The organism is Turicibacter sanguinis, from assembly GCF_013046825.1.
GTDB lineage: Bacteria > Bacillota_I > Bacilli_A > MOL361 > Turicibacteraceae > Turicibacter > Turicibacter sanguinis.
Map to the genome: position 1 here is coordinate 1,376,543 of NZ_CP053187.1, position 57,671 is coordinate 1,434,213.

The 57,671-nt window shown below is 31.5% G+C and carries 49 protein-coding genes, 1 tRNA gene and 2 pseudogenes (2 of these 52 running past the window's edge); 44 read left to right on the forward strand and 8 right to left on the reverse strand.

All coding sequences use genetic code 11. The features are described from left to right. From HLK68_RS06735 to HLK68_RS14800, 15 genes are all read left to right on the forward strand, one after another. Window positions 1–544 carry the end of an N-acetylglucosaminidase gene (locus tag HLK68_RS06735; protein WP_132942954.1) on the forward strand. The gene continues 2,669 nt to the left of window position 1, outside the view, so the window shows 544 of its 3,213 coding nt (coding positions 2,670–3,213); the start codon falls outside the window, past its left edge; it ends in the stop codon at window positions 542–544. A gap of 16 nt (window positions 545–560) precedes the next feature. Next, window positions 561–1,694, forward strand: a complete 1,134-nt coding sequence (locus HLK68_RS06740; RefSeq protein ID WP_006784913.1) for a glycosyltransferase — start codon at window positions 561–563, stop codon at window positions 1,692–1,694. After that, entirely contained in the window at window positions 1,688–2,656 is a 969-nt protein-coding gene (locus HLK68_RS06745; RefSeq protein ID WP_006784914.1) for a glycosyltransferase family 2 protein, read from the forward strand. Before HLK68_RS06740 ends, HLK68_RS06745 begins: the two co-directional genes overlap by 7 nt. A 9-nt stretch (window positions 2,657–2,665) precedes the next feature. After that, window positions 2,666–3,682, forward strand: coding sequence for a glycosyltransferase family 2 protein (locus tag HLK68_RS06750; protein ID WP_006784915.1), 1,017 nt, complete (start codon window positions 2,666–2,668; stop codon window positions 3,680–3,682). Between the two features lie 15 nt (window positions 3,683–3,697). Further along, window positions 3,698–5,197, forward strand: a complete 1,500-nt coding sequence (gene murJ, locus HLK68_RS06755; protein WP_006784916.1) for a murein biosynthesis integral membrane protein MurJ — start codon at window positions 3,698–3,700, stop codon at window positions 5,195–5,197. 117 nt (window positions 5,198–5,314) lie between these two features. Then, window positions 5,315–6,259: an IS30 family transposase gene (locus HLK68_RS06760; RefSeq protein ID WP_055164393.1), complete on the forward strand. Its 945-nt coding sequence runs from the start codon at window positions 5,315–5,317 to the stop codon at window positions 6,257–6,259. Between the two features lie 170 nt (window positions 6,260–6,429). After that, window positions 6,430–8,433: a DUF6077 domain-containing protein gene (locus tag HLK68_RS06765; protein ID WP_006785037.1), complete on the forward strand. Its 2,004-nt coding sequence runs from the start codon at window positions 6,430–6,432 to the stop codon at window positions 8,431–8,433. A 17-nt stretch (window positions 8,434–8,450) separates the two neighbouring features. Continuing rightward, window positions 8,451–9,314: a beta-1,6-N-acetylglucosaminyltransferase gene (locus HLK68_RS06770; protein WP_006785036.1), complete on the forward strand. Its 864-nt coding sequence runs from the start codon at window positions 8,451–8,453 to the stop codon at window positions 9,312–9,314. A gap of 3 nt (window positions 9,315–9,317) precedes the next feature. Beyond that, a complete protein-coding gene (locus tag HLK68_RS06775; RefSeq protein ID WP_006785035.1) occupies window positions 9,318–9,926 on the forward strand; it encodes a DUF1919 domain-containing protein in 609 nt (202 codons plus the stop codon). Window positions 9,927–10,132: 206 nt separating this feature from the next. Continuing rightward, window positions 10,133–10,816 (forward strand): glycosyltransferase family 2 protein, encoded by a 684-nt coding sequence (locus tag HLK68_RS06780; RefSeq protein WP_006785034.1) that lies wholly within the window; start codon window positions 10,133–10,135, stop codon window positions 10,814–10,816. 3 nt (window positions 10,817–10,819) lie between these two features. Continuing rightward, window positions 10,820–11,194, forward strand: a complete 375-nt coding sequence (locus tag HLK68_RS06785) for a DUF2304 domain-containing protein (RefSeq protein ID WP_040764027.1) — start codon at window positions 10,820–10,822, stop codon at window positions 11,192–11,194. Next, window positions 11,191–12,210, forward strand: a complete 1,020-nt coding sequence (gene galE, locus HLK68_RS06790; RefSeq protein WP_155225984.1) for a UDP-glucose 4-epimerase GalE — start codon at window positions 11,191–11,193, stop codon at window positions 12,208–12,210. The genes HLK68_RS06785 and galE overlap by 4 nt, the downstream gene beginning before the upstream one ends. A gap of 36 nt (window positions 12,211–12,246) precedes the next feature. Then, complete coding sequence (locus tag HLK68_RS06795) at window positions 12,247–12,660, forward strand: acyltransferase family protein (RefSeq protein WP_170837668.1); 414 nt, start codon at window positions 12,247–12,249, stop codon at window positions 12,658–12,660. Window positions 12,661–12,722: 62 nt separating this feature from the next. Beyond that, window positions 12,723–13,861, forward strand: a protein-coding gene (locus HLK68_RS06800; RefSeq protein WP_238698366.1) for an IS3 family transposase whose coding sequence is annotated in 2 segments (ribosomal slippage) — window positions 12,723–12,948 and window positions 12,948–13,861 — 1,140 coding nt in all. Because the reading frame shifts where the segments join, the coding sequence is not laid out codon by codon here. A 52-nt stretch (window positions 13,862–13,913) separates the two neighbouring features. Further along, window positions 13,914–14,516 (forward strand): acyltransferase family protein, encoded by a 603-nt coding sequence (locus HLK68_RS14800; protein WP_394812703.1) that lies wholly within the window; start codon window positions 13,914–13,916, stop codon window positions 14,514–14,516. A 270-nt stretch (window positions 14,517–14,786) separates the two neighbouring features. Here the strand turns inward: HLK68_RS14800 and HLK68_RS06805 are convergent, their stop codons facing one another. The 4 genes and pseudogenes from HLK68_RS06805 to HLK68_RS06825 form a co-directional block, all read right to left on the reverse strand. Next, window positions 14,787–14,972, reverse strand: a complete 186-nt coding sequence (locus HLK68_RS06805) for an IS3 family transposase (RefSeq protein ID WP_006783301.1) — start codon at window positions 14,970–14,972, stop codon at window positions 14,787–14,789. A gap of 537 nt (window positions 14,973–15,509) precedes the next feature. Continuing rightward, window positions 15,510–16,663 (reverse strand): annotated as a pseudogene (locus HLK68_RS06810) (IS3 family transposase). Between the two features lie 325 nt (window positions 16,664–16,988). Next, window positions 16,989–17,240 carry a helix-turn-helix domain-containing protein gene (locus HLK68_RS06815; RefSeq protein WP_132942558.1) on the reverse strand — a complete coding sequence of 84 codons (252 nt, stop codon included), beginning with the start codon at window positions 17,238–17,240 and terminating at the stop codon, window positions 16,989–16,991. A 1,244-nt stretch (window positions 17,241–18,484) separates the two neighbouring features. Then, window positions 18,485–19,816, reverse strand: a pseudogene (locus HLK68_RS06825) (ISL3 family transposase). A gap of 421 nt (window positions 19,817–20,237) precedes the next feature. Between HLK68_RS06825 and HLK68_RS06830 the strand changes: the two are divergent. Both HLK68_RS06830 and HLK68_RS06835 read left to right on the forward strand, forming a co-directional pair. After that, complete coding sequence (locus HLK68_RS06830) at window positions 20,238–20,693, forward strand: IS110 family transposase (RefSeq protein WP_081448239.1); 456 nt, start codon at window positions 20,238–20,240, stop codon at window positions 20,691–20,693. A gap of 60 nt (window positions 20,694–20,753) precedes the next feature. Then, window positions 20,754–21,338 (forward strand): transposase, encoded by a 585-nt coding sequence (locus HLK68_RS06835; RefSeq protein ID WP_157753422.1) that lies wholly within the window; start codon window positions 20,754–20,756, stop codon window positions 21,336–21,338. Window positions 21,339–21,447: 109 nt separating this feature from the next. Here the strand turns inward: HLK68_RS06835 and HLK68_RS14805 are convergent, their stop codons facing one another. From HLK68_RS14805 to HLK68_RS06855, 4 genes are all read right to left on the reverse strand, one after another. Then, window positions 21,448–22,071, reverse strand: coding sequence for a DDE-type integrase/transposase/recombinase (locus HLK68_RS14805; RefSeq protein WP_081448240.1), 624 nt, complete (start codon window positions 22,069–22,071; stop codon window positions 21,448–21,450). A 15-nt stretch (window positions 22,072–22,086) separates the two neighbouring features. Next, on the reverse strand, window positions 22,087–22,203 hold the full coding sequence (locus HLK68_RS14810; RefSeq protein ID WP_081448241.1) for an IS3 family transposase: 117 nt from the start codon (window positions 22,201–22,203) through the stop codon (window positions 22,087–22,089). Between the two features lie 245 nt (window positions 22,204–22,448). Further along, complete coding sequence (locus tag HLK68_RS06850) at window positions 22,449–22,622, reverse strand: transposase (RefSeq protein WP_006785173.1); 174 nt, start codon at window positions 22,620–22,622, stop codon at window positions 22,449–22,451. 103 nt (window positions 22,623–22,725) lie between these two features. Further along, complete coding sequence (locus HLK68_RS06855) at window positions 22,726–23,364, reverse strand: VanZ family protein (protein ID WP_006785174.1); 639 nt, start codon at window positions 23,362–23,364, stop codon at window positions 22,726–22,728. Between the two features lie 150 nt (window positions 23,365–23,514). On the opposite strand from HLK68_RS06855, the gene HLK68_RS06860 reads away from it, so the two are divergent. The 27 genes from HLK68_RS06860 to rnr all read left to right on the forward strand — a co-directional run. Beyond that, complete coding sequence (locus HLK68_RS06860; protein ID WP_237701279.1) at window positions 23,515–25,746, forward strand: Ig-like domain-containing protein; 2,232 nt, start codon at window positions 23,515–23,517, stop codon at window positions 25,744–25,746. 407 nt (window positions 25,747–26,153) lie between these two features. Next, window positions 26,154–26,519, forward strand: a complete 366-nt coding sequence (locus HLK68_RS06865; RefSeq protein WP_006785176.1) for a hypothetical protein — start codon at window positions 26,154–26,156, stop codon at window positions 26,517–26,519. A 67-nt stretch (window positions 26,520–26,586) separates the two neighbouring features. Further along, window positions 26,587–27,246 (forward strand): B3/B4 domain-containing protein, encoded by a 660-nt coding sequence (locus HLK68_RS06870; protein ID WP_006785177.1) that lies wholly within the window; start codon window positions 26,587–26,589, stop codon window positions 27,244–27,246. 91 nt (window positions 27,247–27,337) lie between these two features. Then, on the forward strand, window positions 27,338–28,990 hold the full coding sequence (locus HLK68_RS06875; RefSeq protein ID WP_006785178.1) for a glutamine--tRNA ligase/YqeY domain fusion protein: 1,653 nt from the start codon (window positions 27,338–27,340) through the stop codon (window positions 28,988–28,990). A gap of 901 nt (window positions 28,991–29,891) precedes the next feature. Further along, entirely contained in the window at window positions 29,892–32,117 is a 2,226-nt protein-coding gene (gene pcrA, locus HLK68_RS06880) for a DNA helicase PcrA (protein WP_006785179.1), read from the forward strand. Between the two features lie 55 nt (window positions 32,118–32,172). Continuing rightward, the gene (gene ligA, locus HLK68_RS06885) at window positions 32,173–34,161 is read left to right on the forward strand and encodes an NAD-dependent DNA ligase LigA (protein ID WP_132942556.1); all 1,989 of its coding nucleotides are present in this window, start codon (window positions 32,173–32,175) and stop codon (window positions 34,159–34,161) included. A 12-nt stretch (window positions 34,162–34,173) separates the two neighbouring features. Beyond that, entirely contained in the window at window positions 34,174–35,355 is a 1,182-nt protein-coding gene (locus HLK68_RS06890) for a CamS family sex pheromone protein (RefSeq protein WP_006785181.1), read from the forward strand. 95 nt (window positions 35,356–35,450) lie between these two features. Then, a complete protein-coding gene (locus HLK68_RS06895; RefSeq protein ID WP_006785182.1) occupies window positions 35,451–37,322 on the forward strand; it encodes a sensor histidine kinase in 1,872 nt (623 codons plus the stop codon). Between the two features lie 73 nt (window positions 37,323–37,395). Continuing rightward, a complete protein-coding gene (gene uvrA, locus HLK68_RS06900; protein WP_006785183.1) occupies window positions 37,396–40,230 on the forward strand; it encodes an excinuclease ABC subunit UvrA in 2,835 nt (944 codons plus the stop codon). Window positions 40,231–40,602: 372 nt separating this feature from the next. Next, window positions 40,603–41,577 carry a 3D domain-containing protein gene (locus HLK68_RS06905; protein WP_006785184.1) on the forward strand — a complete coding sequence of 325 codons (975 nt, stop codon included), beginning with the start codon at window positions 40,603–40,605 and terminating at the stop codon, window positions 41,575–41,577. Window positions 41,578–41,875: 298 nt separating this feature from the next. Beyond that, the gene (locus HLK68_RS06910; protein WP_006785185.1) at window positions 41,876–42,409 is read left to right on the forward strand and encodes a phage holin family protein; all 534 of its coding nucleotides are present in this window, start codon (window positions 41,876–41,878) and stop codon (window positions 42,407–42,409) included. 82 nt (window positions 42,410–42,491) lie between these two features. Next, the gene (gene hprK, locus HLK68_RS06915; RefSeq protein ID WP_006785186.1) at window positions 42,492–43,430 is read left to right on the forward strand and encodes an HPr(Ser) kinase/phosphatase; all 939 of its coding nucleotides are present in this window, start codon (window positions 42,492–42,494) and stop codon (window positions 43,428–43,430) included. 55 nt (window positions 43,431–43,485) lie between these two features. After that, window positions 43,486–44,340, forward strand: coding sequence for a prolipoprotein diacylglyceryl transferase (lgt, locus tag HLK68_RS06920; RefSeq protein WP_006785187.1), 855 nt, complete (start codon window positions 43,486–43,488; stop codon window positions 44,338–44,340). A 15-nt stretch (window positions 44,341–44,355) separates the two neighbouring features. Further along, window positions 44,356–45,006, forward strand: coding sequence for a pyrophosphatase PpaX (ppaX, locus tag HLK68_RS06925; RefSeq protein WP_055164621.1), 651 nt, complete (start codon window positions 44,356–44,358; stop codon window positions 45,004–45,006). Further along, window positions 45,006–45,935, forward strand: a complete 930-nt coding sequence (gene trxB, locus HLK68_RS06930; protein WP_132942555.1) for a thioredoxin-disulfide reductase — start codon at window positions 45,006–45,008, stop codon at window positions 45,933–45,935. The genes ppaX and trxB overlap by 1 nt, the downstream gene beginning before the upstream one ends. Before the next feature lie 91 nt (window positions 45,936–46,026). Continuing rightward, a complete protein-coding gene (locus HLK68_RS06935) occupies window positions 46,027–46,842 on the forward strand; it encodes a putative manganese transporter (protein WP_055164619.1) in 816 nt (271 codons plus the stop codon). Window positions 46,843–46,919: 77 nt separating this feature from the next. Further along, on the forward strand, window positions 46,920–47,375 hold the full coding sequence (locus HLK68_RS06940) for an NUDIX domain-containing protein (RefSeq protein WP_006785191.1): 456 nt from the start codon (window positions 46,920–46,922) through the stop codon (window positions 47,373–47,375). Window positions 47,376–47,414: 39 nt separating this feature from the next. Then, a complete protein-coding gene (gene rapZ / locus HLK68_RS06945; protein ID WP_006785192.1) occupies window positions 47,415–48,284 on the forward strand; it encodes an RNase adapter RapZ in 870 nt (289 codons plus the stop codon). A gap of 14 nt (window positions 48,285–48,298) precedes the next feature. Continuing rightward, window positions 48,299–49,279, forward strand: a complete 981-nt coding sequence (locus HLK68_RS06950) for a gluconeogenesis factor YvcK family protein (protein WP_006785193.1) — start codon at window positions 48,299–48,301, stop codon at window positions 49,277–49,279. 5 nt (window positions 49,280–49,284) lie between these two features. Further along, window positions 49,285–50,256 carry a DNA-binding protein WhiA gene (gene whiA, locus HLK68_RS06955; RefSeq protein ID WP_132942554.1) on the forward strand — a complete coding sequence of 324 codons (972 nt, stop codon included), beginning with the start codon at window positions 49,285–49,287 and terminating at the stop codon, window positions 50,254–50,256. A 243-nt stretch (window positions 50,257–50,499) separates the two neighbouring features. Continuing rightward, window positions 50,500–52,041 carry a 2,3-bisphosphoglycerate-independent phosphoglycerate mutase gene (gene gpmI, locus HLK68_RS06960; protein WP_006785195.1) on the forward strand — a complete coding sequence of 514 codons (1,542 nt, stop codon included), beginning with the start codon at window positions 50,500–50,502 and terminating at the stop codon, window positions 52,039–52,041. A 301-nt stretch (window positions 52,042–52,342) separates the two neighbouring features. Continuing rightward, a tRNA-Thr gene (locus HLK68_RS06965) sits at window positions 52,343–52,416 on the forward strand. 284 nt (window positions 52,417–52,700) lie between these two features. Continuing rightward, window positions 52,701–53,990, forward strand: coding sequence for a phosphopyruvate hydratase (eno, locus tag HLK68_RS06970; protein ID WP_006785196.1), 1,290 nt, complete (start codon window positions 52,701–52,703; stop codon window positions 53,988–53,990). Between the two features lie 486 nt (window positions 53,991–54,476). Continuing rightward, window positions 54,477–55,589, forward strand: coding sequence for an AI-2E family transporter (locus HLK68_RS06975; RefSeq protein WP_006785197.1), 1,113 nt, complete (start codon window positions 54,477–54,479; stop codon window positions 55,587–55,589). Window positions 55,590–55,816: 227 nt separating this feature from the next. Continuing rightward, entirely contained in the window at window positions 55,817–56,791 is a 975-nt protein-coding gene (locus tag HLK68_RS06980) for a sodium:calcium antiporter (RefSeq protein ID WP_055164611.1), read from the forward strand. A gap of 58 nt (window positions 56,792–56,849) precedes the next feature. Further along, window positions 56,850–57,080, forward strand: a complete 231-nt coding sequence (secG, locus tag HLK68_RS06985; RefSeq protein WP_009606382.1) for a preprotein translocase subunit SecG — start codon at window positions 56,850–56,852, stop codon at window positions 57,078–57,080. Between the two features lie 192 nt (window positions 57,081–57,272). Beyond that, window positions 57,273–57,671: the 5' end (the start) of a ribonuclease R gene (rnr, locus tag HLK68_RS06990; protein WP_006785200.1), read on the forward strand. It continues 1,947 nt past the right edge of the window; 399 of the gene's 2,346 nt are visible here — the first part of the coding sequence; the start codon lies at window positions 57,273–57,275; its stop codon lies off the right edge, out of view.

The window sequence follows — 57,671 nt, forward strand, 5'->3', positions numbered from 1 at the left end:
AGCGTGGGTTAGAAGCAATTATAAATTAGATACAGGATATGTGCAAATAGGTGGAAAAAAATATAGATTCTACAATGAAGTTGAGAGTGGACCAGTTAAACTTGAGATAATTGAAGGTGCCTTACAAAATCATATCGACCAGGCAAGCATTGATTCCAATGGGTTGTATTTATATGGTTGGGGATATGTTGAAGGAATGAATATGAGTAATGATTGGGAGATAGAAAAAAATATAGTTATTAAGGATGAGACAGGAACAGAAGTAGTTCGTCAAACAGTTGAAGATATATATAATTTAGATTTTGCACAAGGGTTTAATGGACCATATGAATATGCAAGATATGGAACATTTCTTCCAATTTTGGATTTAGAACCGGGATTATATAATTTTGATATTGAAATAATCAAACCAGGATATGGAAGAAGAGCGTGGGTTAGAAGCAATTATAAATTAGATACAGGATATGTACAAATAGGTGACAAGAAGTATAGATTATATAATGAAGTGGAGTATGGTCCGGTACATCTTAGAATAATTTATTAAAAATTGAGGTGAGATTTTGAATATTGGGTTTCTGACAAATGATATTACAGGAATAGGTGGGTCAAAAAAAGTTACATGTTTATTGGCAAATGAAATGGCGAAAAATAATACTGTAAAAATTATATCTCTCTTTAGAAGCGGAAATATTGAATTTGATTTAGATAGTAACATAGAGATAGAATACTTATATAATAAGGAAATAAAGCTATATGAACTATCTACTTATAAGAAGATGGTACAAAGTAAACAATATAAAGAAGTATTCGCTCTATTTCTAAATCTTTTTTACATTAGTTTTACAATAGCGTTTAAATTTATTAAAGTTAGAAAATTAACAAAAGAACTTAATAAAATTATTATCCCAGAAATTTATGGATTATTATTCACACCTATTTTTAATAAAAAACAAGAAGTGATTGTACATTTACATCATACTTATGAATATATAATTAAAAATAAAGTTAATAAGTTTATGCTACTTAATTATAAAAATAAAATACACACGCTGGTAGTTTTAACGGATAAGGATAAAGAAAACTTTTCTAAATATAAATTTAATTCCATAACTAGAATATATAATCCAATTAATGGATCTAAAATAAAAAGGGATTTCATTGATAATAGGATAATATTTATCGGAAGACTAGATTTTATTAAAGGCATAGATTATTTAAAGGAAATTATTCTTTCTTTAAGAGTAGATTTTATTCTTGAAGTATATGGTGAAGGTCCTTTGAGGCAAGACTTAGAGCAATTTGTTGTACAGAATAAACTTCAAGATAAGGTTAAAATTAAAGGGTTTATTCAAGATATTCCGGGTGTTTTAAAAGGGGCAAATTGTTTATTAAATACTTCTCGTCATGAGGGGTTACCAATGACTTTCTTAGAGGCTTTTCAATGTGAAGTACCAATAGTAGCCTCTGAATCATTTCCAGCAATAAAAGAAATTATTCAGGACGGAATTAATGGTTATGTGTATAAACAAGAAGATATTAAAAATTGTATAGATAAAATAGAAATGTTAATTAATGATAAAAATTTAAATAATAAATTGGGAAAAGGTAGTGGGGAATGTTATGAAAATTTTGAAATGCAATGTATTATTAAGCAGTGGAATTTAATTTTAGAGAAGAGGATGTCAATGTGGTAGATGTTAGTGTAGTAGTACCTATTTATAATGTAGAAAAATATTTAGAAAAATGTTTAGATTCATTGTGCCAACAAACTTTTAAAAATTTCGAAGTAATATGTGTGAATGATGGTTCTTTAGATAAATCTGAAGAAATAATCGATAAGTATATTAAACTAAATGCTAGTATGTTTAAAAAAGTTAATAAGGTTAATGGAGGATTAAGTGATGCAAGAAATGTAGGATTAGAGCATTGTGAAGGCCAGTATGTAATGTTTCTCGATAGTGATGATTGGATTGAAAAGGAATGCATAGAGCATATGCTTGAATTATTATTAGAAACAAATAGTGATGCCGTAGTCTGTGGAATTAATAATATTACTTTATCAGGAAATATCCTAGATAAATGTTGTTTATTTGAAAAAAATATTGTAACCAAAGAAGAACTATTACTTCAATCAAATTCAGCAGCTAATATATTGTTTAAGCGAAATCTTTTTGAAGAAATTAGATTTCCATTAAATAAATGGTTTGAAGATTTAGCCACTGTTCCTCTCGTTTTATCAAAATGTAATAAAATTGCAGCAGTAGATGAGTGTTATTATAATTATTTGTATAGGCCTAATTCAATTACTAAAACATATAATAATAAGATATTAGATATATTAGATGCTTTTAATAATATCTTAAAAGTAAATGAATATGATGAAAAATTTATAACAGAATTGTATAGTAGACATTTATATTATACTTTAATTAGGGTCTCAAATATAAAAGATGAAAATATAAAACTAAGTATATATGATAAATTACAGTGTTTTACTGAGAAAAATTTCTCTAAAGATTATTTATCTAAAATGTATTTAGGGGTGAATCAATTAGTAGTAAATCATCTATTTTTATCAAAAAAATATAAAATGTTAAATATACTTTTATATCTAGAGTGGAGAATGAAAAATTTACAAATTAAAATTAAAAGTTAAGGTGATAAAATGGGTTTAGTGTCTATAATAGTTCCAATTTATAATGTAGAAAACTATTTGTTCCGATGTTTAGATAGTATAGTCTCTCAAACGTATCAAAATATAGAGCTTATATGTGTAAATGATGGATCAACAGACAACTCTCAATTAATAGTAGATGAGTATAAATGTAAATTTCCGAATAAAATAAAATCTATTATTAAAGCAAATGGTGGATTAGGGGATGCACGAAATAGAGGTTTGCTTGAAGCTGCAGGGGATTATGTCATGTTCATAGATAGTGATGATTGGATTGAAAAAAATACAATTGAAATAATGATAGAAAATGCTATTAAAAATCAATCTGACATTGTTATTTGTGGCCTAAGAAGGATAACTGAGAATAATAAAGTATTATCTCAAGAACAATGTAAGCTAAATAAAGAATATAATAGTGAAGAAGCCTTGGTAAATCTAGCGCCAGCAGCCTGGAATAAATTGTATAGGCGAAGTCTATTCATTGAAAATAACATTATGTATCCAATAAATGTGTGGTATGAAGATTTACCAACTACTTCAAAGTTATTTATGTGCTCTAAAAAGATTACTACTACAAATGATATTTTAATTAACTATCTTCAGAGAAGTAATTCAATTATTTATAGTTATGATTCTAGAGCAAGAGATATATTTAAAGTTTTAGAAGATATTAGAACTTTTAATCCTGAAAAAACGAAAATATATCAAAATGAAATAGAATATTTATTCATAATTCATATTATATTTGCCCATTTATTTAGATCCACTATTTTAGAGAATAATGATTTAAAACAAGAAATTAAATACTGTAAAGATTTTATTGAAAAAAAATATCCAAGATATTTTAAAAATAAATATTTAGATATTAGATATAAAAATAATAATTCATTGATTAAAAAAATAGTAATGAATATAGGGATATTAGCATTTAAATATAATTTATATTTTCCATTACTTCAAATATATAAATTTATAAATAAGATAATTCCTATTCAATTTAAATGGTAAAAGAGAAGTGATAGGATGAAGTTAAAAAATTCTTTCTTTTTAATGTTAATTTCAATATTGGGTATTTTAATAGGATTTTTTAGAGATTTAGTATTATCTAATCAATATGGAGCAAGTGATAGTAGTGATATATATTTAATGCTATTGAATATTCCCATTATTATTTTTGCTACAATTGGTGCAGCCATTAATACTACTTATATTCCCTTATATAGTGAGATTAGTTATACTTGTACCGAAGAGCAGTCATTAAAGTTTACAAATAAGGTAATGAATATAATTTTAATATTATGTATGAGTTTGATAATTATTTTCTTAATTAATGCGGAGATATTAGTAAAATTTTTTGCTATGGGGTTTTCAGGACAAAAACTTGAACTTTCTATTAGATTAACTAGGATAATTATTATCAGTTTGATATTTATTGGTCCCAATTATTTATTAACAGCATTTTTAAATTTAAAAAATATTTTTATTATACCTACTATAGTTCCCATAATAACTAATGTATTAATAATTATATTAATAATATTTAGTAAGGGGAATTTGAATTTCTTAGTTACAGGAACTGTTTTTTCTTACGCTGTACAAATCATTATCTTATACTATTATAGTAGCAAGAATAAGTATCAATTTTATTTGGATTTGAAATTAAAAGATGATAATATAAAAAGAATGACTTTACTCGTAATCCCTGTATTAATAGGTACGGCAGTAGCCCAACTAAACGAAGTTATAGATAGATCATTAGCTTCTACACTTGGTGAGGGGATATTATCTTGTTTTACTTATTCTAATAGAATTAGTTCAAGTCTACAAATATTGTTTGTTACTTCTGTGATCACATTAATATATCCGAAAATGAATTTATTATATTCAAGTAAAAAAATAGAAGAGTTTAAAGAATTAGTTATTGGAACTATGAAATTTATAATTATACTAATTTTACCTTTAGCATCAATAATATATGTATTCTCAGAGGAGATAGTTTTTATATTATTTGAAAGAGGAACATTCTCTAGAGAAGCTACATTAATTACAAGTGATATATTAAAAATATATATTATAGGAGTTGTTTTTTGGACATTACGAGAAATTCTAGTGAGAGCATTATATTCCTTAAATAATACAATAATTGCAACAATTAATAGTGTGATTGCTATTTTTATAAATATTATATTAAATTTAATGTTAATTAATATTTATGGATATAAGGGATTGGCATTTGCAAGTACAATTACAGCTTTTATAGCTTGCATTTTATTAGGGCGAAGTTTGAAAAAAAAGATTAGCTCTTTTATAAAATCTAAAGATGCTCTTGAAGTATTAAAAATAATCATTATTGTAGTCCTAATGATACTATTTATAAAACTTATTTATTATTATTTAGAAGTTATCAATGTAAATATCTTTGTTAATTTATGTATTTCTAATAGTTTAGGTTTAGGCATATACTTAATCAGTGTATATAAATTTAATTTATTAAAGATAGAAGATATTTTTAAAACGGAGTAATTATTTTTCTATATGATAGATTGTAATATTAAGTGCGACACAAAAAAAAACTCATAAATAGGATCTTTGTTATAGAATGAAGTTACCACACAAAATTCTTAACAAGGAGATCTATTTATGAGTTATAAACATCTTAACACATTTGAGCGCACACGTATAGAAGTTCTTTCAAAAATGGGCTATTCAACGAGACAAATCGCTCAACAACTAAATCGCCATCATTCAACGATTGCTCGTGAACTGAAACGAAATACTCAAAAGACGTATCAGGCTGAGTTAGCAGAAGAATTAGCTGGACAACGTCGATTAAGTTGTCGTTGTCCAGAGAAGAAATCTGAACAAGTCATTCAGACCATCCAACATTATTTAAAGTTAACCTGGTCGCCTGAACAAATTTCTAATACCGTTTTAAAGGGTGTTCTTTCATTTAAAACCATTTATCGTTGGATTTATGATGAAACCATTTTGTTAGGAGATTTAAGTTGTTTAAGACAAAAAGGAAAGCGACGAAAACCACGAGAAACACGCGGACGATTTAACATTGGAACGTCGATTCATCAACGTCCCAAAGAAGTAAAAAGACGTGAAACGTTTGGGCACTGGGAATTAGATACGGTTGTTTCAAGTCGTGGAAAGAGTAAAGGTTGCTTGGCGACCTTTGTTGAACGTCAAACACGTTTTTATGTGGCCATTAAAATAGAAAATCGCTCAGCAACAGAAATGTACCGAGCGATTAGTGAGTTATATAAACTCTTTCCTAAAGACACCTTTAAAACTTATACGGTTGATCGAGGAAAAGAGTTTGCTTGTTATTCCAAAGTAGAAGCTGATTTAAAGGTTCCTGTTTACTTCGCAGATGCCTATTCGTCTTGGCAAAGAGGAAGTAATGAAAATGCCAATGGTCTTCTTCGAGAGTTTTTCCCGAAGAAGACAGATTTAGCACGAGTCAGTGACGAAGAGATTAATGAGGCACTCTGCCTCATTAATCATCGACCACGAAAATGTTTAGGGTGGAAAACTTCATTCGAGCTATTTCATGAGAAACTGTCGCATTTGTATTGACAATTCGTCATATGTAAAATTTTCAAATATAGATTTTTATTTAAAATCTCTATCTATATTAATAGGATAGGGATTTTAAATTTATATTTTCTAGTAGTGTTTTAGGGTAAGATTTTGTAAATTAAATAAAGGCTTTTTATATTAAGAATTATTTGTGAAAGAGGGATTTTATGATAAAAAGTTTTTTGTTCTGTTTAGTATGGATATATTACACATTTAATTTAGGATATTTAATAAATCAAAAAATCAATAATTTAAATATTTTCTCTAACTTTATTACTGGATTTATTACGTTATTTTCTTTCTTATATATTAGTAGTATTCCATTTATTTTATTTAAATTCACATATAAATGGTATTTAATAATACATATATTACTATTATGTGTTTCTATTTTTTATATGATAAAAGGCAAAGTTTATAAATATTCGTATAAAAAAGCTCTTAATCCATATTTCTTAATCATCTGTTTAATATTGTCTGCTTTCTATATGTTTATCGACAATAATCTGGGAGGAGACATTCAATATTACTTTTCTTCAGTAGCTCAAAATAAAATAAATATTTCGGGTATTTATAATTTTGAGGTATGGAGCGGTACACAACCCTATGAAAAATGGATTTGGTACAGGATGATACCATTTGAATTAATTCAATCTTTTATAAGTTCAATATCATTTATATCTCCTAATACTACTATAATTTGGACATTTCCGTTTTTCTTTGTATATTCGTTTATAGCTATCAATTACGAAATAATTAAATTATTAATTTCCTCTAATGTAAAAAGATATATACCATATTTATATTTATTTATGTTGTTAGTCGTGTTCTTTTTGACAGGATATTCATCATTAGGATATCATCCCTATGGAGTAGAATGTTTTTTATTATTACCATTCAGTGGAATATCATATCTCTTATATTTATTTATACCAATATTTTTTTTATTTGTTTATAAATTATTTAGTGATAATTATAAAGATAGTGGGCTGAAAATTATAATTATTTGTTTAGGATTTACTGCTATCTGTTTTTCAAGCACAGGATTATTTTTGTTTACGTTATTTATTATTACATTATTCTTTTTAACTATTATTTGTTTTGACAATAAGCATAAAAGAGATAAGACTATTAAAATATTGTACTGTGGTTTTCTCCCGATGATAATTTATCTATTATTAACTTTTTTGTCATTAAAAAATATATTTTTTAGTAGTTTATTATTTATATTAATTATTATCTATGTATTATTATATTGTTTTATTGATAAAATATTAGTCATATTTAACTCCAAAAAAATAAACAGAGTTTATTTTATGATTTTTTTAATATTTATTTATAGTGCTTCGATTCTTATAAGAAAATTCTCATATGAGGGAGCAGTACCTTTCAGGGATTTTATTGACGGATTTAAAAATGATTTTTTATCTAATGATAGTTTGATAGTTATTTTTATTTTTTGTATAATTCACATTATTTTAAATAAGGAAGTAGTATTAGAAAAAAAAATATTTTATGTATATTTTAATTTTGTTTATATATTATTATTTTTGAACCCTATATCTGGAATTTTTGTTTCTAAATATATAACAAGTGATGGAGTTTATTGGAGATTATTTTATGGGATAAATGTCATATACTTGTTAATATATTTATTTGAACTATTTCGTGAAAAAGAAAAAGAAAATATAACGGGACTAGCCATTATATTTATAATTACTTTAAGGTTAATTCAAAGTTTTGCATCACCAGTCGATGATTACTATTGGATTAAAATAAAACCTTTATCAGAATATAATTATAGTTATAAATTTGACCAAGAAAAATATGAAATTTATACATATCTTGCTAATAAAGGAAATTGTACTATTCTCACTGAATCAGAATTATATAGAAAAGGTTTAAGGGGAATTGCTCCTAATGTTGTATTATTTACTACTGTTTATGATGATAGAAGTGAAAATATTAATAATAATATTAACATAGAAGTGAAACGATATTTTATGGAGACTTTAGAGAATAGGGAAATAAATATCAAAGCGTTCTATACTAAACTTAAGAAATACCAGATAGATTATGTAATAGTCAATAAAAAAGATATAGATATTAATCCTTTATATTATAATCTAGATAAAGAATTCAATAATTATTATGTATTAGAAGTTAAGTAATATAGAAAGGGGTAAATATGAGAAATTTTAGAATGGCTTATTTGATTCTTGCTCACAAAAACAGTACTCAAATTAATATGTTAATAGATGCGTTAACACACGATAAGATAGATATATTTATTCATTTAGATTTAAAATCTACTATTAAAGATGAGATTCGACAATGTGAAAATATTTATTTTGTTGAAAATAGAACAGATGTAGAATGGGGAACTGTAAGTCAAGTATATGCAATGTTAAATTCATTGCAGGTTATATACAACACTAATAAGAAGTATGACTATATTCATTTAATTAGTGGTCAAGATTTTCCCTTAAATAAGGCAGAAGATATTATAACTTTCTTCTACCTTAATAATGGAAAGCAATTTTTAAATATGTGGGAAGCAAGTGGTTTTTGGTATTCACGAGTGGCGGTATACTATCCAAAAATCCTGTTAATAAATAATAGTATTGTAAAAATTATTAGAGGTATCTACTCTCGAATAATAATGCTAATACCAATTTTACATCGGAATTATAAGTTTTTAGGGGATTTATATATAGGTTCCCAGTGGTTTTCAATTACAGGAGAATGTTTGACATATATACTAGATTATGTAGAAAATAATCCACAAGTTCTTGAATTTTATAAAAATTCCTTATGTCCAGATGAATTAATAATTAATACTATTGTAGCAAATTCTCCTTTTAAAAAAGATATTATAAATGATAATTTGAGATATATAGATTGGAGTGAAGGAAAGGACTCTCCTAAGATTTTAACAAAAGATGATTTAGATAAAATCTTAGGTAGTAGAAAGCTTTTTGGTCGTAAATTTGATATATCTAAAGATAGAGAAGTAATTGAATATTTATTAAAATATCGTAAGGAAGATTAAGATATGAATATTTTGAAAATTTTTAAAAAGAATTCTCCGAAATTATATAATAATAATTTCACGATTGTTAGTAATAATTGTTGGGGAGGTTTTATATATAAAAGATTTAAATTACAATATAATTCTCCCTTTATAGGTCTATTTATCTTTGCTCCAGATTATATTTATCTATTAAAAAATTTTAATAATATTATAAATAATGATATTAGGCCTGTACAACCTCAAGAATCTAGATATTATGAGCAGCTAAAAAAGTATAGGATTTTAGATAAATATCCTATTGGAAAGTTGGATGATAATGTTGAAATACATTTTCTACATTATAAAACATTTAATGAAGCCAAGGAAAAGTGGGATAGAAGAGTAAAAAGAATAAATTTTCAAAACTTGTTAATAAAATACAGCGATAAGGATTTATCTAATGACGATTTAATAAATGAATTTGATAAACTTGATTTTGAGTATAAAATAGCTTTTTGTGCAAAAGAATTTCCTAAACTAAAATCAGTGATTTATGTAGAAAAATATAAAAATAAAGGATATGTAGAAAATGAATGGAAATATTATGACAAATATATAGATATTATTTCTATTCTGAATTCAATGATTTAGTGATAAAGCGATTTTTAATATTAAATATGTTTTTAAAAACTTATGTCTTGTTTATAATTTAGAATTTGTTTGTACAATTTAGGATTTTAACTAATAATTACATAATTATTCTACCCATACTATTTTGTGAAAAATATTAATACTATAGTAAAATTAATGTAAATATGTTAAAATTAATGTTGAATAATGTTGGATAGGGTGGTAAAATGAAAACTTTAATTATTATACCTGCTTATAATGAAGAGAAGAATATTGAACGGGTAGTAAATATGTTGATAGAAAACTATCCACAGTATGATTATGTGGTAGTTAACGATTGTTCTAAAGATAATACTAGAGCTGTATGTATAAAAAATAATTATAATTTAATTGATCTACCAGTTAATTTGGGGTTATCGGGAGCTGTTCAGGCAGGATATAAATATGCATATAAGCATGGGTATGATGTAGCAATTCAATACGATGGGGACGGACAACATAGACCAGAGTATATTGACAAGTTAATTGTAGCTATTAAAAATGGAGCCGATATTGCTATTGGTTCGAGATTTGTTACTGAACCAAAACCTCTATCGATGAGGATGATTGGATCAAGATTAATCTCATTTATGATTAAGATGGTTACGGGGATTGAGATTAAAGATCCTACAAGTGGTATGAGAGCAATTGATAGTAAGTTAATTAAAGAATTTGCTTTTAATATGAATTATCCTCCAGAACCTGATACAATTGCATATCAGATTAAAAAAGGTGCTACGATTAAAGAAGTACAAGTTGAGATGGATGAAAGAATAGAAGGAGAAAGTTATTTAAACTGGGCAAATAGTATAAGATATATGGCTAGAATGCTAATTAGTATTGTATTTGTACAGAATTTTAGAGGTAGGTAGATTATGTTTAATGAACAGTTTCTTAATATAAAATTACAGATAATATTAATGATGGGGTGTTTTTTTACTTATTGGTATATTCTTAGAAAAGTTAAAAAATCTAATGTTAGAATAGAAGATATTATAATTTGGATAATTGGAGTAATTATATTATTTATTTTTAGTATAGTACCAGCAATCCCTTTTTCTTTAGCTAATTTATTAGGGTTTGAGTCCACAGTAAATATTATTTTCTTTTTGGTTATTTTCTTTTTGTTTATAATGACGTTTTTATTAACGATCCGTTTAAGTCAAACTCAGGAAAAACTGAAGGAGTTAACTCATAAAATTGCAATTGAAAATTCTCAGGTACAAAAAGAAATGGAGGATATACAATGAAAGTATTAGTAACTGGAGGAGCTGGATACATTGGACGAACAGTTGTATCAGCACTTGAAGAAAATGGGCACATCCCAATTATTTTAGATTCATTAGTGACAGGGCGTCTTGAATATACGGAAGGAAAAATCTTCTATAAAGGAGATATCGCGGATCGTGATATTTTGGCGCAAATTTTTAAAGATCACCCAGAAATTAAACATTGTATTCACTTTGCAGCTTTAATTGTCGTGCCGGATTCGGTAGCTAATCCTTATGAATATTACACAGAAAATGTTGCAAAATCACTAGATTTATTTAAAAATTTAAATGAGTTTGGATGTAAAAATGTTATCTTCTCATCATCAGCATCAGTTTATGATGTAGTGGAAGGATTCAAAGTAACAGAATCAGCGCCATTAAAACCATCAAGCCCTTATGCGCGCACAAAATTTATGATGGAAATGGTGTTAGAAGACTTCTGTCGTGCGTATGGAATGCACGGAATTGCACTTCGTTACTTTAATCCAATCGGGGCAGATCCAAAATTACGTTCAGGAGCACATGTTCAATTTCCTTCACACGTGTTAGCGAAATTATTAGAAGCGGCATCAAGTGAAGACGCATTATTTAATATCACAGGTGTTAACTGGCCAACACGTGATGGATCAGGAATCCGTGACTATATCCATGTCTGGGATTTAGCGATGGCACACGTTAAAGCGGTTGAAAACTTTGATCAAGCATTCGCTAAATCAGAAAATCCAGAAGAATCATACTTAGTGATTAATATTGGAACAGGAAACGGGGTAACGGTTAAAGAACTAGTTTCAATTTTTGAAGGGGTCTTAGGCCGTCCTGTCAATAAGGCGGAAACAGAAGCACGCCCTGGAGATGTGGCAGGTGCTTATGCAAGCTGTGACCGTGCTAAAAACTTAATTGGTTGGGAAGCACAGTACTCAATTGAAGATGGAATTCGCGATGCCTTCCGTTGGGATGAAATCCGTGAAACAATTTTAAATTACGAGAATAGTTAGTATTATTTTTTGGGGGAGTGAGGTTATAGAAAGAAGATGAAAACAGGAAAAAGAAACTCTAATTTTGAGCTTTTAAGGATAATAGCTATGGTAATGATAGTATCATTACATACTTTAGGCCATGGTGGTGGATTAAACAATACAACTGTAAATTCCATCAATTTTATATTTAATCATATACTTGAGTCACTTTCTATTGTAGCTGTTAACATATTTATTTTAATTAGTGGTTATTTTGGAATTAAATCGTATTCAAGTGTTAAAAGTAAAATTAGTCTATTATATAAACAAATGATTTTTTATTCTATTATAATTGGATTTATATTTATTGTTTTTGATAAAAATTTATCTAGTATTAATATAATTCAAATGTTATTCCCTATTTCAACACAATTGTGGTGGTTTATGTCATTAAATATTGTTTTATTAATCTTATTGGTGCTAGTATAGTCATATGGACACATTTAAGTTAAGTCGTTACAATAGACTTAATAATTAAAGGATGTGTCGATATGAAAAAATATAATTCTGAATTTAAATCAATGATTGTTGAACTTTATAAAACTGGGCGTTCAGTTAAAGATCTAAGTCGTGAATATGGTGTTTCAGAAGTAACAATTTACAAATGGATTAAACAGATTTCTCCAATTGCCTCAATAGATGATACAGAGATTACCCTAGAGGACATTAAACGTATGAAGCAAGAAATGTTACGTTTACAAGAGGAGAATGAGATTTTAAAAAAGGCTATGACCATATTCGCGAGAAGGTAAGCCAATCTGAATTATGTCACTTTATCGAGCAACACCGAGAAGAATACGATATTAAACAACTTTGTAAGGTGTTATATGTTCCAAGAAGTACCTATTATCAATCTAAGCATCAAACGGAATCTAAATGGAAGTACGAGAACGAACAATTGCTTAAACGTATTAAGGAAATTTATTTTGAAAGTAAGCGTCGATATGGTGCTATTAAGATACACCGTCAGTTGATTAAAGAAGGATTATCTGTTAGCTTAAAGCGTGTCCAACGATTAATGAAATCAGCAGGCTTAGCTTCTATTATTCAAAAGAAATATACCCCTTATAAGCAATCTAAAGAACTTGTTTTAGAACGTGAAAACATTCTAGAACAGGATTTTTCGACCAACTCAATTAACCAAAAATGGGTATCGGATATTACTTATATTCACGTTCAAGAAGAAGGTTGGTGCTACCTAGCATCAGTCATGGATTTACATTCTAAAAAAATTATTGGTTATCACTTTTCTAAACAAATGACAACGGATATTATCGTCAAAGCTTTAAAGAATGCTTATTTTTCTCAAAAACCTAAAGGTGAGATTATTCTCCATACTGATTTAGGATCGCAGTATACCAGCCAAGAGTTTAAAGACTTAACTTTAGACTTTAACATCATCCAGTCTTTTAGTCGTAAAGGATGTCCTTACGATAATGCTTGTATCGAATCTTTCCATGCCACTCTAAAGAAAGAAGAAGTGTATCAAACAACATATGTTACATTTGAACAGGCTAGAATCGCTTTGTTTCAATATATAGAGGGCTGGTACAATCGAAAACGAATGCATGGATCGATTAATTATTTAACACCTGAAGAATGTGAGCAACTTGCTCGACAAGTGGCTTAAAAACTTAACTTTTTTGTGTCCAAAATATTGACTTAGATCCATATCTCCATATATTAATAAATTTATTCTTAATTTAACGATAGAAGAATTTAAAAAATTATTAAAAATATTAATTTTAATATTTGTTATATGGCCATCTATATTAGGTATATTTACACCAGTTGATATATCAGGTGGGTATAGTCTTTATCAATTTGTTTTTATGTATATGGTAGGAGCATACATACGTGTTAAATATGAAAACGAAAAATTTTCTTGTATAAATAGTTTTGTAATTTATTTATTGACTTCACTAACTCTAGCCACAATGAATATAGTTGTTTCTAAAATTGTAGGCTACAATTTTGGAGTATACGCATATAATTTTATTTTAATATTTATCTCATCTATCTCCTTATTTTTAACATTTAAAGATTTTAATTTAAAATATAATAAAATAATTAACAATATTGCTACTTTAACTCTTGGGGTATATTTAATTCATGATCACCCACTAGTTAGAAGTTGGATTTATCAGTTTTTCAATATAGCTAATTCAATTAATACACGTTATTACATTATAAAGATTGTGTTAATAGTTAGTATTATTTTTATAAGCTGTTGTTTGATAGAAGTAATTCGAAAAAAAATATTTTCTTATTTTAAAAAAATATAAACTTTACATTAGAATAAACTCGCAGATAACACTTTTATTTAATATGTGAATTTCCTCTTGTCAAGGAGAGAGAAAAAGACAAAAAATTATGTTGCTTAGGATGATTTGGATAATTTAGGATTTTTGTCGCATAGTATTGCTGATTAAATTGTGACTTATTACAATAGATGATTTCAAGTTAAATCCTAATAGATAAGCTGTCAAGATTTTTCTTATATAAATGAAAATCAATTGCTATTCTGTAGTGAATCCCAAAAGTTGAACTTAATATTATGCAGCTAAGTGGCTGGTATGAATTTGGTATTTGACTGGACTCATACCAGCCAATTTTCTTTTAATTCGTTTATGATTACAGTAGTATATATAGTTTTCAATTGCTTCTTTTGACTTCTTATAGGTTTTAAATGTCTTTCCATAGTACATTTCTTGTTTAAGGATTCCAAAGAAGTTTTCCATCAGTGAATGATCTAAACAATTTCCCTTTTCGTGATATGCTTTGGAAAGTTTGATGTGTCTTTAATGTTTTAACTCATTTTTGATGTTGATACTGGCAATCTTGATCGGAATGAAGGATTGTCCTATATTTTGCTTGTTTGAAAATAGGTAGGACTTGATTCGGGGATTTCATGACAATCTTTAAGTCAGGTTTATGATTCATTGAATAGGATAAAATTCGACCTGTTGCCATGTTCATGAGTGGACTTAAATATAATTTCTTTACTTACTTTGTTTTAAATCCAGTCACATCCGTTGTGAGTTTCTAATAAGGGGGATTAAATCGGCGGTTAATTCGATTCTTAGCCACTGTTCCAAAAGTTCTTTTATATGAGTGATATTTACGTGATTTATGACTAAACTTAACGGAAATAATTAAAAGATTTTTCATTAGGTGATACAATTTCTTATAGTTAACCTGATGACCTCGATGATGAAGCTTATTTGTGATTCAACGATAACCATCATTCTCATCATTTTTGGATTGTCAACACTAAACTAAACAACTTTTTTAAGGGTATTTTGACGATATTCAACTGGGGATAAATATCCCAGTGAAGAGTGGATCCTATGATTGTTATACCAGTTAACGTAGTCGGCAAATTCATAACCTAGTTGTTCTTGGGTTTCAAATATCTGATGGTTTACAAATTCTGTTTTGATTACTTTATAGGTCGCTTCTGCAACAGCGTTGTCATAGGGACATCCCTTCATACTTAAAGAGCGTTTAATTTCAAATACCTCTAAAATCTCATCAATGATTTTATTCTTAAATTCGTTACCTCGATCCTTGTGGAAAATCTTGATTTGACTTAGGTTAGTTTGGACTGTACTGAACGCCTTCTTAACTAATTCTGCATCCTTATTAGGCCCAGAGCTATAACCGATAATTTCACGATTAAACAGGTCTACAAGCACACAAAGATAGTGCCAGCGATTTTTTACACGAACGTAAGTTAAATCACTGACAACAACGTTTAAATGTGGTTGTTCATCAAAGTTACGATCCACGATATTTTCAGTGTTATCTTCGTTACATTTAGCTGTATGCGGCTTAAATTGAGCAACGGTATAATTCGATACAAGGCCTTCTTGTTTCATGATACGACTAATACGACGACGTGAAACTTGTTGTCCCATCTTTTTTTAACTCTTGCTTAATTTTTCGAGTCCCGTAATTATTTCGGCTTCGACGAAAAATCTCAATGATATCAGTAACCAGTTGAGTTTCATCTTTCTTCGGTTTAGACTCATAATAATAAGTGCTACGAGGCACATTAAGGACTTTGCACATCGCTGAAACTGAATATTTGTGTGTATTGTTTTTAATCACATTTATCTTCGTCCTAAGATCAGCGCGGCTTGCTTCAGCGTGCTCCTTGCGGGTATAAAATATCATTTTCCATTTCCAATTGCTTAACTTTTTTACGAAGTTGGATTAACTCCTGTTCTTCTTCTGAGCGGTTATCTTTCTCCTTAAAAGAACCTGTAGAAGTTGACTGTTTAATCCATTTATCGAGTAAAGACGATGAGATATCGTATTCACGAACAATATCACATTTACGTTTCCCATTTAAATAAAGCTGGACTAATTGGTTTTTAAATTCATCTGTATACGTACGGCGTGGTCTACGAGTTTTAGTTTGGGTCATGTTAAAGCTCCTTTAGATTGATATTATTTATAATTCTACATGACCTTAAAAAAACTGTCTAATTAATTGTAACCTATCCATTTTCTTTAAAAATAGTTAAAATGAGGTCTTCAAGTTCTTAATCTGGATTACCTTGCGCCATCTATTTAACCCAGTAATAATAAGTTGACTTAGGGAATTTTATGACTTTAAAAATATTGGACCAATTAAACTCATCTGTTAACTCTTCGATGATTTTTGATTTGATTGTTTGATTCCATGGTGTAATTCCATGGGCGTGACACTTTTTTTAGTATTCAATTTCGATTCTTAATAATTTATTTTCTTATTCTAATTGTTGTTCTCGTGTTAAATCTTTTGTTTCTATAGTTGAGTTTAATTTTGTTATATTATTTTGAGGCCTTCCTTTTAATATAAATAAAGCCTCAATACCGTCCTTTAAAACTTTTGCATTCCAATTCATAATCGTTCTTATATTTGATATTCCAAAATGAATAGCAGTTTGACTATATGAAGCACCTGTTGTTTTCATATAGTTTAATACATTTAATTTAAATTCTGGACTATATTTAGTCATAGAAAAAACACCAAAAATATTAGATTTTTTAGGTCTCTCTTTTAAGTGGTATTTTTGTAAGGGAGTTGAGTTTTGAATCATGAAAATACGTGATTTAAAGTGATAAAAACTACAATATCCAAAATCGATTCGTTTAATAACTTTGATTTCTTCAATAAGACCATTGTATAGGGACATCGAATGATGGATATAATAAGAATAGTTTTTAAATATTTTAAAATTTGTTTGAAGAGTGAACAGTAAATCTTGATCAAAGCATAAGTTGCTTTTAATTGAGATAATAAATTAAGGAGAAAATTTAGAATATCTATTTTGCGCATAGGTTGTTTAGTGCACTAGGTAAAGGGATAAGTGATTGTATGATGAGTGTGGATGGTTTTAAAAATAATGGTGGGGATAGTTTGAATTTATATGCATGCTTTTTAATATTCTTTATCAATCGAATGTATGTTTTATTGATTGAACGAGGGGGATGTTGAAAAAGGTGGAACCTAGAAAGGAGAATTTTAGCGTGAGGAAAAAGTTCCTTTATTAGGTTCATATAAAAGGGGGGGATCAATGACAATGTGTTTGATACGCGAACGTGCCTCTTTAGAATAGCGATTAAAATAAGGCTCGAGTAAGAGTAAGCGACATCAATAATATTGATAATTTGGTTGGTATTAGCGTCGTAAAAGATGAAAGATATATATTCTTTGGAAGACTTACTGATTTAAATTTATCAAAGTAAAATCTTTCAAGAGATAATTGAAGTTCAAAGATTGAGATTCGTAAAAAGATGATATAGGTGACGCTCAAATGAGAGGATTAATGACGACATGTAATATCTATTCCAGAGAATTTATTTTGATTTTCTAAATTTATCACATATTTTGTAGTGTAAGAGATGTAGCAGTTTTGACAATGAGTTGGTAGGTACGAGAGAATTTCTTTAAAAGCAATTCACACCATTGTCTCTGAGATAACCTTTCTGGAAGTTAATGTTTTTATATTTAATATTTTTCTAGTAATATAAATTAAAAAATGAATGAGACATCAAATCTATCCTTTCAATGTTTCTTTTGAGTGTTAACATTGTAACAGGATAGAGATTTGATGTCTCTTTTTGGTACTATAAAACTCGTAGGAAATACACCATTATTTGTGTGTAGATTCTACGAGTTTTATTTTGGTTCTTTGTCAAATAGTGTTGCTGATTAATTTGTGACCTATTACAATGAAAAATTAAATTGAAATCCTAGTGGCTATGCTGCTAGGATTTTTGTTTTAGGTTTTGTTAGATTTTGAATCATGAGAATACGAGATTTAATTACCCTACTAGTGGAGGAAACATGCTTCGCATGGCAGGTGACCCAATGATAGAAACTGCGATAGCCAAAGGCAATACGCTTAATGACTTTAATTTTATTATTAATTCCTTCAATAGGACCATTGGTATACGGAGTTGTTAGTGTGTGTTCAATATAAGATTGATAAGTTTTAAAGGTTTGAAAAGCTGTTTGAAGTTCAGGAGAAATAAGAGGGTGTTCTGCTTGAATTAAGTCATTTAATCGTTCTAAGTTTTTAGTTTGAAGAGTGAAAAGTAAGTCTTGATAAAGATCATAAGTCGCTTTTAGTTCTGGGGATAAATCAAGGAGGAAATTTAAGATATCTATTTCACGCATCGGTTATTTGAAACAGTAAAACGAATGATAAGTTGTGGTATTGAGCAATGTATGAGACTTCAAGAACAAGCGCCAGTAACGTTTAAACTTACGACCATGCTTTTTGAACTTCTTCATTAATCGGATTCGAGTTTTATTCAGTGCACGAGAGAGATGTTGAACGAGATGGAATTTATCAATGATAATTTGGGCATGAGGAAAAAGATCCTTAATCAAGCTAATGTAAGGAGCGTACATATCAATCACAATATTTTTTACGCGAGTACGTGCTTCCTTTGTATATCGTTTAAAATAAGCTTGAAGGGAGCTTAAACGACGATCTTCAATGATATCGATGATTTGTTTGGAGTCAGCATCACAAAAGATAAAAGACATATGACACTCAGCAGACTTAACTGATTTAAATTCATCAAAACAAAGATTTTCAGGTAAATAATTAAAGTTTAGGGTTTGAGATTCATAAAAGCTATGGATGATACGATTGACAGTTGAATGAGAGACCTGATGACGATGAGCGATATCACATTCAGAGATTTTATTTTGAGCCTCTAAAGCAATGGCATATTTCATGTTATAAGAAATATAACAGTTCTTTTCAACGATTGAAGTTTTTAGTGTAAAGGTAGATTGGCAATGCCCACAATAATAACGCTGTTTCTTTAACTCTAAATAGGTATCATGGAGTGAGACTTTTGGAATAACAATTCGAGAAGTTTTAAATCCATGCTTCTTAAATTTTGAATCAAATAGAGTTCCGCATTTTTGACAATGAGTCGGTTGATACGAGAGGATTCCTTTAAAAATAAAGCTAGTAATTCCGTTTAATTTAACTTCTTCAAGCGAATCTTCAAGGAACGTAATGTTTTTATCTTTAATATTTAAAAGTTTTCTAGTAAAATATGAGTGAGACATCAAATCTTATCCTTTCAATATTGTTTTAGCCGATAACATTGTAACAGGATTGAGACTTGAGGTCTCTTTTTTTTGATGCCATGAAAAAAGTGCTGCTTAATCAGCAACACCAAATATTATAGAACCTTTATTTTTTATGATTAATAGGTGATGGGGTAACGGAGCTCTTTTAGGGTTTTAACATCCGCAACAAAAAGTGTTACCCCACTCTATTCATTTAACATTCGATTAAGCAAGTTGGTACTAAGCTGCCGTGTAACGAACCAAAATGAGAAGAATGAACAGAGATGGGAACCTATCATAAAAAAGTAAGGAGAGGAGAAGTGGATGAATGATTTCAATTGGAATTGATGTATCTAAACGAAAAAGTACAGTGGCTATGATCAATGTCATGGGTAAAATCTTATAGACACCTTTCGATATTGAACATTCACAAAATGAAATTCAGAACTTGCTTGAGTTAATTAAAGATTATCCTAAAGAACAAGTTCGATTCATTATGGAGGCGACTGGCATCTATCATTTAGGATTAGTCAACGAGCTTCAAAAACAGGGTTATTTTGTACATGTTGCAAATCCCTTATTGATAAAAAAATATTTTGATGCTGAAATTCGAAAAGGAAAAACAGATCGAAAAGATGCGCTAAAAATTTCTCGTTATGGAACAGAAAAGTGGTGGCTTTTACAGGAGCATTCAAAGGCTGATCAGATCTATCAAGATTTACAGTTTTTATCGAGAGAATATAATTCATTTATGGCGAGTAAGATTAAATTAAAAGTTCAGTTATCTAATTTAATAGAACTTAGTTTTCCAGGACTTGAGAAAATTCTAAAAGGTCATTATTTTGGGCTATTATTAGATTTCTATGAGTTATAACCTTGTGCTTCAATGGTTCGACAGGTTAGTGAAAAGAAGTTTTCGAATCAGTTTATTAAAATGGCCATAAAAAAAGGACACCGTAAAGGGGCCCAGATCGCACAGAAAGTCTATCGACTTGCTCATGAGTGCGTCACGTTTGAACCGAGTCAAAAGGTTGCAGCCCTCTCGGTTAAACACTGCGTCAGTCTACTTCGTTCAACAGAACAAGCGACTGACAGTATTATAACACAAATGGATGAGTTAACGAAAGAACTTCCTGAATACGAAATCATTAAAAAAATGAAAGGTGTCGGCGATAAGTTAGCACCACGTTTAATCGCAGAAATAGGTGATGTGAGACGATTTAAAAATTCAAAAAGTTTAATTGCTTATGCAGGGATTGATGCACCACCTTATCAATCAGGACAATTCGAAGCAATGAATCGCCACATCTCTAAACGAGGTTCGAGAAGTTTGAGGAAGTGTGGTTATGAAGTGATGATGGCTGTAAAATCATCGAAACCAAAAGAAGATAATGCCGTTTATGAAGATATGCTCAAAAAAGAAGCAGAAGGTAAAAATAAGAAGTTAGTAAAGATTGCAGGACTGAATAAATTTTTAAGAATTTATTACGCTCGAGTCATAGAAGTCTATCGGGCGTAGAAATCATTTTTTCTATTTATATCCAATAAAAGACACTAAGATAGTGTCTTTTCGTCGTACCCAATATTTTGATTAATCTAAAATAAATTTTTATCATTTTACACTTGATTTATGTTAGCAAGTTTTTGTTACATGAAAAAAGGTATTGCTTAGTCAGTAATATAAATGTTAAATTAAGAAGCTCATCTTCTATAATAATAGTTTGAGTATGATTAATAACTTCTGCCAAATTAGATTTATAAGAGAATGTTATAAATGGTTTTGATAAAATTTTGATAGTGTTCGTCGTCTCTATTTTCCTGCCATCATTATAAATTACTTTAAAGTAATTTACTATAAATATATAAAATCTTAGTAAAGTGGATCTAGGTAAATATTTTGGACACAAAAAAGTTAAGTTTTTAAAGTCTTGGTTGGTATACTGTGTCCCTAAATCAGTATGAAGTATAACCTTGTCTTTGGGTCTTTGAGAAAAATAAGCATTCTTTAAACCTTGAACAATAAGGTCTTTTGTCATTTGCTTAGAAAAATGATAACCAATAATTTTCTTTGAATGTAAATCCATTACTGAAGCTAAGTAGCACCAACCTTCTTTGTGGACGTAAATATAAGTAATATCGGATACCCATTTTTGATTAATTGAAGTCGTCGAACAATCCTGTTCTAGAATGTTATGACGTTGTAAACCAAATTCCTTAGCTTGTTTATACGGGGGATATTTCTTTTGAATAATCGAAGCTAAACCGCTTTATTTCATTAATCTCTGAACACGTTTCAAGCTAACAGAGAATCCTTCTTTAATCAATTGACGGTGTACTCTAATAGGACCATATCGACGGCTACTTTCAAAATAAATCTTCTTAATTCATTCAAGTAGTTGGTGATTTTCACGTTTTCACTTAGATCCAGTTTGATACTTCTATTGATAATAAATGCTTCTTGGGACACTTAAGATCTCAAAAGGTTACTTAATATCATGTTCTTGATGATGTTGATTAATAAACTGACATAATTCAGATTGAGTTACTTTCTCGCCAATATGGTCATAGCCTTTTTTAAGATTTCATTTTCCTCTTGTAGACGTAACATCTCTTGTTTCATACGCTTAATCTACTCAAGTGTGATGCCAGTCTCATCTATTGAGGTAATAGGAGAAATTTGTTTAATCCATTTATAGATAGTGACCTCTGATAAACCATATTCACGACTAAGTTCTAAGACTCTCCGTCCAGTTTTATAAAGTTCAACAACCATAGATTTAAATTCAGCATTATATTTTTTCATACATACACATCCTTTTATTAAGTCTATTGTAACGACTTAACTTAAGTGTGTCCATAAAACTATACTAGCACCAAAGTTTAAGAATGAATTCGAAGATAAGATGTTAAGGTGTTTCAAAATCATCCAAAGTAAAATGTTTTTCTAAAGCGAATTCATTGTTATTTTTCAGAGATTTTTCTCTATAGTTATGAATGAGGATTCTAATAAATCTAAAAAAACACACCATCATATAGATTCCTAGACAAAACGTGATTCCTGTGACTAATCCTAAAACATCTATTCCAAAGTCACTAATTTGCCCTGAACGTCCATCTACAAATAATTGGTGAACTTCATCTGTGAAGGAGAAAAATGCTCCTACATAAAGAGTAATGATAAATGCTTTATAGAAGTTAAATGCATAAGTGAAGACTCCCATAGAAGCAATCCCAAGACTCATATAAATTCCAAAGTGGGCCCATTTTCGAATAATGACATTCCAATTACTATAGGTTGAAAATAAAAGGGGATATAACTCTTCTAGATTCAACATATATAAAACTTTGATAACAAGTTGATCCCAATAATGAAGTAATTGACCTAAAAATTCAAATCTCCTTAAAAATAAATAGAGGCTATTTGATAATGAGCCTGATTGAGATCCACTTTGAGCTGATAAATTGAAGATTAAGCGCATTACGCTAAAAACTAAAATGATTCCAACGAATACAAGTAACAACTTTTTTAATTTGTCTCTTTTCATTAAGTATTCCTCCCCTAATAAATCTCTTTAATTATACAATAATGGTCGGAATAATTTGCTAAAATTTGATAATTAAATATTATTTAGACTAATGAAATTAGTTAAAGCTGCTATAATAAAAGAATAATATATTGTTTTAGGAGCGGGATGATGAAAAAAATATTCATTATAGGGTTGATATTGGTTTTTAGTATATTGAAGGATCAGGATGAAATTTTAGCAGAAACTAATTATCAGCCTAACTTAACAGTAGATGAAGTAGTAAAAAGACTTGAAAGTTATACGCCTAGCGGATTAACCAATTATCATCAGGTAATTGATCAGTTATTTTCTCTTGAATCTTTGATGGATTTATTTAGTCCGTATTATTATTACAGTATTAATACAGTCTCTAGTAGTGCAAAAGAAACCACTCGTATGAAAACGGTGAGTACTTATTGTGATCCTTATTTTTATGAGGTTGCAATGTCTAGGTCTGATGGAACATTTGAACATGTTGCTTGTGTTGAAACGTTTGATGAAGCGAAGCAGGTTAAGGAACGTGTGGGAAACTTAGTGTTTGAGGATGTTCCGGTTGTTTTAAATGATGGAATGATTGTGATGTCATTTACTCCTGCTATTATTCAGTTTAAAACGACGTCTTGTGGTGCGAATCATAATTTAAAAAGTCGTGCTGGTTCGAATGCTAAGCAAGATACTTATATTAATGCGTGTTATATTGATGATGCTTTTTTGCTTGATGAATCACAGGATGATTTCCAGGTTTATATGTCTGGATATGATGGATGGATTTCAAGACATGTGCTGTATGATGCACCAAGTGGTAGCGAAACGTGGGTAAATATTGTTCCTAGCAATCAGGTTCAAAACGTTTCTTATTATGAAGTGATGGGGGAGGACTTAGTTCATCATATTTCTAAGGATGTGCGTGATGAATTAGCCTCGTCATCAGTCATTATTGGGAAAGCACCTGATTTTATGGTTGAGAATCAGAAGTATTATAGTTATGATGGCAACTATTTTTATGATGATTGGACTAAGATTACAGCTGATAAGCAGTATGCTTTGAATTTGGATGATCCTTATTATAATTATTTTCAGTATCTACCTTATCGTTCAAAAACTAATTATAGCTTTGATGAGTTAAATATCTATTTAAATGAACTTGGTTATACGTTAAAACCGACTAGCTATCCTGCAAATACTAACGAAAGTCAGTTAGTTGGTGAGGGTGAAAGTTTTATTGCAGCCCAAGAAGAGTTTGGAATCAATGGTGGTCTTGAATTTTCAATGGCGCTTCATGAAAGTGGTCAAGGTCGAAGTAAGATTTCAATTGAAAAGAATAATACGTTTGGAATGAATGCAACGGATAACAATCCTTATGGAAATGCAACGATGTTCACGAGTGTACGAAATGGAGTCTATTATCACGCGCAGCGTTATATGTCTTGGGGATACACAGATGCGCTTGATGATTTTAGATATTTTGGTGCCCATGTTGGAAACAAGGCAAGTGGTATGAATGTGAAGTATGCTTCTGATCCGTATTGGGGTGAAAAAATTGCAGGTTGGTATTATCGTATGGATAAAGCGCTAGGTGGCAAAGATTATAATTACTATCAACTTGCTATTAAGCTGGATAATGAAATGATTCCAGTTTTATCGGACGACGATAAGACGGTGTACTTAACAGCCAACGGTAAAAGTAATTTACCGATTTCTAATTATCCTTTCCTAGTGTTAGAGAGAGGTGATGAATTACTGAAAATTCAAAGTGACATGGCGATTGAACCTAGTACGCAGCAAGCTTTGATTAATTCAAACTATGTATTTAAAGATAGCGCAGGATATGTGGATAGTAATGATCTTTTATTAGTGAATGAGACCACTATCAATAATCCCACTCAAATTTTGACTTATTTAAATTTAGGAATCGGTGACTCTCTTCCAATTCGTTCAGCTTTAGAAAGTTTAGGATATCATTTTGAGGCAGTTGAAATTGATTGTTCGATTGATGGGGTGATAGAAATTGGGCCAAGCTCTATCACTGCTTTGAATCCAGGACTTGTACAGGTTAGTATTTTACACGATGGAGAGATTATTAGAAGTTTTGATATTCGTGTTAGCATTCCTGTAGAATCAGTGGAAATTTTAAATCATAGCAAAGCTTTAAAAGTTGGAAAAACGATGCAGTTAGAATTCGGAGTGACACCAAGCAATGCAAGTAATCAACAGGTCATGTGGATTTCTAGTGATGATCAGGTTGCTACAGTTGATCAAAATGGATTTGTACAAGGCGTATCACCTGGGGATGTGACAATAACGTTGTTAAGTGATGATAGTGGGGTTAAGAGTGAAATCAAGATTCAAATTAAAGAATAATATATTGAAAAGCGACCAATATAAGTCCAGATAAGTTTTTCACACTTGGAAAACTTTTAACTGGACTATAGTGACACCTAAGGATCAAAAAGATTTCAGTACTGAGACTCATTTATAATAGTGAAATATATTTCTGTTTGTATATAGAATAAAAAATTATAACAAACATTAATCCCTATGGAAGATTTAAGATTTTGGCTCTGTTAGACGAAAATGTTGTTTTTAATACTTCATTCGCTTAAAGCAAAGATCACCTTTAAAAATTCTTAGTTAAAATCATTGCTATTAAGCATTTTTACCCACCAACAAAATTGTCTAACACAGCGAAGATTTTTAAAAAAATGGGGATAAAATAGAGATTAATTGGGAATCATAAAGTGGAAAACTCATTTGAGGGAGCTATGTTTATGGTCGTTATTGTATTTTTGATTTTATCTATTTTAATTTTGTTTTTATTTTTTGTGAATAAAATTCGTGTGACACAAATTAATCCATCTAATTTATTTAATTGGATGAAGTGGTATGCTTTATTTTTAGTTGTTTATTATGTTCTATCTTCTAATCAATATTATATTGATGGGATGAAGCAACCCTTTATGGATATCATTAATCTAAGTGTCTTAATCATTATTTCGTTTGGAATGATACTGTATGTTCAACAATATTGTATTGAAAAAGAACGAGAGCAAAAACTTAAAGAATTGGCAGTAGCTTATGCTTTGATGGAAAATGAACTTCGTCAAAAGGAAGCTGATTCTATTAATAAAAATTAAGAAGATAGTTTAAAACTATCTTTTTTTAGTTATATAATAAGTATTATGACAACTTGGAGGAGAAATCATGACTACAATTAAAATAGATCAACAATTAAAAGAAAAAGTTCCGGGATATTGTTTAGCGGTTATGTCATTTGAAATGACGGTTAAACCAACAGATGACGCATTAAAGAATGAAATGTTAGAGATGGAAAAAGACGTGATGAATCGATTAACTCTTGAAACGTTATTAAAAGAACCACGTATTGCTGCAGCTCGTAGTGGGTATAAGGCATTAGGTAAGGACCCATCACGTTATCGTTTATCAACTGAAGCACTTCTTCGCCGTTTAATTAAAGGAAGTGGTCTATATTTTGTAAATAATGCAGTTGATATCGGAAATGTTTTATCTGTTAAAACTCAAAGAAGTGTCGCAGTTCTTGACCTTGATAAAATTCAAGGAGATGTGCTGATTCGTATAGGAAAAGATGAGGCTTACGAAGGGATTGGCCGTGGCCAAATTAATATCGAAAATATTCCAGTCTATTGTGATGAGATAGGACCTTTTGGGACTCCGACATCTGATACGCCAAGAACTCGTATTACGGAAGAGACGAAAAAGATTTTATTATTTATTACATCGTTTAATGGAACTGATGGATTGGAAGAAGATGCGAAGTTGGCACAGGATTTATTTACTAAGTATGGCGAAATGATGAATTTATCAATGGATTTAGTGGAATAATGATACTATCTAAAGTAGACTTATGATATAATCTAGAAATGGATTTTTATTTTATAAAAAGGAAATTTTTGAATCTTAGCGAGGTGTTTTTATGGAAATGGTCAATGAAAATTCAAACTTCATTAAGACGATTATGAAAGAGGATTTAGAAAGTGGTAAACATAAAGAGATTATTACACGTTTCCCACCAGAACCAAATGGTTACTTACATATCGGACATGCGAAAGCGATTTTAACAAATTATTTATTAGCTAAAGAATTTGGCGGAAAAATGAACCTTCGTTTTGATGATACAAATCCTGTAAAAGAAGATGAAGAATATGTTCAAGGAATTATTAACGATATTAAATGGTTAGGTGTAGAGTATAACCAATTATTATTCGCTTCTGATACTTTTGATAAAATGTATGAACATGCAATCGATTTAATCAAAAAAGGTAAAGCTTACGTTGATGATCAAACTCCTGAACAAATGCGTGAAAATCGTGGAACATTAACTCAACCAGGAGTTGAATCTCCATACCGTAATCGTACAGTAGAAGAGAATCTAGAGTTATTTGAAAATATGAAAAATGGTCTTTATCCAGATGGTTCTCGTGTACTTCGTGCAAAAATTGATATGGCTTCACCTAATATGAACTTACGTGACCCTGCTTTATATCGTATTTTACATACAGAGCATCATAATACAGGTAATAAGTGGTGCATTTACCCAATGTATGACTATGCTCATCCACTTGAAGATGCATTTGAAGGAATTACTCACTCTTTATGTTCATTAGAATATGAGGATCACCGTCCACTTTATGATTGGGTAATTGAAAATTGCGAAACAGAAGCTAAACCTCGCCAAATTGAATTCGCTCGTTTAAACATGAAAAATACAATCATGTCAAAACGTTATTTAAAACAATTAGTTGATGAAGGGATTGTTTGTGGATGGGATGATCCACGTATGCCAACAGTTGCAGGACTTCGTCGTCGTGGATATACAGCAGAAGCTATTACCAACTTCATTCAAGAAGCGGGATTATCTAAAGCGGTTAGTACAATTGATCCACAAATGTTAGAACACTTCATCCGTGAAGATTTAAAATTAAAAGCGCCTCGTACAATGGCAGTGTTAAAACCTTTAAAAGTTGTAATTACAAACTATCCAGAAGGACAAGTTGAATATCTAGACGCTGAGATTAATCCAGAAGTTCCTGAAATGGGAATGCGTAAAATTCCATTCTCTCGTGAAATTTATATTGAACAAGAAGACTTCATGGAAAATCCAGTTCCTAAATACTTCCGTTTATTCCCTGGAAATGAGGTTCGTTTAAAACACGCTTACTTCATCAAGTGTACAGATGTGATTAAAGACGAAGAAGGTAATATCACTGAAATTCATGCGACATATGATCCAGAAACAAAATCAGGATCAGGATTCACAGGACGTAAAGTAAAAGGAACAATTCACTGGGTAGATGCAACACACAACATCCCAGCAGACTTCCATTTATACGAACCATTATTAATCGAAAATGAAGAAACAGAAGGATTACCATTCTTAGAGCGCATCAATAAAAACTCTGAAAAAATCGTACAAGGATTCGTAGAAGAAAACATGAAAGATGTAAAAGGACACGACAAATTCCAATTCTTCCGCCATGGATACTTCAACGTGGATCCAATCCGCACAAAAGACGGAAAACTATCATTCAACCGAATCGTATCATTAAAATCAAGTTTTAAATTATAAAGCTGTGGCAGTGGACTTACCGCCTGTAATTAAGCTTTTTATATAGAAAACACGCTCTACATGAGCGTGTTTTCTTTTAGACGAAGTCTCTATTGTTGGACAGGTATCGAAGCCCACAGCTAAGTTTATATAAGGCCACGTTCATTGAACGTGGTTTTTTTTCTAAAGTGCTTAATCACTGATGGGGAGGGCCCATTATGTGAAGTATTAATCTTTATCTTTAATGATGTGTATGAAAAACACAGAGGGTGAATAAAACTGTAGAGGTTCCTCAATGATTGTCGAAGATAATCTACTACTTAATGGTCAGGGGAATTAGCATTTGGTCGAGGTCTAAAATCTTAGAATTCGTGTCGTCAATTCTAAGATTTGCATTATTCTAGTTGAGCTTTTTTATTAGGGGGGAAGTTTATAGGAAATACGAGTTTTAAAAGTTAAGATCACGTATAAAATAAGTGTTTTTTTAAAATTTAAATAAGTATAAATTTATCAATGTTTGGATGTGAATCTAATTTATCAAAAGTTGAATAAGGAATCTGAAATAACTGTAAAATAATAAATATGTCTCTTTTCTAAATTTATTCTCAAAAAATGGCTGAACTTGAACATTTGTTTGTTTAATTTGATAGCTAAAATTGTTATAATAAAACAGAATGTCTTTAAATATGAAATAATTGAAATTTTTATATATAAGACTAAATAATTTTTAGAAGGTTAAAAAATTTTTACTTCTGCTTACTAACGGAGGATCATTCTTTGATGTAGGGAATTTATTCCTAGCAGTTGGGGAATGTGTTATCACACACTTAAATCCCTTAGACTATAGGACGTCTTACTATGAAAGCTAAGACTGAGTATAAAAATGTTAAAAAATTATATGTTTGAATATAGAGGTGAAATGATGAATCATTTATTACAGAATATGAATCCACAGCAAAAACAGGCAATTGAGACAACTGAAGGTCCATTACTTGTTATGGCAGGAGCTGGTTCAGGAAAGACACGTGTTTTAACGCATCGTATTGCTTATTTAATGTCTGAAAAATTAGTAGCTCCGTATAATATTTTAGCAATTACGTTTACGAATAAAGCTGCACGTGAAATGAAAGAGCGTGTGGAAAAACTAATTGGTGATCGTGGAAAAGATGTTTGGATTTCAACATTCCACTCGATGTGTGTACGTATTTTACGTCGCGATATCGATTTAATTGGATATGATTTAAACTTTGGAATTTTAGATGATACAGATCAATTAAGTGTCATTAAAACAGTTATGGAAGAATTAAACTTAGATCCAAAACGCCAGTCGCCTAAATACTTTTTAAATCAAATTAGTAATGCGAAGAATGAACTAAAAACACCTCGTGATTTACGTAAGGAATTTGAAAATGAAGATGTTATTCGTGTTTATGAAAAATATCAACAAGTATTATTTAAAAATAACCGTGTTGACTTTGATGATTTATTAATGTTAACTGTTCATTTATTTGAAAGAGAGCCTGAAGTTTTAGCATTCTATCAAAACAAATTCCAATATATCCATATCGATGAGTATCAAGATACAAATAATGCTCAATATACCATCGTTAAGATGTTAGCTAAAAAGTTTAGAAATATTTGCGTTGTAGGAGACTCTGATCAGTCAATTTATAGTTGGCGTGGAGCGAATATTGAAAATATTTTATCATTTGAACATGATTATCCTGATGCAACAGTTGTTCTACTTGAGCAAAACTATCGTTCAAAACAAATGATTTTAAACGCAGCTAATGATGTTATTAAAAATAATAGTGGACGTCGTGATAAAAAATTATGGTCTGATCGTGGTGTTGGTGATGTTATTGAATATTACCGTGCAACAGATGGTGATGTAGAAGCGACTTATGTAGCAGACAAAATCTCTTATATGCACCGAGATGCACATGAATACCATGAGTTTGCTGTATTATATCGAACAAACTCTCAATCACGTGCGATTGAACAGGCGCTACTTCGTCAAAATATTCCTTATCGTTTAGTTGGTGGACAAAGTTTCTTCAAACGTAAAGAGATTAAAGATTTAATGGCCTATCTGCGATTAATTTTAAATCCTGATGATGATTTATCATTTGCACGCGTCGTTAATGAACCAAAGCGTGGAATTGGGGCAACGTCTGTGGATAAACTTAAAGTTTTTGCAGCTGAGTCTGAACTATCATGTATGGCAAGTATCCAAGATGCAACAGGTGTTATTCCTAAAGCAACATTAAATAAAATGATGGATTTTAAAACAATGATTTATATGATGCGTATGGAAATGGACACGTATTCAATGGTTGAATTAATTGATATGGTTCTTGAGCGTACAGGTTATTTACAAATGTTAAAAGATGAAAAAACAATTGAAGCAGATAGCCGTATTGATAACTTAGAAGAGTTTAAATCGATGGCAGGTCACTTTGAGGAGCAAGAATTAGATTTAATTTTAGCCGAAGAAGAAAGTGAAGAACGTGCTGAAGATTTACCAACATCAGTTAAATTAACGATTTTATTAAATGATTTAATGTTACAAACGGATGTTGAAACGGAAGAAGAATCAAATGAATCAAAAGTAACACTTATGACCATTCATGCTGCAAAGGGTCTTGAGTTCCCTGTTGTTTTCCTTTGCGGATTTGAAGATGGCGTCTTCCCACTACGTTCTGCGATTGAAGAAGGGGCCGATGAATTAGAGGAGGAGCGTCGATTAGCTTATGTGGCGATTACGCGTGCGGAAGATATTTTAATTATTACAAACGCACAAAGTCGCTATCAGTATGGAAATCGTACAGCGAATCCAGAGTCAATGTTTATTCGTGAAATTAGTGAAGAGTATTTAAATAAAACAGGCGTTCAATCACGCCCACGTCCTTCATTTAGTTTAAGTGAAGTATTAGAGCCTAAAAAAGAAGAGCCGAAGCGTAACATTAAAACTATTAGCTTAAACAATAATGCCTCTTGGAATAGTGGCGATAAAGTGGAACATGAATCATTCGGTGAAGGCGTTGTCGTAGGAGTTAAAGGAGAAGTCGTTTCAATTGCTTTTAGTGCTCCGCACGGCATTAAAAAGTTGATGGGATCACATCCTGCTTTGAAAAAACGTTCTTAATGAGTCATGATTAAACATATAAAGAAGAGTAAATATGAGTAACGGAGGATTAGTCATGGAAAAACTTCGAATTGAAGAGTTAACAAAACTTTTAACACAGTATAACCATGAATATTATGTATTAGATAAACCGAGTGTTAGCGATCGTGAATACGATCGTTTAATGCAGGAATTAATGGAACTTGAAGAAAAGCATCCTGAACTTAAGTCTAATACCTCTCCAACGGTTCGTGTTGGAGGAAAGGTTCTAGAAGGATTTAATAAAATTGAACATGAAAAACCGATGTTATCTCTTTCAAATGCTTTTAATGAGGATGACTTACGTGATTTTGATACACGAGTTAAAAAAGTATCGCCAAAAGCAACATATGTTTGTGAATTGAAAATCGATGGATTAGCCGTGACGCTACATTATAATAATGGAGCCTTTGTTAAAGGGGCAACACGTGGGGATGGGGTCATTGGAGAGGATATTTCGGAAAACTTAAAAACAATCAAAACAATTCCTCTTCATATCAATAATAATCAACCGCTTGAAGTACGTGGTGAAGTTTATATGTCAAAAGCGACGCTTGAGAAGTTAAATGAAGAACGTGCTGCTAAAGGAGAAGAGTTATTTGCAAATCCTCGTAATGCAGCCGCAGGTTCGCTTCGTCAATTAGATTCACGTATTGCGGCAAAACGAAACTTAGCAATGTTTTGTTACGCGGTTCCGAGTGCGGCTGATTTAGGTTGTACAACACATGAGGAGAGCTTACAAAAAATTTCTGAACTTGGTTTTAATGTAAATCCAAATCGTCAAGTCTGCGAAAATATTGATGAAGTCTTAGAGTACATTAACCGTTGGACAAATGCGCGTTTTGATTTACCATATGAAATTGATGGAATTGTAATTAAAGTGAATCAATTACAGGAACAAGATAAGTTAGGAAACACAGTGAAGAGTCCACGTTGGGCGATTGCCTATAAGTTCCCAGCTGAAGAAGTTGAAACCATTTTAACGGATATTATATTTACGGTTGGTCGTACAGGAATGGTAACGCCTAATGCTGTGTTAGAACCGGTTCGTGTAGCGGGAACTCGAGTTTCTCGTGCAACGTTACATAATGAAGATTATGTGACATCACGAGATATACGTATTAATGACCGTGTCATTATTCGAAAAGCAGGAGAAATTATTCCTGAGGTTGTAAAGCCAGTCATTGATGCGCGTAATGGCGATGAAATACCATTTGAAATGATTTCAACTTGTCCACGTTGTTCTAGTGAATTAGTTCGTGAAGCAGGTGAAGCGGATTATTATTGTTTAAATATTGATTGTCCTGCGCGAATTGTTGAAAGTTTAAGTCATTTTGTTTCTCGTGATGCGATGAATATTGATGGACTTGGAATCAAAGTAGTCGAGCAGTTATTTGAACATAAATTAATTGAAAATGTTGCAGACATTTATCGCCTAACAAAAGAGCAATTATTGCCTCTTGAACGTATGGGAGATAAAAAAGCAACGAATCTATTAAATGCAATTGAAGCAAGTAAAGAAAATAGTTTAGAGAAATTATTATTTGGACTTGGAATTCGTCATGTTGGAAGTAAGACAGCTAAGGTTCTAGCAACTCAGTTTGAAAATATGGATTCGTTAATGGACGCAAAATTTGATGACTTTAAAGTAGTAGCAGAGGTCGGAGATGTTATTGCAAATAGTATCGTTCATTATTTCTCTCAAACGGCTAATGTTGAATTAATTGATCAGTTAAAAGAACTAGGATTAAATATGTCATATAAAGGGGCCCGTTTAGCTGATGCTAATACAGAGCACGTATTCTTTGGGAAAACAGTCGTATTAACTGGAACACTTGAAACGTTATCGAGAAAAGAAGCAGGCATTAAATTAGAATCGCTTGGGGCGAAAGTTTCAGGAAGTATTAGTTCTAATACAGACTATTTAATCGCTGGAGCAAAAAGTGGTTCTAAATTAACCAAAGCGCAGCAATTAGGCGTGACAGTATTAGATGAAGCAACGTTTTTATCGATGATGAATGAGTAGGAGGGGCTAAAAATGAAAAAAATTTATTTAAGATTTTTAAGTGTTTTTGTACTTAGTATACTATTAGTTGCCTGTTCAAAACCTCCAGTTCCAGCAGTACAAGAGGAGAATATTTCGCAAGTGGCTCCAACCAAACAAACATTATCTAATGATGCGACAGAACAGTACTATCGTACGATTATTCCATATGTTTCAAGTCCAACTCGTGGATTAGTTTACTCTTATTTAGCTAATAAATATGATATTGAAGAGATGGAGCTTTCGTTAATGCGTTATTCTCAGTCTTATTTCAATACGAATGAAGTTTATTTCCAAGAGGGACAGTATTTAACAAAACCTGTTGTGAAACAAATGTTAGCAAAGAAAAAAACGCAAGCAGAGTTAGAGCAAGCGTTAGCTGAAGATGATGAATATGTTGATTTAGGCTTAAATCCTTCAACTGATGAGACAATTGAAATTAATGGTCTGACCATAAATCCTGTTTATTTATCATATTTACTAGAACAAGATTATGTTGTACTCGAGGGTGATCAAACAACGTTAAAAGGTGTTTCAATTGGACTGGCGTTAAATCCTTATCAAACATGGAAAAATGAAGAATTAGGATATACACAAACCGTTGTCCTAGAAGAAGAAGAACTAATTGCAAAAGGAAAAGAGATTGCTCAACATGCCATTGATATTTTGAGAACTCAAGAAGGTTTTGAAAATGTTGATATCATGGTCGGATTGTATGTTCTACAAGAACAAAGTGCAGTCGTTCCAGGGCGTATGGTAGCTAAAACATTAGTTTCATCAGGCTCAAGTAAAATTAAAAACTGGGATAGTGTTAATGAACAATACTATTTATTACCAGATAGTAAAATTCAAGAAATTGATTATGAATTATCTGAACAGTTTGTCAAGTTCAAAGATACAATCAAAGAATATTATCCTCACTATTATGGAGTAATCGGAGTCGCTCATTATGTTGATAATAAGCTAGATAATTTAGAGATTACTGTCAATATTGATTTTTATGGATTAGCTGAAAAGCTATCATTCCATCAGTTGTTAGCACAGTTAATGAATGAGACATTCTCTAATTATTATGATATTACAGTCGTAGTGCGTTCAACTGAAGAAATTTTCGGAATTTTAACCCGTAATGCTAATGAAAAAGATATAGACGTAAATTTAATTAATTGGGAGTAAGAAGATCTAACAGAAGAATGTATACTAATTCATAAAATGAGAATTTTATTTTTATTTCTATTAGAGAGATTGAGTAAATGAAATAGAGGGATGAAATGAAACGATTAATTTGGCGCTTGACTATGACTTTTTGGGCTTTGTTCGTCGTCGTAGTTTGTGCTTTTTGTGTCAATTTTTATTTAAATTATGAAAAAAGTTATTCACAGAAATTATTAGAAATCGATCGTAACTTAAATACTATTGGTGAGGAAATTAATGATACCTTAACCAAATATACGAATTTAACATTGTCAGTTGGAAGTGTAATTGAGGGGTTTTATGAGAGTTCGTATCAGGTATATCAAACTTTGCCAGATTATCAGATTAATATGATCTTGCAAGAAATAGAAGAATCTAATACAAAAATTTTAACAGACGATAACGTGTTAAGATTAGCTTATCTCCAAACCTTTAAACAGTTGGATATTATTTTGTCAGATTTACAGGAAATGTATATGGAACAATATAATCTTTGCGATTTTGAATTAGTACCTTATTCTAATTCATATCAATTAGAAGATGAGTTAAAGACGATTGATTATATAGATAAAATAGAGTTGACAAATGGTGTGACTATATTAGAGATTGACAAGGATAATCAACGTCTTGGAAGGACTTATAAAGAAATCCACTACAAGGGAAATCCTATTGGATATATCATGTTAGAGTATTTGGCTCATTATGTAGATATTCCGCTAATTTCGACAATGGATAATATTATTTATTACATCGGAAATAATGTTTATATTCAAAGTGATAGTGCTGATTTAGAGATGGTTGAAGAGTTATCTACCGATAATATCGAGCTAGTTATCAGAGAGTTAACAAATAAGGGGTATTATGTGAGTCGCTTTAGTCCAGCAGATGAAATTGTTAAAATGGTTCATTTTTATTCAACAGCTGAACTACAGGAAATGGTATTAAGTCAAACGATTAGTTTATTTGAGTTTAGTACTATTTTATTGATTATTTCATTCTTATTTGTATCCTATTTACTTTTTATCGTGATCATTAGACCTTGTTATTTATTAGTTGACTATGTAAGACGATGTGGAGAAGGAGATTATACAATTCCACCTGGTATTAACTCGAGTTGGCGTTTTTCATTTGTAAGAATTAGAAATGCTTATTTAGAGAATGAACGTTTATTAGCCGTAAAAGATAATCAAAGTCAGGAACTTGAGTATGCTTGGAAAAAAGCATTAGTTGCTAATCAGGCTAAGACACATTTCTTAGCAAAAGTATCACATGAATTGAAAACACCATTAAATGCGATAAAAGGATATATTCAGTTATTAAAATTAAGTATTGATAATCCAAAACAGTTAAGACAAATTGAAATAATTGATCATTCAAGTGATTTATTATTAAAACAAGTCGATGAATTATTAGACTTCTCTGTAATAGAGGATGGAAAGGTGAAATTAGAAATTGATACAATCGACTTATTCCACACGGCACATGTGATTGAAGAATTATTTATTATTAATACGAGTAAGAAAAGTCTTGATTATGTCGTAAATATCGATGAACAAATTCCTTCTGTTTTATATGGTGATGAAGCAAGGATTAAACAAATTATTATTAATTTGATGTCAAATGCTTTAAAATTCACAGAGCATGGCAAAATAGAAGTTAGTTTTGATTTAGATTATCAAACAGAAAATGAAGTTTACTTGAGTATACGAGTTAAAGATACTGGGAAAGGAATTGCTGAAAATAAGTTAAATTCTATTTTTGATTCCTTTACACAAGAAAATAACTCTATTTCTAGACAGTTTGGTGGTACAGGGCTTGGATTAAGTATTTCAAAACGATTAGCTGAAGTAATGGGAGGGAATCTGATTGTAGAGAGTAAAGTGAATGTTGGTTCAACATTTACACTGTTTTTACCTTTATCAAAAATTCCAATCATTATCGAAGATTAAATGCTGAATATGGTTTTAAAAATTATGAAAAACATTTTTGTTTAGATATAGAAAGAATGAGGTGAATCTCATCATGAATGATAAAATTATCGTAAAAGGTGCTAGAGAACAAAACTTGAAAAATATAGATGTTGAAATTCCACGTAATCAGTTAGTTGTTTTAACTGGTTTATCAGGTTCTGGTAAATCATCACTTGCCTTTGAAACGATTTACGCAGAAGGTCAACGCCGATATGTGGAAAGTTTATCGGCTTATGCCCGTCAGTTTTTAGGCAATATGGAAAAGCCAGATGTAGACTCTATTGAGGGATTATCTCCAGCTATTTCGATTGATCAAAAAACAACAAATCGTAATCCTCGTTCAACAGTAGGAACAGTTACAGAAATTTATGATTATTTGCGCCTACTATTTGCTCGTATTGGAAAACCTGTGTGTCCCGTTCATGGTGTAGAAATTAAAGCTCAATCAGTTGAACAAATGGTTGATCGTCTATATGAATACCCAGAACGTACAAGAATGCAAATTTTAGCTCCCATGATTGTAGGTAAAAAAGGAACACATGTTAAAGTGTTTGAACAGTTAAAAAAAGATGGTTATGTTCGCGTCCGTGTTGATGGTGAAATGAGAGATTTAGATGATGAAATCGAGTTAAATAAAAATAAAAAGCACACAATTGAAGTCGTTGTTGATCGTATTGCAATAAAACCAGATTCAAGTGCTCGTTTGGCAGATTCATTAGAGACTGCTTTAAAACTTGGAGCAGGAAAAGTATTAATCGATGTGATAGGAGAAGAAGAGTTAGTATTTAGTGAACACTTTTCTTGTCCTTATTGTGATTTCTCTGTTGGTGAATTAGAGCCTCGTATGTTTTCATTTAACTCCCCATTTGGAGCATGTCCAGAATGTAGTGGTCTTGGTGTTCAGAAAAAAATTGATGTGGACTTATTAATTCCAGATCCAAAATTATCAATCGCACAAGGTGCTATTCGAGGATGGGAAAAGGAAGAAAATTATGCCCGTAAAATGCTAGATAACGTTTGTCGCCATTATGGAATTGATTTGGATAAACCATTCGAAGAGTTAACAGATAAAGAAAAACAAATTATTTTATATGGAACGACAGAACCGATTCATTTTTTATTAGAATCTGAGAGTGGGATAAAGCAAGAAAAATTTGATACTTATGAAGGTGTTGTTAATAATCTAGAACGTCGCTATATGGAAACTAATTCATCATTTATGCGCGAATGGATTGAAGGCTTTATGTCTGAATTAAAATGTAAAAAGTGTCAGGGTAAACGTTTATCGCAGCAAGCTTTATCTGTTTTAATTGATGGAAAAAATATTAATGATTTTACTGATCTTTCAATTCAAGAAGCATTAGATTTTATTGAAAACTTAAATTTAAATGATAAAGATAGATTAATTGCAAATTTAATTTTGAAAGAGATTACAGAACGATTAAGCTTTTTAGTTAATGTTGGATTAGATTATTTAACATTAAGTCGTTCAGCAGGATCATTATCAGGAGGAGAAGCACAACGTATTCGTTTGGCAACGCAAATTGGTTCACGTTTATCAGGTGTTTTATACGTGTTAGATGAACCTTCAATCGGATTACATCAGCGTGATAATGACCGTTTAATTGAAACATTAAAATCGATGCGAGATTTGGGAAATACGTTAATTGTGGTTGAACATGACGAAGATACAATGATGGCATGCGATTATTTAATCGATATTGGTCCTGGTGCAGGGATTCATGGTGGAGAGATTGTAGCCGCAGGTACCCCTGATGAAGTGATGAAGAATGATAAATCTATTACAGGACAATACTTAAGTGGAAAGAAACAGATTTTCCTTCCAAAAGAACGTCGAAAAGGAAATGGGAATTTTATTGAAGTCAAAGGTGCTTCTGAAAATAATTTAAAAAATATTAACCTTTCAATTCCAATGGGTGTTATGAATGTTGTAACTGGAGTATCAGGGTCGGGGAAATCAACGTTAATTAATGATATCTTATATAAATCAATTGCGACAAAATTATATCGTATGAAAGATAAGCCTGGCGCTCATAAAGAGATAAAAGGACTCGAATTTATTGAAAAAATTATTGATATTGATCAATCTCCTATTGGGAGAACGCCACGTTCTAATCCAGCAACGTATACGGGTGTGTTTGATGATATTCGAGATTTATTTGCGGCAACAAATGAAGCAAAAGTTCGAGGTTATCAAAAAGGACGTTTCTCTTTTAATGTGAAAGGTGGCCGTTGTGAAGCCTGTCGTGGCGATGGTTTACTAAAAATTGAGATGCACTTCTTGCCAGATGTTTATGTTCCTTGTGAAGTTTGTCATGGTAAACGATATAATCGTGAAACTTTGAGTGTCACGTATCGAGGGAAAAATATTGCCGATGTTTTAGAGATGACAGTCGAAGATGCGTATCATTTCTTTGAACATCATCCCAAAATTGCTCGTAAATTGAAAACCTTATGCGATGTTGGATTAGGATATTTACAATTAGGACAACCAGCCTCTACTTTATCAGGAGGAGAAGCACAACGTGTTAAATTAGCATCAGAGCTTCATCGTCGTATAACAGATAAAACGGTATATATATTGGATGAACCAACAACCGGATTACATGTAGATGATGTCAGACGATTATTAAAGGTTCTTGAGAGAATGGTTGATGAAGGAGCTACTATTGTTATTATTGAACATAATTTAGATGTGATTAAGATGGCAGATTATATTATTGATTTAGGTCCTGAAGGTGGTAATCGTGGAGGAACGATTGTTGCTAAAGGAACGCCAGAAGAAGTTGCTAATGTAGAGGGGTCTTATACCGGTAAGTATTTGAAAAAAGTTTTAGAGCGAGATCGTCTAAGACAAAATAGATAGAAAATAAAAGAGAGCTTTTTCTTAAGGAAGAGGCTCTCTTTGTTTTTTTAATTCATCTTAAAACGGTCGATAATGCGCATTTCAGACAAAGTGTTCTAGAAAAATCAGGAAAATCATCGAAAAACGAACGAAATGTGTCCGAATCACTATACTTTTATGTTCTTTTTGTATAAAAAATGTATTAAACAAGAATTAGAAGCGGTGATAGTGTTGACCTTTTTTTTGACCTCGTGCTATGATAGGCGAGTCGTAAGCTCACGCTAGAAAGATTACTTGCTTGTTTATCGGACGTAAAGAAGGAGGTGAACTGTTGCTAAAATGAGCTTGGTGAATGATTATTCACTATAGTGTTTTAGGCAACAGGCGCATGAGATGAAACGAGACCTAATTGCATTTATTACAGCTTTATGCGTAATAGTGGTTGGTATCTACGCCGTCATGCAATCCAACTTGAAGGAAGTAAACATCAATGATAATGGAGAGCTAAGTACATTCACAACATATCAGCAAACCGTGGATGAGTTCTTAAAGGAACAAAAAATCAGAGTTGGAAATTTTGATGATATGAACGTGAGTTTTGATGATCGCGTTTATGATGGTATGGAAATTGATATTACAAGAGCACAACCTGTCGTAATTAACGATGGGGGAATTAAAACTCTTGTTATGACAACGGAACCGACTGTCGATGATGTATTAAAAGCTCGTAGTATCGAGCTAAGTACAAATGATGAAATTTCAGTTGCCAGAACTTCTCATGTAGAAGGTGATATGGAAATTGAAATTACCCGTGTTGAAAAAGAGTATGAATCTGTTTATGAAGAAATAAATTTAGATACTGAATATGTTTACACGGATGAACTTCCTAGTAATGAACAGGAAGTTTGGAATGAAGGAAGTCCAAAAGTAGTTGAGCACGTCTACGAAAAAGTTTATAAAAACGGAGATCACGTTGAACAAACTAAAGTAGCGACTAATGTAGTTGATGAAGGTCAACCACGCACAATTGCTGTTGGAACTGGAGCCATTACTTCATTTGTTGCCAATATGACAGCATATGATGTTCAAAGTGCTGGTGGAGGTTCACGAGTAGCATGTAAGCCGTATACGGATGTTAGTAATACGATTTACTATAATGATAGTGAATACGGACAACTTCGTATCGTAGCCGCAGGGAAAGATTATCCTTGTGGAACAATTGTTGACATTGATGGAATCGGAAAAGCAATCGTTCTTGACCGAGGAAGTGCTATCACTGGAAATGATTTAGATTTATTGGTCAATACCAACGCATGGGATTTTGGCCGCAAATACAAACAAACTAAAGTCCTCAGATTGGGCTGGTAATCTTTCATTTACGAGGCGTTATAGCCACTTAACAATTTTAATTGCTTGTAGAGGGATGGACAGTTAGTGAAAGTTCTTACGACAATCAATATCAAGGTCATTAGCTGAAGCATTAAAATGGTCATAACGTGACGCGTAAATATTCAAGAGTCTTCTAGATTTAACATGATTGTTAAAGCTAGAAGGCTTTTTTATTATATTAAAAGCCCTAGAAACAAATTGACATGAATTGCTAAAAGTGTTGTGATACGTTTGAGTTATGATACAATAATATTGACTAGACTTTGGAGGGAGTAGAATGAATCGGAAAGAAAATCTTAATCAGTCTGATCGAGAAGTTATTGATGAAAATAAAGTAATTGAAAATCTCTTAAATGGGGATGCTAAAAATGAAAAAAAACAATCGGGTAAAAATCGTTCAGGTACCGAAGTCATATATTCAAAACAAGTTGGGTGCTTTGATTTAAAGTCTATTTTAATTAATTTAATGATTTATACGATTGTTTTAATGGTGACAAGTGGATGGTTAGGTGGATTTTATTTAGGTAGCTTTTTAGATGCCTGTAACGCAGCCATTATAATGTCTATCTTAAATATAATCTTAAAACCTATCTTAGTCCTTTTAACGCTCCCATTAACCATTATGACTTTTGGATTATTCTATGTTTTTGTTAATGGATTTCTGTTAGTTATAGCTGATTATTTAATGGGACCAAGTTTTGAGATTACATCATTTGGTGTTGCTGTATTAGCTTCTATTTTCATTTCATTATTAAGGATGGCAATTAACCATTACTTTTTAAAAGAAGATACAATAAAAGTGAAATTGTAATCAAAACTAAAGATAAGTCGTTTTCTAAACGATAGCTCATAAAGATGAATAAAATTCATTAAAATTATTTGGTGGTGATAGGATGAATGTCGTAACAGTTGCAGATTTAGTTCAAGAATTAAAATTAGAAGTAATCACGAAAGAGATTTCATTAGATCGTAAAATTACAGAACAAATGATTTCACGTCCTGGAATGGAGCTTGCGGGTGTTATAGAATATTTTAGAGACAGTGCAAAACGCCGTGTTCAAATTATTGGAACAAAAGAATGGTTATATCTTCAAACATTAGATTCACAAACTCGAAAAGAAAGAGCTCGTGTTTTATTCACAGAAGATACCCCAGTTATTATTTTCTCTAAAAACTTTGAAATTCCAGAAGAAATGATGGAGTTAGCAAATGAAACGCAAGTGCCGATGTTAAGAAGTCAAAAAGAAACAACTGTTTTATTTACATCAATTTCAAATTATTTAGAGGAAGCTTTATCTCCAATTGAATCAGTACATGGGGTACTTGTTGACGTCAATGGGATTGGAGTTTTAATTACCGGAAAAAGTAGTATCGGGAAAAGTGAGACAGCTTTAGAATTAATTCACCGTGGTCATCAATTGATTGCCGATGATCGAGTAGATATTTATGAAAAAGAACCAGGATTAGTTGTAGGACGAGCGCCAGAATTATTACAACAATTTATTGAAGTTCGTGGGATTGGGATTATCAACGTGGTTGAAATGTTTGGTGCCCGTGCGTATCGTCATAAAAAACGCGTGACATTAATGATCGAATTAGAAGATTGGAATAATGAAAAAATTTATAATCGAATTGGATTATCAGATGAAACGACTCGATTATTCAATACAGACATTACGAAAATTACAATTCCTGTTCGTCCAGGACGTAGTATTGCCTCTTTAATTGAAGTAGCTGCGATGAACCATCGATTAAAAGTTATGGGGTATAACGCAGCAGAAGCTTTCACAAATCAATTAAATAGCTATATTCAAAATAAAAATAATCAATAAATGATTTAGAGGTGAGGACGTGCAGCCTCACTTTTCATGTAATAAGGAGGATAATATGGATCACTCAGCAATTGAACCGTTAAATCGTGTATTTTTACAATTGGGGCCCATTACTATTTATTGGTATGCAGTTTTGATTATGTCAGGGGTCGCAATCGGACTTTATCTTGCCATTCGTGAAGGGAAACGTATGGGGATTAAACCAGAATTCTTTTATGATTTAGTGACATTTGGCTTACCAATCGCTATTATTGGAGCTCGTATTTATTACGTCGCTTTTTCTTGGGATTATTACTCTGTCCATCCTGAGGATATTATTAAAATTTGGCAGGGAGGGATTGCAATTCATGGTGCAATTATAGCATCTGTTATTTTTGGATACTTCTTCTGTAAACGAAAAAATATTTCACTGTGGCTTATCACAGATATTGCAGCTGTCAGTTTCTTTATTGCTCAAGCGATTGGACGTTGGGGGAATTTTATGAATCAAGAGGCGCATGGTGGAGTTGTTCCAGGTGCAACACTTGATGCTCAACGAGAATTTTTGCATTCATTATTCATCCCAGATTTTGTGATCAATAATATGTATATTAACGGGGCATATTATCATCCAACTTTCCTATATGAATCACTTTGGAATGTGATTGGATTTTTAATTGCAATCTTTATCTTACGAAAACTAAGTAAATTATTAGTTGGAGAAATTGCAGCCTTTTATGCTATTTGGTATTCAATTGGTCGTTACTTTGTTGAAGGAATGAGAACGGATAGTTTGATGTTAACGGATACGATTCGTATGGCTCAATTTATTTCAATCATCACAGTTATAGCTGTTTTAATTGTTGTTGTTGCAAGACGTGTAATGAAAAAGAATTTGGTCACATATCGTAGTTTCTATTTAAAAAACTAAAAGGAGTCTAGACTCATGATTAAAGCTGTATTATTTGATTTAGATGGAACTCTATTAAATACAAATGATTTAATCATTAAATCATTTACAGACACATTTAAACACTATTATCCGAACCGTGAATTCACATATGAAGAAATTATCGACTGTATTGGTCCAACACTCGAACAAACAGCGATGAAATATTATCCACAAAACATTTCGGAAATGGTTGAGATGTATCGTCATCATTATGTGTTAAATCATGATGGATTAATTAAAATCTATCCTGGAATCGAAGAAATGCTTAAAGCTTTAAAAGCTTTAGGATTAAGATTAGTCATCGTCACATCTAAAAAACGTGATATGACGTTAAAGGCAATGAAACATACAAATATTTTAGATTATTTTGATTATATTATTTCATCAGATGAAGTCACGCAACCTAAACCCCATCAAGAACCGATTGAATTAGCATTAAAAAAGCTAAATCTTTTAAAAGATGAAGTTATAATGGTGGGTGACAATTCACACGATATTGAGTGTGCAAATCATGCATCAGTCAAAAGTATTGCAGTCGGTTGGGCATTAAAAGGTGCAGATTATTTGCGAGGGTTTAATCCGACTTATATAATTAATACTGCTGATGAACTAGTAGAAATTATTAAAAAGGAAGGTGTTCAATAATGGAAAAAGTATATGATGTTGCGATTATCGGAGCAGGGCCTGCTGGAATGACAGCTGCAATTTATGCAGCACGTGCGAGTCTTTCTGTTGTTATGATCGAACGCGGAGCTCCAGGTGGACAAATGGTTAATACATTCGAAATTGAAAATTATACAGGATTTGAAAAGATTTCTGGGCCTGATTTATCAATGAAAATGTTTGAACATTCTCAAGCAGCAGGAGCTGAATATGCATATGGTTACGTTGAAAATGTAACAATTGCGGAGGATGGAACAAAAGTTATCGATTGTGGAGATCATAAAGTTTACGCTAAAACAATTATCGTAGCAACAGGAACCAAACACCGTTTATTAAATGTACCAGGTGAACAACAATTATCAGGACGTGGAATTTCATGGTGTGCTGTTTGTGATGGAGCATTCTTTAAAGGGAAAAAAGTTGCAGTTATCGGTGGTGGAGATTCTGCAATCGAAGAAGCTATCTATTTAGCTGGATTAGTTGAGAAAGTAACGGTTATTCATCGTCGTGATGAATTACGTGCTCAAAAAATTCTTCAGCAACGTGCTTTTGCTGATGAAAAAATCGAATTTGTTTGGGATTCAACAGTAGAATCATTTGAAGAAGCTGATGGAAAATTAGGTGCCGTAAAAGTTAAAAATGTGAAAACAGGTGAAGTATCAACAGTTGAGGTAGCGGGAGCATTCATCTATATCGGATTAGATCCAATTACGGAGATGGTAAAAGATCTAGGAATTACAGATGAATCAGGGTATGTAGTCGTTGATCACGCCATGATGACGAAGATTCCAGGTGTCTTTGCAGCGGGAGATGTTATTAGTAAAGAATTACGCCAAGTTGTCACAGCAGTTAACGATGGAGCAATCGCTGCACAATCTGCCTTTAAATACATTGAAACAAATTTACGTTAATTAACGAATGAACTCTCGTTTCGTTTAATATATTTAAAAAGAAAACTTTAATTAAGTTTTCTTTTTTTATGCAATTGAAAGGATGAGAGAGATGGATTTACTTATGGATGCTTTCTTGGATACGGCTAAAGTTTGGCCACTTTTGTATATAGTGTACGCTATATTTGAATGGGTGGAACATAAGCAAATAAATTTATGTGCAAAGAAAGAATTAGGTCCAATCGCTGGAGCTTTAAGTGGATGTATTCCACAGTGTGGGGCATCGATTGCAGCATCGTCTTTATACTCAGGACGTGTGATTACATTAGGAACTTTGCTAGCAGTTTTTATCGCCACATCGGATGAGGCGATTCCATTGATGTTTACTCATGTTAATCAGTGGAAAATGATTGCGTTATTAGTCATAATAAAAGTGATTTATGCAAGTTTTGTTGGAATTCTAATTGATTTATTATGGAGAGGAGAAAGATCAGAATTATCCACAGTTTCTAGATACGAGTATCAAAAGGAGAAATCAATTTTTATAGAGGCATTTGAACGTTCAGTGAAGGTGCTAGTCTTTTTATTTATCATGACGTTTTTGATTAACTTGGTTATTTCCTGGATTGGAGAAGACACATTGGCACGGGTATTAATGACAACCTCTTATAGACAACCTTTTTTAGCAGCGCTCATCGGATTAATTCCTAACTGTGCAGCATCTGTTTTATTAACTGATCTTTATTTAAAAGGCATGATTACCTTTGGTTCTTTGTTAGCAGGACTTTGTACAGGTGTGGGGGCAGGATTGTTAACCTTATTTAAAATGAATAAGTTACTTAAAGAAAATTTAGTGATTATTGGATTACTTTACTTTTTTGGAGTTCTCATCGGATTGACTTTCCATATACTGATTATTGGAATTTAAAAATTGACGATGTTAGTCAGTTTTTTCTATTTTGCTATTTATATGATATAATAAGGAGTAATGAAGGAGGCTAACGAATGAGAGTTGTTCATAGTTTATTAGTGCAAGATGATCAAATTCTTCTTTTGTTTAAACCTAGTCGCCAAAAATGGTTTTTACCAGGTGGGAAAGCTGAGTTTGGGGAGAATATTATTCAAACTGGGCTACGTGAGTTTTATGAAGAAACAGGCCTACAATTGAAGCACGCAAAATTAGGTGCTATTACAACGGTTGTAGTTGAAGAAGAATTAGAAAAAAAAGAGTGGATGTTATATACCGTTAAAGCAACGGATTCAACTGGTGAATTAATTGAGGAAAACCGTGAAGGTTCATTAGCGTGGCATTCCCTTAAAGAAGTTGATGAATTACCGATGTTTGAAGGTGATCGTTTTATTATTAAGAAATTATTAGAGTCAGATCTGCCTATCGTTTCAACTCAAATTTATACACCAACATATGAGTTAATTGAACTGATTCAAAATACAGATGAATAATATTAAAAAGTGATAATAGAGTGAAAGAAGGGTGTCATAGTGAAAAAGATTAACTTATTAATTGTCACGGGAATGAGTGGAGCAGGAAAAAGTGTCGTACTGAATAGTCTAGAGGACGTAGGATATCATTGTATTGATAATTTTCCACCTATTTTATTGCCTAAATTAACAGATTTAATTTTGGGTACGAGTGAGCAATCAGTAAATTTAGCCGTTGTGATTGACTTAAGATCACTTGATTTTAACTCAATTGACGAGATGCTTTATTTCTTACAAGATAGTCATTTTGTTAATGTCCATGTTTTATACTTAGATGCAGATGATGCAACATTAGTAAAACGCTATAAAGAAACTCGAAGAACACACCCATTATCACGAGATACAAATTTATTAGATGGAATTGATAAAGAGCGAGAGTTGTTAAAGCCAATTCGAGATATTTCAGATGTTACAATTGATACAACGGGTCTAGCTGCTAAAGATTTAAAACAGCAGATTATTACAAAGTTTGGGGATTTGGATTCAGATTATTTTAGCGTCACATTCATGTCATTTGGATTTAAACATGGAACACCGATTGATACAGATATTATGTTTGATGTACGTTTTTTGCCAAATCCATTTTACATTGAAACATTACGTCCACAAACAGGACTTGATGATGGAGTTTATGAGTATGTGATGAGTTTTGAGGAGACAACAACCTTCTTAGCTAAATTAGTAGATTTATTACAATTTTTAATTCCTAAATATAAGGCTGAAGGAAAATCACAAGTGATCATTGGGATTGGATGTACTGGAGGTCAACACCGTTCAGTTGCAATTGCTGAATACTTGGCGCACGCTTTTGAAAATGATTATAAAACCAATTCAAAACACCGTGATATCCACCGAGCACATAAAAAATAAGGGGGCCTAAAATAATGGCAGAGTATGATTTAAGGGTAGCGGTAATCGGGGGTGGAACCGGGTTATCTACAATATTAAGAGGATTAAAGCGTTATCCAATCGATATTACAGCGATTGTAACAGTTGCCGATGATGGAGGAAGCTCTGGAAGTTTAAGAAGTGATTTTGATGTTCCACCACCAGGAGATATTCGAAATGTTCTAGTGGCATTATCGGAAGTAGAACCACTAGTGCAAGAACTATTTCAATATCGTTTTAAAGGTGAAACAGAATTAGCAGGTCATCCAACAGGAAATCTTTTAATTGCTGCAATGACAAATATCACAGGGGATTTTGCATCAGCGGTTCAAAAGTTAAGTGAAGTTTTAAAAGTTCGAGGAACAGTATTACCAGTAAGTAACACCCCGTTATGCTTGTGTGCTGAGTATGATGATGGTACAATCATTCAAGGCGAATCACTCATTCCTGTTGAAGATAAGAAAATTAAACGTGTCTATTATACAAATCCAGATGAGCCAGCACTAGATGAAGCTGTTGAAGCTATCATGGAGGCAGACTTAGTTCTTTTAGGCCCTGGAAGTTTGTATACAAGTATTATTCCTAACCTTTTGTTAAAACAAATAGCTGATGCAGTTGTTAAAACGGAAGCTCAGTGTGTCTATTGTTGTAATATTATGACCCAGCCAGGGGAAACAACAGGTATGACGGCTTCTGATCATGTTCGTGTTATTGAAGAACATGTAGGATGTCATATTATCGATAAGATTATTGTAAATGATGAAAGTGTTGACGATAGTACTTATGAACGCTATACACATCAAAATTCTGATATGGTTGTCATTGACGAAGAGGTATTAGAAAACATGAATATAGATGTTATTAAGAGCCGATTAGTTTCTTATAATAACGTAGGAGAAGTGCGCCATAATACTAAGAAAGTAGCAGCAACTATTTTCTCATTATTATTAGACATCGAAGAACAAAGGGAGGGGTGATTATTATGTCATTCGCTTCTGAAACAAAAAAAGAGTTAGTTCAAATTCAGTCAGATGATTGTTGTGCAAAAGCCGAATTGTCTGCTTTAATTCGAATGAATGGTGTGATTTCTTTATCGAATAAAGGATTAGTTTTAGACTTTGCAACAGAGAATGCGGCAATTGCAAGACGAACGCTACAGTTAATTAAACAGCTCTTTGATACAGAGGTCGATTTATTATCACGAAAAAAAATGCAATTAAAAAAGAATAATGTCTATATTATTCGAATTAAAAAAAATGCTAGAGATATTGCAACAGAATTAGGGATTATGTCTGAAAGTGTTGGATTTGTTCTTGGAATTGCAAAAGATTTAGTAGAATATGATTGTTGTAAACGTGCGTATATGCGTGGTGCTTTTTTAGCGGGAGGATCAGTTAATAATCCAGAAACATCATCGTATCACTTTGAAATTTCTACATTAGATCAAGAACTAGCAGAAGATTTAAAAGATTTAGCTAATGTTTTTAATTTAAATGCTCGTGTTTTACAGCGTAAAAAGGGATATATTATGTATATTAAAGAAGCTGAGAAGATCAGTGATTTTTTAAGAGTGATTGAGGCTTATAATGCAGTCTTGAATTTTGAAGATGTTCGTATCTTTAGGGATATTAGAAATTCAGAAAATCGTTTGAATAATTGTGAAATTGCAAATGAAACTAAAACGATTGTGGCGGCTCAACGTCAAATTGATAATATTGAATTAATTGATTTTGTATATGGAATTGATTCATTACCAGAGAGATTACAACATGTAGCTAAATTGCGTTTAGAATTTCCTGAAGAAAATTTGAATTATTTAAGCGATATTTCAAATGAAAGAGGATTTAAATTAACGAAATCTGGGATTAATCATCGTATGCGTAAATTAGCTGAAATGGCTGAAGAAATTCGTGACAATCAAAAGAAACGTTTATTAGAAGAAAATCAAGATTAAAGCGAGATGATGAGTATCTATCGTTTTGAAATAGTAGAACAAACGTGAACCTTATTTATGACTATATGGCATAAATAAGGTTTTTTTATGTTAAATCAAATTTAAGTTGAGTATGATTTTAAATGAATGATAGATAATAAAGAGGATTGAAAACAAATTAACAACCGCTTACATTCTGATAATCTTGTACTTATAAATTAAAGTTTAGTATACTATAGATAGATAATTTAAGGAGGAAACAATATGACTAAAAAACCTGTAGCATTAATCATTTTAGACGGATTTGGTTTACGTGATGAAACTGCTGGGAATGCAGTTAAAGCGGCTAAAATGCCAAACTTAGATCGTTTATTCCATACATATCCTCATAACACTTTAGAAGCTTCTGGATTAGGAGTTGGTTTACCAGAAGGACAAATGGGGAACTCAGAAGTAGGACACTTAAACTTAGGTGCAGGACGCATCGTTTACCAATCATTAACTCGTATTAACTTAGCGGTTAAAAATGGTGAATTAAATACTGACGCAACAATTGCAGAAGGTGTTAAACATGCTTTAGAGAATAACAAAAAAATTCACGTAATGGGATTATTATCACCTGGTGGAATCCATTCACATAATGAACATATGTATGCATTAGTTGAAGCTGCAAAAGCTCAAGGTGCAAAAGAAGTTTATGTTCATGCATTTTTAGATGGACGTGATACAGCTCCTAAATCTGCATTAGAATATGTTGAGGCATTAGAAGCAAAATTAGCTGAAATCGGAATGGGGAAAGTTGCGACTGTTTCAGGACGTTACTACTCAATGGACCGCGATAAAAACTATGATCGTACACAATTAGCTTACGATGCTATGACTCAAGGAACTGGAGAAAAATTCGAATCAGCTAAAGCTGGTGTAGAGGCTTCTTACAAAAATGATATTTTAGATGAATTCGTTGCTCCTTTTGTTGTTGATGAAAATGGATTAATTCAAGATGGAGATACAGTCATTTTTGCCAACTTCCGTCCTGACCGTGCACAACAAATCGCAATCGCGTTATCTAACCCAGAAAATGTTGCAAACTATGCAAAAGAAGGTAAACCAGCATTAGATTCATCAAAAGGGCCAAAAGATGTATACTTTATTTCAATGATGTCTTACGGAAGTGCTGTAAATGGGCCAGTTGTATTCCCATTACAAGACTTAGCTAATACTTATGGAGATGTTATTGCAGCAAATGGATTAAAACAATTACGTATTGCTGAAACTGAAAAATATGCTCACGTTACATTCTTCTTCGATGGTGGAGTAGATAAAGAAATCGAAGGAGCAACTCGAGTTTTAATTAACTCTCCAAAAGTTGCAACTTATGATTTAAAACCAGAAATGTCTGCTTACGAAGTAGCTGATGCTTGTGTAGCTGAAATTAACAAAGATATTCATGATACAATTATTTTAAACTTCGCTAACCCAGACATGGTTGGACATACTGGAGTATTCGATGCGACAGTTAAAGCATTAGAAGCTGTTGATGAGTGCTTAGGTAAAGTTGTGGATGCAATCATCGCTAAAGGTGGAGTTGCAATTATTACAGCTGACCACGGAAATGCTGAAAAATTAGAAGATGAAAATGGTGGAGCATACACAGCTCACACATCTAATCCAGTTCCAGTTATTGTAACTAAAGAAGGAATCGAGTTACGTAACGGAGGTAACTTAGGAGATTTAGCTCCAACAATGTTACAATTATTAGGTGTTGAACAACCAGTTGAAATGACAGGAAAATCAATCATTAAATAATATTCAAAAAGACATAGCGCCTAAAAGGTGTTATGTCTTTTACTTTTTGTAAAAAAAAGTGGTATTATTTTCGGTAAATTATAATATTTATAATCGGATTCATATATACTTTCAATATATGATTGAAGTTTAATTTATAGGGAATAGGTGTGATTATTTGTAATATAAAATTCCATAATAAAGATAAAAGGTATGGATGATAAGACAAAGAAAAAAATCGACTTATTCAAGAATTAAAGAGGTAAATTTAACGTTTATATTTGAAAATGGTGGATATTTATGGTACTATATAAAAGTGGAAGCCAGGTTAGTTTAGTGGTAAAACAACGCAATGGTAATGCGTAGCCGCGAGTTCGATTCTCGCACCCGGCACCATCAAAATGGATTGAAATATATAATCTAGCTGAGAGCTAGATTTTTTTTTGTCAAATTTCTTAATTAGTGATTCATAATAATTGAAATTTTGGTCATATTAGAGATTGTATTGAAAAAAATTGAGATATTGAGGAATAATATGATGTAAGAGCTTATTTTGTTTCATTAGTATGAGCTTTAATTTACAAAAAATAGCGTTTACAACAGAAAAATATCTTTAATCTCCAAAAAAATGTATTATAATAAGAAGTGTGAAAAAATTAGAAAAAAAGGAGCTGTCATACATGCCTTATATTGTTGACGTTTATGCTCGCGAAGTATTAGACTCTCGCGGAAATCCTACTGTTGAAGTAGAAGTTACAACTGAAAGTGGATCATTCGGACGTGCTTTAGTACCATCTGGAGCTTCTACAGGAATCTACGAAGCTGTTGAGTTACGTGATGGAGATAAATCTCGTTACTTAGGAAAAGGTGTTTTAAACGCTGTTAAAAATGTTAACGACATTATCGCACCTGAATTAGTTGGTATGGATGTTACTGACCAATGTGGAATCGACCGTTTAATGATCGCTTTAGACGGAACTAAAAACAAAGGTAAATTAGGAGCTAACGCAATCTTAGGTGTATCTATGGCTGTTGCTCATGCTGCTGCTGATTTCGTTGGATTACCATTATACCGTTACTTAGGTGGATTCAACTCTAAAGAATTACCAACTCCAATGATGAACATCATCAACGGTGGAGAGCACGCTGACAACAACATCGACTTCCAAGAATTCATGATCATGCCAGTTGGAGCTCCAACATTCAAAGAAGCTATCCGTATGGGAGCTGAAGTATTCCATGCATTAAAATCAGTATTACACGGTATGGGATTAAATACAGCAGTTGGAGATGAAGGTGGATTCGCTCCAAACTTAGAATCAAACGAAGCTGCTATCAAAGTTATCTTAGAAGCTATCGAAAAAGCTGGATATGTTCCAGGTAAAGACGTAATGATCGCTATGGACGTTGCTTCTTCTGAGTTCTACAAAGATGGAAAATACGTTTTAGCTGGTGAAGGTGGAAAAGTATTCACATCTGAAGAATTATGTGACTTCTACGCTGAATTATGTGAAAAATATCCAATCATCTCAATCGAAGACGGTTTAGACCAAGACGACTGGGCTGGATGGGATTATTTAACTAAAAAAATCGGAGATAAAGTTCAATTAGTTGGAGACGATTTCTTCGTAACTAACACTGAGCGTTTAGCTGAAGGTATCGAGAAAAACGTGGCTAACTCAATCTTAATCAAAGTTAACCAAATCGGTACATTAACTGAAACTTTCGAAGCTATCGAAATGGCTAAGAAAGCTGGATACACTGCAGTTGTATCTCACCGTTCAGGAGAAACTGAAGATGCTACAATCGCTGACATCGCAGTTGCTACAAATGCTGGACAAATCAAAACAGGTTCTATGTCTCGTACAGACCGTATTGCAAAATACAACCAATTATTACGTATCGAAGATGAATTAGGACAACAAGCTGTTTACAACGGAGTTAAATCTTTCTATAACTTAAAAAAATAATTTAATTTATTAAATTAAATCGCACACGATTGTTTTTAAGTTAGGGATTTATAACCTAATTAATCATGCACATATATTGAAGCCCATCTAGGTTTAGGTAACTAAATCTAGATGGGCTTTTTTTGACAAAAAAACATTTTCAAAATAATTGTCGATTTAACAAAATATGCTAAAATATACTTATATATAAGTCTTCTATACTTAGAAAAAATGCGACCTATTAGTAGAAGATACCTTTTAAATGGGAGAGATTCCATTTGATTTTATTACACCTTTGGTGAATTAACCTTTAGACAATAGAATACTGCTTTAATAAAAATTACCATAGGATGGAATTAATCTATATAATATAGGTTCGCTAGTATTTGGTGTGAAAAACAATCCGCAACTGATAGGAAGAAATTTTTATTTCAATATACAGTTCTAGAGTGTTTAACCAGTTTAAAATTGTTAAAAATATATGACATGATTGAAAGGATGAGACAAATGAAAAAATCAGAAGAAACTTTGAATTTTAAATTGATTAATCGAGTTGTCTTATTAATTGGGATCTTAGTTGGGGTTCAGGTTATTAAAATATGTTTTCCGATTATTAAACCTGTTATTTCAGCATTAAATTTAATTATTAGCCCATTTATTATTGCGATTTCTCTAGCATATTTACTCAATCCATTAGTCGATTTCTTCTGTCGCTTACATTTTAAACGTTCATACGCGATACTTGTAACCTTTGTTTCAATTGTCGGTGGGTTATTTTATGCTATCTTTAGCTTAATTCCGTATTTAATTGTTAATATTCAAGAAGTACTTAATAGTATGCCAATGTTGATTGAAAAAGTGGAGCTTCTTATTTCTAATTTAAATCTAGATTATATTGATATTTATAAGTTTGATTTTAGTTCTCTGTTTAGTGAAAATTCAAAATTCTTTACCCTTTTTTCATCATTTTTATCACGAGCAGGTAGTTGGTTATCAAGTGCAAGTAGTAGTTTTACGATGATTATAGGGATGTTATTCCTAGTTCCTATTTTGTTATACTATATTTTAAATAACTTCTATGAACTGCGTAATCGAATTAAAAACTATTTAATAACTCACCGTCATATTCAATTTTTTAATATTTTAAAAGAATCGGAAGAAGTTGTGAGGGGATATGTGTCAGGAACATTAGCAGTATCACTTGCTTTATCGATAATTGCATCTATTTATTTTGCCTTAATTGGATTAGATAACGCGGTTGTATTTGGTGTTTTAATTGGATTTTTAAATATTATTCCTTATGTGGGACAAATTATTGGTACGATTCCAGCTGCTCTTTTTGGTTTAACAGTTTCGATTTGGACGCCAGTGTATGTCATTATCGGAGTATTAGCACTTAATTTTATTGAAGGAAACTTTATTAAACCACTTGTGTTCTCTAAAGCAGTAGACTTTCATCCAATTATTTTGTTAACACTTATTATTATTGGAGGACAAATTTTTGGGGTAATTGGGATGATTTTCATTATTCCGATTGCAGGTATTATAAAAATTATCTTACGTTATAGTAAAGACGTCTATTTTGAATACCGTAGTAAAAAAAATAATGAATTGAATTAGTTTAAAGGTCATTTCATAATCATGGAATGACCTTTTCTATATTAAAACAAAAATATATTTCACCATTATAAATGAGTCTCGGGCCTTATATATGCAAAAATAATCAAACTTCAAAAAATCATGTCTTTTCTACATATAATTGTTTAGTTAATCATAGAGTTTATAGATAAGAAATCTACTTTACCTTATGTAAATAATGAAGTAATGATTGTAGGAGGAGTTGTTAGATGGGATTGTTATTATTGCAGTATGTGGGATTATCGTTTTTAGTCGTCTTTTCATCAATTAAAATTTCAGAATGTGTAGATGAACTTGATCAGAGAACTAAACTCGGGGGAGCTTTAATAGGAGGAATTTTATTAGCTGGGGTTACATCCTTACCAGAATTGATTACAAGTATTTCATCAACAATGATGTTAAATAACCCAGATTTAGCATTCGGAAACATTCTTGGAAGTAATGCTTTTAATGTTTTTATTTTAGCGGTTGGAAATATTGTTTTTATTAAGCACATGTTATTTAATAACATAGGACGCTCTAACACGATGACAAATGTTATTAACTGTATTATTTATATTATTATTTTATTTACGTTTTTTAGTCCAACGATTACACAGGTGGGACATGTTGGAACAGCATCTATTTCTATTGCGGTGTTATATTATTTAAATTTAAAATTAGCTTCTAATTTAGAGTCTAACGACAATCAAAGTAGCGATTTGCCAAATCCATCAGAATCAATGCTTAACTTAATTTTACGCTTCGTATTCTTTGCAATTGTTATTGTGATCAGTAGTTTATTAGTTTCAATTACGACAGATAACATTGCAAGGGAGACTGGTGTTGGTTCATCTTTTGTGGGAGCAATCTTTTTAGGGGTGGCAACATCATTACCTGAGATGACTAGTTTAATTAGTTTAATTAGAATGCGTAACTATGATATTGCGGTTGGGAATATTGTTGGAAGTAACTTGTTTAATTTTGGAATTATTGCTTTGACAGATGTTTTATATTTCTCGGGTAATATCTTTGAAATTGCCGATATCTCCAATTCATTGTTAGTTTTTGTTGGCTTGGCAGAATCTATTGTATTAGCTTTTGTGTTATTTGGTATTAAGATTAAAAATAAATTTTTATACGCAATTCCTTCTGTTTTGATTATTCTAGTTTATTGTTACTATATTACGACATCCTTGAAATAATGGTTGAAATTGTATAATAGATGTGATACAGTTTTGATATATACAAGGAGGGTTTAGGATGTTTAGTTTAGGTGTTGTAGACGTATTATTTATGATTGTTTCAGTAATCCTAATTGTCTTAGTTGCATTACAAAGTTCTAAACAGGGATTAAGCGATTCATTAACAGGTGGAAATAGTGAGTTATTCAAGAATCAAAAAGAACGTGGAGCAGAAGCTTATATTGTTCGTGCAACTTATATTTGTTCAATTATTTTTATCGTTTTAGGACTAATTATTTTTATGAAATAATATACTAGCTCATATTCGAAGAATATGAGTTTTTTTAATGTCAAAATACGTAGTAGCAATAAATTATATAATATTGGTACAAACTAAACATAGGTCAAATACAAGAGAACTTTGTATTCTCGGATTCTAAAAAATGGTTAAATATTTAACCGAGTATGATAGAATAGTAGTTATGAGTTGGAGGTGTGCTATTTGCGCAATACAGTATTAGAGTTATTAGGATCAAGTCATTATGAAGCAATGACAATTGATGAGTTAGTAGATTATTTACAAATTGAAGGAACAGAAGCTTTTAAAGAATTCGTTAAATTAATGGTAGCCCTTGAAGATGAAGGGGTTGTCGTACGTTCAAAAAATGATCGTTATGATTTAGCACGTGAATTAGGTTTTTATAAAGGAATTATTTCTATTCATCCAAAAGGATTTGGGTTTGTTGAAATAGATGATATGGATGACGTTTATATTCGTAATGAAGATTTAAATGGAGCCTTACATAAAGATACGGTTTTAGTTAAAATCTTACCATCTTCTAAAGGTGATAGTTTAGAAGGAGAAATCGTTCAAGTTTTAGAACGTGGAATGAAAGAGTTT

Excerpts from the sequence above, each read along its gene's own strand:
- HLK68_RS06750 (WP_006784915.1), top strand. The coding sequence starts at position 2,666 with ATGGGTTTAGTGTCTATAATAGTTCCAATTTATAATGTAGAAAACTAT.
- murJ (WP_006784916.1), top strand. The coding sequence starts at position 3,698 with ATGAAGTTAAAAAATTCTTTCTTTTTAATGTTAATTTCAATATTGGGT.
- HLK68_RS06760 (WP_055164393.1), top strand. The coding sequence starts at position 5,315 with ATGAGTTATAAACATCTTAACACATTTGAGCGCACACGTATAGAAGTT.
- HLK68_RS06765 (WP_006785037.1), top strand. The coding sequence starts at position 6,430 with ATGATAAAAAGTTTTTTGTTCTGTTTAGTATGGATATATTACACATTT.
- HLK68_RS06770 (WP_006785036.1), top strand. The coding sequence starts at position 8,451 with ATGAGAAATTTTAGAATGGCTTATTTGATTCTTGCTCACAAAAACAGT.
- HLK68_RS06775 (WP_006785035.1), top strand. The coding sequence starts at position 9,318 with ATGAATATTTTGAAAATTTTTAAAAAGAATTCTCCGAAATTATATAAT.
- HLK68_RS06780 (WP_006785034.1), top strand. The coding sequence starts at position 10,133 with ATGAAAACTTTAATTATTATACCTGCTTATAATGAAGAGAAGAATATT.
- HLK68_RS06785 (WP_040764027.1), top strand. The coding sequence starts at position 10,820 with ATGTTTAATGAACAGTTTCTTAATATAAAATTACAGATAATATTAATG.
- galE (WP_155225984.1), top strand. The coding sequence starts at position 11,191 with ATGAAAGTATTAGTAACTGGAGGAGCTGGATACATTGGACGAACAGTT.
- HLK68_RS06795 (WP_170837668.1), top strand. The coding sequence starts at position 12,247 with ATGAAAACAGGAAAAAGAAACTCTAATTTTGAGCTTTTAAGGATAATA.
- HLK68_RS06805 (WP_006783301.1), bottom strand. The coding sequence starts at position 14,972 with ATGGAAAACTTCTTTGGAATCCTTAAACAAGAAATGTACTATGGAAAG.
- HLK68_RS06815 (WP_132942558.1), bottom strand. The coding sequence starts at position 17,240 with ATGACTAAATATAGTCCAGAATTTAAATTAAATGTATTAAACTATATG.
- HLK68_RS06835 (WP_157753422.1), top strand. The coding sequence starts at position 20,754 with ATGGCCATAAAAAAAGGACACCGTAAAGGGGCCCAGATCGCACAGAAA.
- HLK68_RS06850 (WP_006785173.1), bottom strand. The coding sequence starts at position 22,622 with ATGAAAAAATATAATGCTGAATTTAAATCTATGGTTGTTGAACTTTAT.
- HLK68_RS06855 (WP_006785174.1), bottom strand. The coding sequence starts at position 23,364 with ATGAAAAGAGACAAATTAAAAAAGTTGTTACTTGTATTCGTTGGAATC.
- HLK68_RS06860 (WP_237701279.1), top strand. The coding sequence starts at position 23,515 with ATGAAAAAAATATTCATTATAGGGTTGATATTGGTTTTTAGTATATTG.
- HLK68_RS06865 (WP_006785176.1), top strand. The coding sequence starts at position 26,154 with ATGGTCGTTATTGTATTTTTGATTTTATCTATTTTAATTTTGTTTTTA.
- HLK68_RS06870 (WP_006785177.1), top strand. The coding sequence starts at position 26,587 with ATGACTACAATTAAAATAGATCAACAATTAAAAGAAAAAGTTCCGGGA.
- HLK68_RS06875 (WP_006785178.1), top strand. The coding sequence starts at position 27,338 with ATGGAAATGGTCAATGAAAATTCAAACTTCATTAAGACGATTATGAAA.
- pcrA (WP_006785179.1), top strand. The coding sequence starts at position 29,892 with ATGAATCATTTATTACAGAATATGAATCCACAGCAAAAACAGGCAATT.
- ligA (WP_132942556.1), top strand. The coding sequence starts at position 32,173 with ATGGAAAAACTTCGAATTGAAGAGTTAACAAAACTTTTAACACAGTAT.
- HLK68_RS06890 (WP_006785181.1), top strand. The coding sequence starts at position 34,174 with ATGAAAAAAATTTATTTAAGATTTTTAAGTGTTTTTGTACTTAGTATA.
- HLK68_RS06895 (WP_006785182.1), top strand. The coding sequence starts at position 35,451 with ATGAAACGATTAATTTGGCGCTTGACTATGACTTTTTGGGCTTTGTTC.
- uvrA (WP_006785183.1), top strand. The coding sequence starts at position 37,396 with ATGAATGATAAAATTATCGTAAAAGGTGCTAGAGAACAAAACTTGAAA.
- HLK68_RS06905 (WP_006785184.1), top strand. The coding sequence starts at position 40,603 with ATGAAACGAGACCTAATTGCATTTATTACAGCTTTATGCGTAATAGTG.
- HLK68_RS06910 (WP_006785185.1), top strand. The coding sequence starts at position 41,876 with ATGAATCGGAAAGAAAATCTTAATCAGTCTGATCGAGAAGTTATTGAT.
- hprK (WP_006785186.1), top strand. The coding sequence starts at position 42,492 with ATGAATGTCGTAACAGTTGCAGATTTAGTTCAAGAATTAAAATTAGAA.
- lgt (WP_006785187.1), top strand. The coding sequence starts at position 43,486 with ATGGATCACTCAGCAATTGAACCGTTAAATCGTGTATTTTTACAATTG.
- ppaX (WP_055164621.1), top strand. The coding sequence starts at position 44,356 with ATGATTAAAGCTGTATTATTTGATTTAGATGGAACTCTATTAAATACA.
- trxB (WP_132942555.1), top strand. The coding sequence starts at position 45,006 with ATGGAAAAAGTATATGATGTTGCGATTATCGGAGCAGGGCCTGCTGGA.
- HLK68_RS06935 (WP_055164619.1), top strand. The coding sequence starts at position 46,027 with ATGGATTTACTTATGGATGCTTTCTTGGATACGGCTAAAGTTTGGCCA.
- HLK68_RS06940 (WP_006785191.1), top strand. The coding sequence starts at position 46,920 with ATGAGAGTTGTTCATAGTTTATTAGTGCAAGATGATCAAATTCTTCTT.
- HLK68_RS06950 (WP_006785193.1), top strand. The coding sequence starts at position 48,299 with ATGGCAGAGTATGATTTAAGGGTAGCGGTAATCGGGGGTGGAACCGGG.
- whiA (WP_132942554.1), top strand. The coding sequence starts at position 49,285 with ATGTCATTCGCTTCTGAAACAAAAAAAGAGTTAGTTCAAATTCAGTCA.
- gpmI (WP_006785195.1), top strand. The coding sequence starts at position 50,500 with ATGACTAAAAAACCTGTAGCATTAATCATTTTAGACGGATTTGGTTTA.
- eno (WP_006785196.1), top strand. The coding sequence starts at position 52,701 with ATGCCTTATATTGTTGACGTTTATGCTCGCGAAGTATTAGACTCTCGC.
- HLK68_RS06975 (WP_006785197.1), top strand. The coding sequence starts at position 54,477 with ATGAAAAAATCAGAAGAAACTTTGAATTTTAAATTGATTAATCGAGTT.
- HLK68_RS06980 (WP_055164611.1), top strand. The coding sequence starts at position 55,817 with ATGGGATTGTTATTATTGCAGTATGTGGGATTATCGTTTTTAGTCGTC.
- secG (WP_009606382.1), top strand. The coding sequence starts at position 56,850 with ATGTTTAGTTTAGGTGTTGTAGACGTATTATTTATGATTGTTTCAGTA.